This window comes from Streptomyces kanamyceticus (assembly GCF_008704495.1).
In the GTDB taxonomy this organism is placed as follows: Bacteria; Actinomycetota; Actinomycetes; order Streptomycetales; family Streptomycetaceae; genus Streptomyces; species Streptomyces kanamyceticus.
In genome coordinates this window covers 5,705,948-5,763,618 of the sequence record NZ_CP023699.1, presented here as the reverse complement: position 1 = coordinate 5,763,618, position 57,671 = coordinate 5,705,948, and the positions used below count along the sequence as shown (strand labels likewise).

General features: G+C 70.4%; 46 protein-coding genes (2 of these 46 running past the window's edge). 20 read left to right on the top strand and 26 right to left on the bottom strand.

Features of this window, described 5'->3' with window-relative positions:
* The 3 genes from CP970_RS24820 to CP970_RS24810 form a co-directional block, all read left to right on the top strand.
* A protein-coding gene (locus CP970_RS24820; protein ID WP_055543730.1) for a VWA domain-containing protein crosses the window boundary here: on the top strand, positions 1 to 472 show its final stretch. 1,010 nt of this gene lie to the left of the window's left edge; the window shows 472 of its 1,482 coding nt (coding positions 1,011–1,482); its start codon lies beyond the left edge, outside the window; its stop codon occupies positions 470 to 472.
* Between the two features lie 539 nt (positions 473 to 1,011).
* Positions 1,012 to 2,076, top strand: coding sequence for a hypothetical protein (locus CP970_RS24815; RefSeq protein WP_224058671.1), 1,065 nt, complete (start codon positions 1,012 to 1,014; stop codon positions 2,074 to 2,076).
* Positions 2,073 to 3,365 carry an extracellular solute-binding protein gene (locus CP970_RS24810; protein ID WP_055543731.1) on the top strand — a complete coding sequence of 431 codons (1,293 nt, stop codon included), beginning with the start codon at positions 2,073 to 2,075 and terminating at the stop codon, positions 3,363 to 3,365. The genes CP970_RS24815 and CP970_RS24810 overlap by 4 nt, the downstream gene beginning before the upstream one ends.
* 27 nt (positions 3,366 to 3,392) lie before the next feature.
* Here CP970_RS24810 and CP970_RS24805 read toward each other — a convergent pair whose 3' ends face one another.
* Entirely contained in the window at positions 3,393 to 5,258 is a 1,866-nt protein-coding gene (locus CP970_RS24805) for an MFS transporter (protein ID WP_055543732.1), read from the bottom strand.
* A gap of 217 nt (positions 5,259 to 5,475) precedes the next feature.
* Positions 5,476 to 8,526, bottom strand: a complete 3,051-nt coding sequence (locus CP970_RS24800; protein ID WP_224058669.1) for a D-alanyl-D-alanine carboxypeptidase — start codon at positions 8,524 to 8,526, stop codon at positions 5,476 to 5,478.
* A 209-nt stretch (positions 8,527 to 8,735) separates the two neighbouring features.
* Between CP970_RS24800 and CP970_RS24795 the strand changes: the two genes are divergently transcribed.
* The 3 genes from CP970_RS24795 (at position 8,736) to CP970_RS24785 (ending at position 11,290) form a co-directional block, all read left to right on the top strand.
* Positions 8,736 to 9,497, top strand: coding sequence for a GOLPH3/VPS74 family protein (locus CP970_RS24795; RefSeq protein WP_055543734.1), 762 nt, complete (start codon positions 8,736 to 8,738; stop codon positions 9,495 to 9,497).
* Between the two features lie 423 nt (positions 9,498 to 9,920).
* Positions 9,921 to 10,778: a helix-turn-helix domain-containing protein gene (locus tag CP970_RS24790; RefSeq protein WP_055543735.1), complete on the top strand. Its 858-nt coding sequence runs from the start codon at positions 9,921 to 9,923 to the stop codon at positions 10,776 to 10,778.
* Between the two features lie 302 nt (positions 10,779 to 11,080).
* Positions 11,081 to 11,290, top strand: a complete 210-nt coding sequence (locus CP970_RS24785) for a DUF397 domain-containing protein (protein WP_055543736.1) — start codon at positions 11,081 to 11,083, stop codon at positions 11,288 to 11,290.
* Between the two features lie 121 nt (positions 11,291 to 11,411).
* Here the strand turns inward: CP970_RS24785 and CP970_RS24780 are convergent, their stop codons facing one another.
* Positions 11,412 to 12,263: a hypothetical protein gene (locus tag CP970_RS24780; RefSeq protein WP_055543742.1), complete on the bottom strand. Its 852-nt coding sequence runs from the start codon at positions 12,261 to 12,263 to the stop codon at positions 11,412 to 11,414.
* A gap of 115 nt (positions 12,264 to 12,378) precedes the next feature.
* Here CP970_RS24780 and CP970_RS24775 point away from each other — a divergent pair, with 115 nt between their 5' ends.
* Together CP970_RS24775 and CP970_RS24770 are read left to right on the top strand one after the other, a co-directional pair.
* Complete coding sequence (locus tag CP970_RS24775; protein WP_055543737.1) at positions 12,379 to 13,173, top strand: SDR family oxidoreductase; 795 nt, start codon at positions 12,379 to 12,381, stop codon at positions 13,171 to 13,173.
* Between the two features lie 327 nt (positions 13,174 to 13,500).
* Positions 13,501 to 15,060, top strand: coding sequence for a sodium:solute symporter family protein (locus tag CP970_RS24770; RefSeq protein WP_055543738.1), 1,560 nt, complete (start codon positions 13,501 to 13,503; stop codon positions 15,058 to 15,060).
* Here CP970_RS24770 and CP970_RS24765 read toward each other — a convergent pair.
* From CP970_RS24765 to CP970_RS24755, 3 genes are all read right to left on the bottom strand, one after another.
* Positions 15,045 to 16,163, bottom strand: coding sequence for an ADP-ribosylglycohydrolase family protein (locus tag CP970_RS24765; RefSeq protein WP_055543739.1), 1,119 nt, complete (start codon positions 16,161 to 16,163; stop codon positions 15,045 to 15,047). The genes CP970_RS24770 and CP970_RS24765 overlap by 16 nt on opposite strands.
* Before the next feature lie 168 nt (positions 16,164 to 16,331).
* Positions 16,332 to 19,703: a tetratricopeptide repeat protein gene (locus tag CP970_RS24760; protein ID WP_079043126.1), complete on the bottom strand. Its 3,372-nt coding sequence runs from the start codon at positions 19,701 to 19,703 to the stop codon at positions 16,332 to 16,334.
* A gap of 83 nt (positions 19,704 to 19,786) precedes the next feature.
* Positions 19,787 to 22,177 (bottom strand): tetratricopeptide repeat protein, encoded by a 2,391-nt coding sequence (locus CP970_RS24755; RefSeq protein ID WP_224058667.1) that lies wholly within the window; start codon positions 22,175 to 22,177, stop codon positions 19,787 to 19,789.
* A gap of 193 nt (positions 22,178 to 22,370) precedes the next feature.
* On the opposite strand from CP970_RS24755, the gene CP970_RS24750 reads away from it, so the two are divergent.
* Entirely contained in the window at positions 22,371 to 23,783 is a 1,413-nt protein-coding gene (locus tag CP970_RS24750) for an FG-GAP and VCBS repeat-containing protein (protein ID WP_150493917.1), read from the top strand.
* 41 nt (positions 23,784 to 23,824) lie between these two features.
* On the opposite strand, the gene CP970_RS24745 is transcribed toward CP970_RS24750, so the two are convergent.
* Together CP970_RS24745 and CP970_RS24740 are read right to left on the bottom strand one after the other, a co-directional pair.
* A complete protein-coding gene (locus tag CP970_RS24745; protein WP_055547664.1) occupies positions 23,825 to 26,422 on the bottom strand; it encodes a bifunctional FO biosynthesis protein CofGH in 2,598 nt (865 codons plus the stop codon).
* 122 nt (positions 26,423 to 26,544) lie between these two features.
* On the bottom strand, positions 26,545 to 27,405 hold the full coding sequence (locus CP970_RS24740; RefSeq protein ID WP_055547646.1) for a TIGR03619 family F420-dependent LLM class oxidoreductase: 861 nt from the start codon (positions 27,403 to 27,405) through the stop codon (positions 26,545 to 26,547).
* A 145-nt stretch (positions 27,406 to 27,550) separates the two neighbouring features.
* Here CP970_RS24740 and CP970_RS24735 point away from each other — a divergent pair, with 145 nt between their 5' ends.
* Positions 27,551 to 27,976 (top strand): ankyrin repeat domain-containing protein, encoded by a 426-nt coding sequence (locus tag CP970_RS24735; RefSeq protein ID WP_107098937.1) that lies wholly within the window; start codon positions 27,551 to 27,553, stop codon positions 27,974 to 27,976.
* Here CP970_RS24735 and CP970_RS24730 read toward each other — a convergent pair.
* Positions 27,973 to 28,623, bottom strand: a complete 651-nt coding sequence (locus CP970_RS24730) for a hypothetical protein (protein WP_055547648.1) — start codon at positions 28,621 to 28,623, stop codon at positions 27,973 to 27,975. The two genes, CP970_RS24735 and CP970_RS24730, sit on opposite strands and share 4 nt — an antisense overlap.
* Positions 28,624 to 28,777: 154 nt before the next feature.
* On the opposite strand from CP970_RS24730, the gene CP970_RS24725 reads away from it, so the two are divergent.
* The 3 genes from CP970_RS24725 (at position 28,778) to CP970_RS24710 (ending at position 31,310) form a co-directional block, all read left to right on the top strand.
* A complete protein-coding gene (locus CP970_RS24725) occupies positions 28,778 to 29,134 on the top strand; it encodes an antibiotic biosynthesis monooxygenase family protein (RefSeq protein WP_055547650.1) in 357 nt (118 codons plus the stop codon).
* Between the two features lie 133 nt (positions 29,135 to 29,267).
* On the top strand, positions 29,268 to 30,824 hold the full coding sequence (locus CP970_RS24720; RefSeq protein WP_055547652.1) for a CehA/McbA family metallohydrolase: 1,557 nt from the start codon (positions 29,268 to 29,270) through the stop codon (positions 30,822 to 30,824).
* Between the two features lie 279 nt (positions 30,825 to 31,103).
* Positions 31,104 to 31,310, top strand: a complete 207-nt coding sequence (locus CP970_RS24710) for a hypothetical protein (protein WP_055547656.1) — start codon at positions 31,104 to 31,106, stop codon at positions 31,308 to 31,310.
* A 70-nt stretch (positions 31,311 to 31,380) separates the two neighbouring features.
* On the opposite strand, the gene CP970_RS24705 is transcribed toward CP970_RS24710, so the two are convergent.
* Positions 31,381 to 31,818 carry an ATP-binding protein gene (locus CP970_RS24705; RefSeq protein ID WP_079043520.1) on the bottom strand — a complete coding sequence of 146 codons (438 nt, stop codon included), beginning with the start codon at positions 31,816 to 31,818 and terminating at the stop codon, positions 31,381 to 31,383.
* 209 nt (positions 31,819 to 32,027) lie between these two features.
* Between CP970_RS24705 and CP970_RS24700 the strand changes: the two genes are divergently transcribed.
* Together CP970_RS24700 and CP970_RS24695 are read left to right on the top strand one after the other, a co-directional pair.
* The gene (locus CP970_RS24700) at positions 32,028 to 32,906 is read left to right on the top strand and encodes a helix-turn-helix domain-containing protein (RefSeq protein ID WP_055547660.1); all 879 of its coding nucleotides are present in this window, start codon (positions 32,028 to 32,030) and stop codon (positions 32,904 to 32,906) included.
* Positions 32,903 to 33,109 (top strand): DUF397 domain-containing protein, encoded by a 207-nt coding sequence (locus CP970_RS24695; RefSeq protein ID WP_055547662.1) that lies wholly within the window; start codon positions 32,903 to 32,905, stop codon positions 33,107 to 33,109. Before CP970_RS24700 ends, CP970_RS24695 begins: the two co-directional genes overlap by 4 nt.
* A gap of 417 nt (positions 33,110 to 33,526) precedes the next feature.
* Here CP970_RS24695 and CP970_RS24690 read toward each other — a convergent pair whose 3' ends face one another.
* From CP970_RS24690 to CP970_RS24665, 6 genes are all read right to left on the bottom strand, one after another.
* Positions 33,527 to 35,002: an aldehyde dehydrogenase family protein gene (locus CP970_RS24690; protein ID WP_150493915.1), complete on the bottom strand. Its 1,476-nt coding sequence runs from the start codon at positions 35,000 to 35,002 to the stop codon at positions 33,527 to 33,529.
* On the bottom strand, positions 34,999 to 36,738 hold the full coding sequence (locus CP970_RS24685; RefSeq protein ID WP_055555593.1) for an N-acyl-D-amino-acid deacylase family protein: 1,740 nt from the start codon (positions 36,736 to 36,738) through the stop codon (positions 34,999 to 35,001). The genes CP970_RS24690 and CP970_RS24685 overlap by 4 nt, the downstream gene beginning before the upstream one ends.
* A 223-nt stretch (positions 36,739 to 36,961) precedes the next feature.
* Positions 36,962 to 38,089 (bottom strand): LLM class flavin-dependent oxidoreductase, encoded by a 1,128-nt coding sequence (locus CP970_RS24680; RefSeq protein ID WP_055555591.1) that lies wholly within the window; start codon positions 38,087 to 38,089, stop codon positions 36,962 to 36,964.
* A 113-nt stretch (positions 38,090 to 38,202) separates the two neighbouring features.
* A complete protein-coding gene (locus CP970_RS24675) occupies positions 38,203 to 39,012 on the bottom strand; it encodes an SDR family NAD(P)-dependent oxidoreductase (protein ID WP_055555588.1) in 810 nt (269 codons plus the stop codon).
* Positions 39,013 to 39,022: 10 nt separating this feature from the next.
* Complete coding sequence (locus CP970_RS24670) at positions 39,023 to 39,976, bottom strand: TIGR03619 family F420-dependent LLM class oxidoreductase (protein WP_055555586.1); 954 nt, start codon at positions 39,974 to 39,976, stop codon at positions 39,023 to 39,025.
* A gap of 663 nt (positions 39,977 to 40,639) precedes the next feature.
* Complete coding sequence (locus CP970_RS24665) at positions 40,640 to 41,863, bottom strand: amidohydrolase family protein (RefSeq protein WP_055555639.1); 1,224 nt, start codon at positions 41,861 to 41,863, stop codon at positions 40,640 to 40,642.
* 278 nt (positions 41,864 to 42,141) lie between these two features.
* On the opposite strand from CP970_RS24665, the gene CP970_RS24660 reads away from it, so the two are divergent.
* From CP970_RS24660 to CP970_RS24650, 3 genes are all read left to right on the top strand, one after another.
* On the top strand, positions 42,142 to 45,120 hold the full coding sequence (locus CP970_RS24660; RefSeq protein ID WP_055555637.1) for an AfsR/SARP family transcriptional regulator: 2,979 nt from the start codon (positions 42,142 to 42,144) through the stop codon (positions 45,118 to 45,120).
* Positions 45,121 to 45,336: 216 nt separating this feature from the next.
* Complete coding sequence (locus CP970_RS24655; RefSeq protein WP_107099120.1) at positions 45,337 to 45,510, top strand: sigma-like protein; 174 nt, start codon at positions 45,337 to 45,339, stop codon at positions 45,508 to 45,510.
* Positions 45,511 to 45,699: 189 nt separating this feature from the next.
* Complete coding sequence (locus CP970_RS24650) at positions 45,700 to 45,894, top strand: hypothetical protein (RefSeq protein ID WP_150493913.1); 195 nt, start codon at positions 45,700 to 45,702, stop codon at positions 45,892 to 45,894.
* Between the two features lie 135 nt (positions 45,895 to 46,029).
* Here the strand turns inward: CP970_RS24650 and CP970_RS24645 are convergent, their stop codons facing one another.
* Both CP970_RS24645 and CP970_RS24640 read right to left on the bottom strand, forming a co-directional pair.
* Entirely contained in the window at positions 46,030 to 47,070 is a 1,041-nt protein-coding gene (locus CP970_RS24645; RefSeq protein WP_191094947.1) for a hypothetical protein, read from the bottom strand.
* Positions 47,071 to 47,211: 141 nt separating this feature from the next.
* A complete protein-coding gene (locus CP970_RS24640) occupies positions 47,212 to 48,054 on the bottom strand; it encodes an ATP-grasp domain-containing protein (RefSeq protein WP_055544308.1) in 843 nt (280 codons plus the stop codon).
* 147 nt (positions 48,055 to 48,201) lie between these two features.
* Here CP970_RS24640 and CP970_RS24635 point away from each other — a divergent pair, with 147 nt between their 5' ends.
* Positions 48,202 to 48,549: a VOC family protein gene (locus CP970_RS24635; protein WP_055544309.1), complete on the top strand. Its 348-nt coding sequence runs from the start codon at positions 48,202 to 48,204 to the stop codon at positions 48,547 to 48,549.
* A gap of 141 nt (positions 48,550 to 48,690) precedes the next feature.
* Here the strand turns inward: CP970_RS24635 and CP970_RS24630 are convergent, their stop codons facing one another.
* The 5 genes from CP970_RS24630 to CP970_RS24605 all read right to left on the bottom strand — a co-directional run bounded on the left by CP970_RS24630 (position 48,691) and on the right by CP970_RS24605 (position 53,136).
* Complete coding sequence (locus tag CP970_RS24630) at positions 48,691 to 49,038, bottom strand: hypothetical protein (RefSeq protein WP_055544310.1); 348 nt, start codon at positions 49,036 to 49,038, stop codon at positions 48,691 to 48,693.
* 28 nt (positions 49,039 to 49,066) lie between these two features.
* On the bottom strand, positions 49,067 to 49,975 hold the full coding sequence (locus tag CP970_RS24625) for a radical SAM protein (protein WP_079043204.1): 909 nt from the start codon (positions 49,973 to 49,975) through the stop codon (positions 49,067 to 49,069).
* A gap of 151 nt (positions 49,976 to 50,126) precedes the next feature.
* Positions 50,127 to 50,414, bottom strand: a complete 288-nt coding sequence (locus tag CP970_RS46225) for a DUF7848 domain-containing protein (RefSeq protein WP_450262727.1) — start codon at positions 50,412 to 50,414, stop codon at positions 50,127 to 50,129.
* A gap of 418 nt (positions 50,415 to 50,832) precedes the next feature.
* Complete coding sequence (locus CP970_RS24610) at positions 50,833 to 52,068, bottom strand: helix-turn-helix domain-containing protein (protein WP_055544314.1); 1,236 nt, start codon at positions 52,066 to 52,068, stop codon at positions 50,833 to 50,835.
* Positions 52,069 to 52,200: 132 nt separating this feature from the next.
* Positions 52,201 to 53,136 (bottom strand): major capsid protein, encoded by a 936-nt coding sequence (locus CP970_RS24605; RefSeq protein ID WP_055544315.1) that lies wholly within the window; start codon positions 53,134 to 53,136, stop codon positions 52,201 to 52,203.
* A 712-nt stretch (positions 53,137 to 53,848) separates the two neighbouring features.
* Between CP970_RS24605 and CP970_RS24595 the strand changes: the two genes are divergently transcribed.
* Complete coding sequence (locus tag CP970_RS24595; protein ID WP_150493911.1) at positions 53,849 to 54,445, top strand: hypothetical protein; 597 nt, start codon at positions 53,849 to 53,851, stop codon at positions 54,443 to 54,445.
* Positions 54,446 to 54,513: 68 nt separating this feature from the next.
* Here the strand turns inward: CP970_RS24595 and CP970_RS24590 are convergent, their stop codons facing one another.
* The 3 genes from CP970_RS24590 to CP970_RS24580 form a co-directional block, all read right to left on the bottom strand.
* The gene (locus CP970_RS24590) at positions 54,514 to 54,927 is read right to left on the bottom strand and encodes a hypothetical protein (RefSeq protein ID WP_150493909.1); all 414 of its coding nucleotides are present in this window, start codon (positions 54,925 to 54,927) and stop codon (positions 54,514 to 54,516) included.
* A 135-nt stretch (positions 54,928 to 55,062) separates the two neighbouring features.
* Positions 55,063 to 55,422, bottom strand: coding sequence for an HNH endonuclease (locus CP970_RS24585; protein ID WP_079043205.1), 360 nt, complete (start codon positions 55,420 to 55,422; stop codon positions 55,063 to 55,065).
* A gap of 1,005 nt (positions 55,423 to 56,427) precedes the next feature.
* Positions 56,428 to 57,671: the 3' portion of a recombinase family protein gene (locus CP970_RS24580; RefSeq protein ID WP_055544324.1), read on the bottom strand. It continues 496 nt past the right edge of the window; the window shows 1,244 of its 1,740 coding nt (coding positions 497–1,740); its start codon lies beyond the right edge, outside the window — the gene reads right to left on this strand; its stop codon occupies positions 56,428 to 56,430.

Here is a 57,671-nt window from a genome sequence, read left to right as displayed (position 1 = left end):
CGCGCCCTACGACCCGGCGCAGCTCGGCAAGGAACTGCTGCTCACCGAGGTGGAGGTCACCGCGGACCGGCCGGAGAACCTCGAACTCCCGCCTCCCGTTCAGGTGTTGACGCGCTGGACGGACGACGCCGACCTGTACAGCCGCCTGGACCCGCAGGTCTCCCACTACCAGCACATGGAGGAGCTGCACGGCACGTTCGAGGAGGCGTGCAGAGCGCTCAAGCGCGACGACAGAGCGGCCGCGGAGGAGCTGCTCGGAACTGCCTGGCGGCTCGCCGACGCGGTCGGCGACGCGGCGATGCGCGACCATCTGCGCCGCCTCGTCCGGGTCCGCGACGCCTCGCGCGGCGAGGTCGAACTCCTCGACCACATAGCGAAGTTCGACGTGGAGGCCGCCCGCATCCAGTCGAGCACCACGGTCCTGCCGGACGCCCGTATCGCCCACACCCGGCGGCCGGGCGGCACGCGGTGACGGGCAGCGCGGGAGCGGACCGCGCGGGAGCGGACCGCGCAGGGACAGACCGCGCGGGAGCGGACCCCGCAGGAGCAGACCGCGCGGGAGCGGACCCCGCAGGAGCAGACCGCGCGGGAGCGGACCCCGCAGAAGCGGACCCCGCAGGAGCAGACCCCGCAGGAGCAGACCCCGCAGGAGCAGACCCCGCAGGAGCAGACCCCGCAGGGACAGACCCCGCAGGAGCAGACCCCGCAGGGACAGACCCCGCAGGAGCAGACCCCGCAGGGACAGACCCCGCAGGAGCAGACCCCGCAGGAGCAGACCCCGCAGGGACAGACCCCGCAGGAGCAGACCCCACAGGGACAGACCCGCCGCACACCGACCCGCCGCGCACTACCCCGCCACACACCGACCCGCCACACACCGGCCCCCCGCACACCGGCCCCCTGCACACCACCCGCCTGATCGCCACCGACCTGCTGCGCAGGCTGCACCGCTACGTCTGGCCCCCGCCCCTCACCCAACAGCCCCGCAACCGCGCCTACCTGCGCGACCGGATGATCGCTCTGCCGCTGCTCACCGTCGTCGCGGCCGCCTCCTTCGGCTGGGCCTACGCCGAGGTCCGCGCGGACTCCGCGGCCCTGCGCGACCGCCTCACGCCCGCCCTCGTCTCCCTCGCCGACGCCGAGATGTCCCTGCGCATCGCCGACCGCGAGGCCGGGCAGAGCCTGGCGGCCGGGGACGCGGTGCGGCTCGGCGGACTCAGCAACCGGTACCGGACCCGCACCGCCCGCGCCGCCCAGAGCCTCAACCAGGTGGCCCGCGGCGGCGCCCTGACCACCCCGGAACGCCAGGACCTCGACGTCATCTCCGGGCTCGTCGTCGACTACGGCAACTGGATCGCGTTCGCGCAGAGCAACGTCGGGGACCCGGCGCTGCGGGACGCCGGACTCTCGTACGCCCGCAGCATGCTCTGCTCCCCGCCCGCGACCACGTCGCCGAAGGACCGGGGCAAGGACTCCGGCGGCTATCCGCCGTGCCCGCACACCAGGGGATCCGACGCGACCGCCGTGGTGGACCGCATCTCGACGCTGGAGCGGAGCCTGCGCGGCAGGCTCGCGGACCGTGCGGCACCCGGCGCCGGGGTGCTCGTGTCCTGCTCCGTCGCCGTGCTCGCCATCGGGCTGCTCTGCCGCGGCCTGTGGCGCACCCAGCTCTTCCTCCACCACCGCTTCCGGCTGCGCTTCGGCAGCGTCCCGCTCCTCCTCGCGGCGGCGCCGCTGCTGCTCGCCGTGCCGTTCCTGACGGCCGACGCGGTGCTCGCCCAGCGCGCGCAGCAGCGCGTCACCGAGGTGGCGGGCGAGCTGTCGGAGCGGACCTCGCCACGCATCGAGAGCACCCGCGACGAACGCCCCTTCGGCCGCCCGCACCGCCTGCTCATCGACTCCCTGGCGGGCCGCGCCCAGGACGAACTGGCCGCCGGACGACTGTCCGCCCTGGACGGCGCCGCACCCTGGGTACTGCCCACGGGCCTGCTCGCCGCGGCCCTGATGGGCGCCGCACTGCACACCTACCGCCGCGAGTACGTCCTCATCGCCCGCCGCTCGGGGGCCGCCGCGTGAGCCGGACCCGCGCGGGGCTCCGCGCCCTCCTCGCGGCCTGCCTCCTCGTCGTCACCGCGTTCGGCGCCGGTGCCTGTGGTGGTGAGCGGCCGACGACGCTCGTCGTCCTCGGACCGTGGACGGGTGCCGAGGGCGAGGCCTTCGAGGCGATGCTGCACCGGCTCGACGACGGCACCGGGCAGCGGTACGCCTACCAGGGGACCCGCTCCCTGCGCGAGACGCTCGTCGCCCAGCTGGAGGCCGACGCGCCGCCGGACGTGGCGATCCTCAACAGCATCGGCGAGCTCACCGAGTACGCCCGCGCCAACCGCCTCAAGGCCCTCGACGACGTCGCCGCCGCGGCCGCCGCCCGCGCCTATCCGCCCTGGGCGCCCGCCCACGACCTCGACGGCGCCCGCCACACCTACTGGGTGCCCCTGAAGGTCGACCTCAAGAGCCTGGTGTGGAGCGACGAGGGCCGCTCCGCCGCGTCCCCCGACTGGTGCGTGGGCCTGGCCTCGCAGGCCACGTCGGGCTGGCCGGGCACCGATTGGATCGAGGACATCCTGCTGCACCGCTCGGGCCCCGGCGTCTACGCCCGGTGGGCCACCGGACGGCTCAGCTGGCGCGACCCGCGGGTCCGCGCGGCCTGGACGACCTGGGCCGCACTGCTCGGCAAGCGCTCCCCCGCATCCATCGACCAGTCCCTGACCACCTCGTACGAGGGGAAAACCGGCCCGGGCGGAACGGCGCGCGGCCTGCTCGGCTCCCTCTCACCGCGCTGCACCCACGAACACCAGAGCGCCTTCATCCGGTACGTCTACGCGGACCGCGAGGTCCGCGTGGACCCGTCGGCGGGCTTCCTGCCCGGGCCCGCCGCCAACGACGGCGCCTACGAGGTGGCGGGCGACATGGCAGCCGTGTTCAGCGACGACCGGCGGGCCCGCGAGCTCGTCGAGCGCCTGTCGGGAAGCACCGCGCGCTCCCTCTGGCGGGCCGAGGCCGCGCCGGAACTGCGGCCGCTGTTCCCCGCCGCCACCGACCCGCAGCCCACCGACCCGACCGGCGGACGCATCGCGAAGATCCTCACAGAGCAGGCCCGCACCCTCTGCTTCGACGCCTCGGACGTCATGCCGCCCGGGCTGCGCGACGCGTTCCACCGCGCCGTCCTGCAGTACTTCAAGGACCCGGCGGGCGCCCGCCTCGACACGCTCCTGGAAGAGCTCGACACCGTACGCGAGCAGGCCGCGCCGGATGCCGGACGGGCCGGGCCGCCCGAGTCGGGCGTCTGCGCGCCCCCGGGCGGCTGACCCCGCCGGGGCGCCCCGGCGCAACCCTCAGCGCAGTCCCTCGGGGCAGGCCGTGCCGCGCGGCAGTTGGTAGGGCGCGCCGAGCCGGTAGGTGCCCGCCTTCGGAGCGATCAGCTCCGTCCACTTGTCGCCCTCGCCGTCCTCCGCGGCCTCCATCAGACAGCCGTTGACGTTCTCGTACTCCTTGGGGCGCGAGTCGTCGTCCGCCCTGCGGCTCTTGGACGCCTCGGTCTCCTTGGGACGCTCGACGCCCTTGCCGCGGGAGTCGACGATGCTCAGCCACGGCGAGTACGGGATGCGGATCGTGATCCGCCCCGGCTTGGTCACCCGGAGCGTCATCTCGCCCTGCTCGGCGCGCTGGACGACGGCGTTCGGCTCGGCGAGCGGCGCCGGGTCGGTGACCTCGTACAGCTGCCAGTTCTCGTCGACCCACACCTGCTTGAGGTACGGCAGGCCCTTCTCGACGAGCGCCGCCTCGCGCTTGCCGCCGTCGCCGTCGGGCTCGCCCTTGGGCACCACGACGTAGTGGATGGCCCAGCGCTGCAGCCACTCGTGGTAGTTCGCCGAGTTCAGGGTGTCGTCGTAGAAGAGCGGGTTGCGCTCCATGTCCGCCTGGCGGTTCCAGCCGCGGGCGAGGTTCACGTACGGGGCGAGCGCGGACGCCTCGCGGTGGCTGCGCGCCGGCACGACCTCGACGCGGCCCTTCACGGCGTCGACCTCCTGCAACTCGTTGACCAGCGGCGCCAGCTCACGCGTCCAGGAAGCGGTGGGCGAGGTGTGCACGATGTCGTCGACGGTCTTGTACCCGAGCCAGCCGGTGAAACTGGCGAGTGCCAGGACGAGCACGTACCACTTGCGGGACTTCGGCACGACGTAGGGCAGCGCGGCCAGCAGCGCGACGCCCGCGAAGGACATCGCGAGGCGGGTGATGTTGGAGCCGATCTGCGAGCTGATCACCCAGACGCCGAGCACGAACGCCGCGTACACGAGCGCGACGATCCGCGCCGTCTTCCACTGCTTGGGCGAGACGTAGTAGACGGCCCCCGCGAGGACCAGCGGCAGCGACGCCGAGCCGAACGACATCGGCTGCGTGCCGGAGAAGGGGAAGAGCCACGCGGAGACACCGACGACCACGGTGGGCGCGAGCCCCAGCGCGAACGCGCCGAAGTAGCGCTTGCTGAGGAACAGCGCGACGGCGACGAAGCCCACGAAGAGCCCCGCCACCGGGCTGCCCATCGTCGCGAGCGCCGCGCACGGCGCGGCGACCAGGGCCTTCGCCCACCGCTTGTAGCGCCAGCGGTGCGGCCAGCAGAACACGGCCGCGACCGCGGCCAGCGCGAACATCTGCCCGAGGCCGTAGGTCACACGGCCCGATATGGCGTTGCACACCAACGCGAAGACGCCCACGGCGACGGGCCAGAACAGCCCCTTCACCGCACGGCTGCGCATCAGGATCAGCGTGAGCAGCGCGGCGGACACGGTCCCGGCGACCATCATCGTCGAGCGCACGCCGAGCACCGACATCAGATACGGCGAGACGACGCTGTACGAGACCGGGTGCATGCCGCCGTACCAGGCGAGGTTGTACGCCGAGTCGGGATGCCGTCCGACGAACTCCGCCCAGGCGTCCTGCGCGGCGAGGTCACCGCCGCTGTTGGCGAAGACGAAGAACCAGGCGACGTGCAGCACTCCGGCCACGATCGTCGTGATGGTCACCGGATGGCGCAGGAACCGCTTCGGCCACGCTTCGGCCTGCGGAGGGGAGGCGGGGATGCGGCGCTGCGCGGGTAGCTTCGTCCGCGTAGCGACGTCGTGTGTCCCACTGCCGCCGCTGTCGCTGCCGCTGTCCGGCCCGGCGTCGTCGTCGGCGCGCGTCGGCTCCGCTGTTGCCACTGGAGGCTCTCCCCGTGTCGTTCCCGTCCATGGGGTCGAGCCGACGAGGGGTCCGTCCCGGAACACCCCGTCCTCAGCCCCGGCGTACTACTCCCCGAACTTCTGACGCTAGCACGCACCGGCGGGGGCGGACCCAGTCGCTGGGCCCGCCCCCGCCGGTGTGCGGCCCGCTCCGGCCGCTCGTTCGCTCGCGTCGTCCTCGCGTCGTCCCTGGTCGTCAGCCGACGCGCGTCAGCTTGGACCCGAAGGACGGCTCGCTCAGATCCTTCTGCAGGGCGACGGGCACCTCGACGGCGCCGCCCTTGCCGTCGCCGACGCTCAGCACGCCGACCTTGGTCCCGGCCTTCGCCGAGTTCGGCAGCGTCTTGCCCTTCTCCGCGTCGAGCTCCAGCTTCACCGTCAGACCCGACCAGCCCACCGCGGCGACGTCCTTGGTGGCGACCACCGGGGTCGTACCGCCGAGCCCGTCGTCGACCCGGCCGACCACGTCGCCCTTCTTCACTATGGTCTTGGCCTTGAGCGCGCCCTGACCGGCCTCGATGAGCTCCTTGGTGACCCGGGTGACCTCGTCGATGTTGGCCACGCCGTTGTCGCCGTACTGGCCGAGGGTGGCGCCGATGATCGTCTGGCGCTTGCCGTCGATCACCTTCTCCGCGGCGAAGAGGATGTTGCCGCCCGCCGCGGTGGTGGTGCCGGTCTTGATGCCGATGGCGACCGTCGGGATGAGGCCGAAGAAGTTCTTCTGCTTGTCTCCGTTGAGGTCCGTGTAGCTGGGCTGGCGGGAGATCTCGTTGAAGACCGGGTTCTCCATCGCGGCGCGGCCCAGCTTCACCAGGTCCTCGGCGGTCGACACGGTCGTCTTGTCCAGGCCGCTGGGGTCCGTGTAGTGGGTGTTCTTCATGCCCAGCTCCTTGGCGGTCTTGTTCATCTTCGCGACGAACTCGTCCTCGGAGCTGCTCTTGGTGTCCCAGCGGGCAAGGAGCTTGGCCACGTTGTTGGCCGACGGCAGCATGACCGCCTGCAAGGCCTCGTACTCGGGGAGCTTCTGCCCCTCGGTGACCTTGACGACCGACTCGTTGGCGGGCTTGCCCGTCTCGTAGTGCTTCTGCGCGGCCGCGTCGACCGGGATCTTCGGGCCTTCCTCGCCCTTCTTCAGCGGGTGGTCGCGCAGGATCAGATAGACGGTCATGACCTTCGCGATGCTCGCGATCGGCACGGGCTTCTGCTCGCCCGACGTGCCGAAGGTCCCGATGCCGTTCACGTCCATCGCCGCCTGGCCCTCGCCCGGCCACGGCACGGACGGCTTGCCTCCCTCGAAGGAGACGGTCTCCCGCGCGGTCAGCTCCAGGGTCGGCGTCGGCAGCGGACGCACGGCCTGTACGACCGCAAACACGACGACCAAGAGCAGCACCAGCGGCGTCCAGATCTTCACCCTGCGCACGGCGGTGCGGGTCGGGGTCTCCGGCGGCGGCGGGGTGTTGGTCAGCTCGGCGAGCAGGTCGATGGGCGGCTTGGGCGGCAGGGGTTGTTGCGTCGTCCGCTCTATCGGCGGGGGCGCCACGGGGCCGGTGGGAGCGGCCACGGCGGCGCCTGCGCCTGCCGCGTCGCCCTTCTGCTCACTCTTCGACTCGGGCTTCGGCGCGGGCTTGGCCGCGGGCGCGTCGAGCGGCTTGAGCGCGACGAACTTACTGGTCCGCTCGGCCTCCCGCTCAACCTTTGCAGAGCCCTTTGCAGTCTCCTTGCCACCATCGCCCTTGGCGGCGCCGGCCCCCTTCTCGGAGCCCTTCTCCGAGCCCTTCTCAGAGCTCGTCTCCGGGCTCTTGAGATCGCTCAGCTTGAGCATGGTGGTGGCCTGGTCGACACCCTGCCCCGCGGCCTTGTCACCGGACTTCGGCGAGAGCGCCTTGAAGACGGCGGTGGCTTGGTCGACGCCGGGGGCGGTGCTCTTGGCGGGGGCGTCGGTGGGGGCGGGGTCGGTGCGGTTGGCGGGGGCGTCGGTGCGGGCGGGGTCGGTGCGGTCGGCGGGCACGTCGGCCTTGGCAGGTGCCTCGCCCTTGACGGACGCACCGGCCTTCCCAGGCGCGCCGCCCTTGGCGGGCGCATCGGCCTTAGCCGAGGCATCGCCGCTGGCAGACGCATCAGCCCTGCCAGACGCATCGCCCTTGGCCGGGACAGCACCCTTGGCAGGCACATCGGCCTTGGCTGCCGCGTCAGCCACGGCGGACGCATCGGCCTTAGCCGAGGCATCGCCGCTGGCAGACGCATCAGCCCTGCCAGACGCATCGCCCTTGGCCGGGACAGCACCCTTGGCAGGCACATCGGCCTTGGCTGCCGCGTCAGCCACGGCGGGCGCATCGGCCTTAGCCGAGGCATCGCCGCTGGCAGACGCATCAGCCTTGCCGAACGCGTTGCCCTTGGCAGGCGCGTCTGCCGCGGCGGACGCGGCGGTCTTAGCCGGGGCATCGCCCTTGCCAGACGCGCCGCCCTCGGCGGGCGCATCGGACTTGGCGGACGCGTCGACCTTGGCCGAGGCATCGCCCTTGGCGGGCACATCGGCCCTGCCAGACGCGTTGCCCCCGGCAGGCGCGTCGGCCTTGGCGGGCGCGTCGCCCTTGGCCGAGGCATCGCCCTTGGCGGGCGCGTCGCCCTTGGCGGGCGCATCCGCCCTGCCAGACGCGTCGCCCCCGGCAGGCACGTCGCCCCTGCCAGGCTCATCGGCCTCAGCCGGGACGCCCCCGCCCTCAGCGGCGACACCGTCGCTCGCGCCCGACGTCACGTCGTCGCTCTTCGCAGCGGCAGCGTCACCCCCGGCCGGGACGGCGTCCTCCGCGTCGGCCTTGGCCGAAGCGTCGGCGCCGCCCGCCGACGCCGCGTCCTCATCGACCGCCGAAACCCCCGCGTCAGCGGAATCGTTGCTGCCCTTCGCGGAATCCGCGTCGGGCTCATCGCTCGCGACCCACGCCGCGACCGCCGCGCGCAGCCGCGCGTCGCCGTTCGCCGAGCCCTCCGCCGAGCCCTTCGGCGTCTCGTCGGACGAGGAGTCACCGGACGGCGACGACGCCTCCGCCCCGTCGGCAACCGCCTTCGTGGAGAAGACCGCCGTCGCCCGGTCCTCCCGCGCCGCCGACGCCTCGCGCGCCACCGCGAGGCGCGGGTCGCGTTCCTCGGGACCCGGCGCCGAGGACTCCGCAGTCGGGTTCCCCGACGACTTCCGCTGCTCCGACCTGTCGGGGGTCTCGCCCGCCACCGATGCCTCCTCGTACGCCATGCCGTATGCCGTTGGTGAATGCTTGCCGTGCGCCAAAACCGGCCGGACGCCACTGTCCGAACCGTGTACCAGTGTCCTGTGTGAGGGCTTAACCCCCGTGGTAGACGAGAACGACATACCTACTGGTTCCCGTACTTAGCGGTCAGGCACTCTCGACAGATGAATGTGAGAGGGGTCACCCTGTCATTCATCCACGCGGGGAGGCATGGATGGGCAGGAGCCGCAGAACAATTCCGGAGGAGCTTCTGCTGCTCGCTTTGGACCCGGCCACGGGTACCACAGCGCAGCCGCAGTCGCTCGACCTCGGTCTGGCCGGAGCACAGCTAGTGGAGCTGGCGCTGGCCGGACGGATAGCCCCTGACGGGGATCGTATCGCCGTGGTGATGCCACGGCCGACCGGAGATCCGACTTTGGACTCCGCACTGGAACTGCTGCGCAGGCGCGGCAGCCCGGTTCGGGCGGTCCACTGGATCGGCGGGCCCCGACTGGGGCTGCGCCAGACGTACCTCTCGCACCTGGAGCGATGCGGCATGGTCCATGCCGTGGCGGGCCAGATGTGCGGGGTGCTGCCGACGACTCGCTACCAAGCGACGGACACGGCAATCAGCCGGGAAATCAGGTCCCGGCTCGACTCGGCGATCCGCACCGGTGTACCGCCGGACCCGCGGACCGCGGCGCTCGCCGCCCTGGCCCACGCGGTCGGTCTCGGCAAGCATCTGTACCCGGGGAACGAAGGGCGTTCATCGCGCTCACGCCTCCGGGACCTCATCAGGCACGACCCCATGGGCGGCCTCGTGGCACACGCCGTGATGGACGTTCAGAACGGCGTGGCCGCTCAGCCGCGCCGCAGCGCCGCACCGGCAGGTCCCGCGGGACCCAGCGGTCGGCAGCCGGCCAGGTCGGCACCGGACCCCGCGGGGGTTCCGATGCAGCCGCGGCGTGGATCCATGGCACGCGCCGTGGCCCACTGAGCACCACCCGGCACATACCGCTCGGCACCGCACCGTCAGGTCACGCCGAGCACCGCTCAGCACCAGCACGCACCATCAGCATCACTTCGTACCGCTCAGCACCATCACGCACCACGCACCACGCACCACGCACCACCAGCGCCGCACCGCAGTCCCCCAGACCCGGTTCGGGAGCCGCTGGGCCGCGCGGGGCAGTGGCACCGGACGTCCGGACGACGCCCGGTATCACCACCCCGCGCGGCCACACACCCTTTGGCGCCACAGGGACGGCACGCAGCCCAGCAAGGGCGGCACGCATTCCGTTTACGGCCGCCCTCTCGTCCGCACATCCGCTGTTTCCCAGCGGTGCCACACCCGTTGGTGGCACTCTGCTGAGCAGCAGATACGCAAAGTAGAGGCATGTAAGCCGGAGGTGCACGTCCCGTGGCGTCCAATGTCAATCCCACTGTCAGGCGACGCCGGTTGGGCCAAGAGCTCCGTCGGCTCCGCGAGCTCAAGGGCATGACGGCCGAGGAGGTCGCCGAGCGCCTGCTCGTCTCGCAGTCGAAGATCAGCCGCCTGGAGAACGGCCGCCGGTCGATCAGCCAGCGCGACGTCCGCGATCTCTGCGGCGTCTACGAGGTCGAGGACGTCCGCATCGTCGACTCCCTGATGCAAATGGCCAAGGACTCCCGCCAGCAGGGCTGGTGGCACTCCTTCGGCGACATCCCGTACAGCGTGTACATCGGCCTGGAGACCGACGCCGCCTCGCTGCGCGTGTACGACCCGCAGGTCGTCCCCGGCCTCCTGCAGACCCGTGCGTACGCCGAGGCGCTGGTCACCGGCGCGCTCCCGGAGACCACGCCCACCGACATCGAGAAGCGCGTCCAGGTGCGCATGCGCCGACAGGACCGCATCGCGGCGCCCGACAATCCGCTGCGCCTGTGGACCGTTCTCGACGAGTCCGCGCTGCGCCGCGTCGTGGGTTCCCGGCATCTGATGCGCGACCAACTTGAGCATCTCGTGGAGCAGTCCCAACTGCCGCACGTGACGGTCCAGGTGATCCCCTTCGACATGGGTGCGCATCCCGGGCTCAATGGGCAGTACGCGATTCTCGAGTTCCCCGACGCGGCCGATTCCAGCGTGGTCTACATCGAGGGCGTCACGAGCGATCTGTACTTGGAGAAGGCGAACGACGTCCAGCAATACAGCGTCATGTACGAGCATTTGCGCGCACAGGCCCTGAATGTGGAGCAATCACGTCAGCTCATCGCGGACATCGCCAAGGAGTACGCCCGCTGATCTCCGCGACCTCCGATGAGGTCTCGGACGCGCGCCTGACGTGCGGAATCATTTATTCCAGCTATCGGTATCCGGTGCACACAGTGCCGTATCAGCCACCCCTGCGCGGAAAGTGCCGCACGGTACACCCTTGCCGCGCCGGGGCGGAAGACCCCCCTGGAATATGCCATCCGGTTGAGTGAACGGTCCCTTCACGCACCGATGTTGGCGAGTAGCGTCATTCACGCCACCGAGAACCAGCGTTGGCGCACACCGCGCCCTGCGGTGACAGCAACTCGACAACTGGACAGACCGGAGCAGACATGGCAATTCAGCAAGGCGCGTCGAATTCGTGGGTCAAGTCTTCCTATTCCACCGGAAACGGCGCATGCGTCGAGGTGAAATCCCCGCTGCGGCAGGGAATTTCGGTCCGTGACTCCAAGGTCGTCGAGGGCCCGGTCCTCGCCTTCCCCACCGCCTCGTGGAACGCGTTCGTCACCGAGGTGAGCCGGGGAGCAGCCGACCTCGGTTGATAGACCTGGACTCCGCCCGCGACAACCACACAGAGCAGCACCGATCCGAACCGAACAGAGCAGCACCGAATGAGCCCTCTCGACTGGCCCGCCGTCCCGGCCGAGGGGGCTCGGCCTTGCCTCAGCGCAGTTCGTCCACGTACCGATCGGTTCCCGGCACCGTCGGGATGAACGGAGCCACCAACTCCACCCGGCCAAGACCCGATTCGGCGACCGCGGCGTCCCGCGCGGCGAAGTGTGCCTCCCAGCACTCCCGCGGATCCTCCTGGAGGAACCACAGCAGCGTCAGCCTGGTGTCCACGCCCTCGACCTGCTTCACGTACGTCATCCGGTCCCCCGGCAGCGGCGTCGGCCGGAAGAGCGTCACCATCGCGGCGGGCGAACCGGCGAGCGCGCGCGGCAGGTGGCGCGAGCGCAGCCACTCCAGCAACTCGGCCCGCTCCGCCGGGCCTTCGGCGTCGACGACTTCGAGGACGAGCCCCTTGTACGGGTGGTCCATCGCGTGGAAGTCGCGCGGGCCCGCGGCGCCGTCCCGGTAGACGGTCGCCTCGTGGTCCTGGAAGGAGGTGAAGACATGGGTGCGGTCCTGGTAGACACGGCCGTCGCGGTTGAGCCGCTTGTTGATCCCCACGGTCCACTTCATGTGGTCGTCGTAGCGCCCTTCCGTCACCCAGTACGTGGAGAGGTAGCACCCCGCGGTGACCGGCTCCGCGATCGCGGACTTGTCGGGGTAGCGCAGCCGCTGGAGCGCGCGCGTGGCCACCCAGCGGCGGCCGGCGTACATCCAGGGCATGGCCATCGCGCCCGCGTAGTAGTGGTCGTCCTCGTACCAGCGGTTGTACGCGAACTCGTGGCCCGGGTGCGGCTCGACCATGGTGATCAGGGCGTGCCCCGGATGGACGCCGTAGGGCCCGACGGCGGCCAGTTCGGCGTAGGTGTCGCTGTGGGTGTCCTCGCGGGCGGCCGCGCGGATGTCCTCGCGGGCGCCCGCGCTGGGGTCATCACTCACGTCTCTCCCCTTCCTTCCTCCGGTGGACGCCCATACTCTGACGCCCCGTCAGCAAAACTGCCAGAGCCGGGAGGCGCCCATGCCGTCGTCGCTCCTCGAAGGAAAAACCGTCGTCGTCTCGGGCGTCGGCGCCGGGCTCGGCCACCAGGTCGCGGCCGCCGTCGTGCGCGACGGGGGCAACGCCGTGCTCGGGGCGCGCACGGAGGCGAACCTCGCGAAGTCCGCCGCCGAGATCGACCCGGAGGGCACCCGCACCGCCTACCGCGCCACCGACATCACCGACGAGTCCCAGTGCCGGGCCCTCGCCGCGCTGGCGGCCGAGCGCTTCGGCGGAATTGACGCCGTGGTCCACGTCGCCGCCTGGGACAGTTACTTCGGCGGGATCGAGGACGCCGACTTCGACACCTGGCGGCAGGTCATCGACGTCAATCTCCTCGGCACCCTGCGGATGACGCGCGCGTGCCTGCCCGCGCTCAGGGAGCGGCGGGGCGGTTCGGTGGTCTTCATCGGCACGCAGTCGGCGATCGCCGCGCCCTCGCAGGTGCGGCAGGCCGCGTACGCGGCGTCCAAGGGTGCGCTGACCTCGGCGATGTACTCGCTCGCGCACGAGGTGGGTCCTGACCGGATCCGGGTCAACACGGTGCTGCCCGGATGGATGTGGGGGCCGCCCGTCGAGGCGTACGTCCAGTTCACCGCGCATGCGGAGGGCGTGCCGGAGGCGGAGGTTCGTGGGCGCCTCGCCTCCCGTATGGCGCTGCCCGATCTTGCCACGGACGGGGACGTGGCTGATGCGGTCGCCTTTTTGGCGTCCGAGCGGGCTCGGGCCATCACCGGGCAGTCGCTGTTGGTCAACGCCGGGGAACTGATGCGCTGACATCTCGTTTCACGCTGCGGGCCGGCGGGGGCTGGTCGCGCAGTTCCCCGCGCCCCTTACGGGGCGCCCCCCCAAAGCCGTACGGGAATCAACTCCCGTGCGGCTTTTGTGTGTTCGGGGCATGCCACTCGCTGGTCACATCCATGAACATAGATCAGCTAACCGAACGATTTTACTTGCTCTTGACCTCGCGGACGGTTGTCGGCGATGTCCGCCCGAACCCACGATGAGCGGGCACTTGCGGGCCGTTTCCGGGCTCGTCGGCCGGTACTGGCGAAGTGCGAGCCAGTTATGCGCAGTTCACCAGGCGGACCCCTGGAGGGCCATATGAACAGTCTCGACTGGGCCGTGCTCATCGGCTACTTCGGCGTGATGGTCGCGATCGGCGTGTGGTCCCACAAGCGGGTCGACAACGTCAGTGACTTCTTCACCGCCGGCGGCAAGATGCCCTGGTGGCTCTCGGGCATCTCCCACCACATGTCCGGCTACAGCGCGGTGATGTTCACCGGGTACGCGGGCATCGCGTACACGTACGGCGTGACGTCCTTCGTCACCTGGTCCTTCCCCATCGCGCTCGGCATCGCCATCGGCGCCAGGCTCTTCGCCCCCCGCATCAACCGGCTGCGCTCGCGGCTGCACGTGGCCTCCCCCCTGGAGTACCTGAAGAACCGCTACAACCTCGGCACCCAGCAGGCGCTCGCCTGGTCCGGCATGCTGCTCAAGATCGTGGACGTGGGCGCCAAGTGGGCAGCGATATCGACCCTGTTGTCCGTCTTCACCGGGGTCTCGCTCAACCAGGGCATCCTCATCACCGGCGTGATCACGGCGATCTACTGCACCATCGGCGGCCTGTGGGCCGACGCGCTGACCGAGCTCGGCCAGTTCATCATCCAACTCCTCGCGGGCATCGCCATGTTCGTCGCCGTCGTCGGCAAACTCGGCCCGCACGGCGGCTTCTTCGGCGTGTGGGACGAGCCCGAACTCGCCGGTCACGGCAAGCCGCTGGTCGGCCCGTACGGCACGGTGTTCCTGCTCGCGTTCCTCTTCATCAAGCTCTTCGAGTACAACGGCGGCATGCTCAACCAGGCGCAGCGCTACATGGCGACCGCCAACGCCAAGGAGGCCGCGCGCTCCGCGAAGCTCTCCGCGGCCCTGTGGCTGGTCTGGCCCGTCGTGCTCTTCTTCCCGATGTGGATGTCGCCGCTGCTCGTCGACGCGAAGAAGCCCGACGGCTCGGACGCGTACGCCCTGATGACCGAACAGCTGCTCCCCCACGGCCTGTTGGGCCTGGTCATCGTCGGCTTCTTCTCGCACACCATGGCCATGTGCTCCTCCGACGCCAACGCGATCGCCGCGGTCTTCACCCGGGACGTGGCGCCCGCGTTCTCCGCGAAGGCCAGGGCCTGGAGCGAACGCAAGGGACTGATCGCCGCCCGCCTGACCACGGTGGTCTTCCTCGGTCTGTCCATGGCGGTCGCCACGCAGGTGAACTCGCCGACGTTCAAGGACATCATCACGGTCGTCATCAAGTGGGTCGCCGGTCTGATGGGCCCGATCGCGATCCCGATGATGCTGGGTCTGCTGCGGACGTTCCGCAAGTCAGGACCGACGGCGGCGCTGACCAGCTGGGCGGCCGGGCTCTTCGCCTTCTACCTGGTCAACTACCCGATCGACGACGCGGTCGAGGGCGGCGTCGCCCTGCAGTACCAGGTGTCGATCCCGCTGGCCGTCTCGCTCGTCCTCTACATCGTCATCGGCTTCGTGAAGCCGGAGGACACCCCGGAACGTGACGCGCTCATCGAGAAGCTCAACACGGACGACGACGACGGCTCGGCGGGAGCGGCCGCCGTGCCCTCCCCCGCCGCGGAGCCTCAGGCGCGCGGATAGCGGGCCAGCCACCCCGGTGAGGAGAGAGCGGGCCCGTGCAGCGCGGGGCCCTGGGTCATCTCCATCGCGAAGTCGTCCGCGAGTTCCAGGATGGTGGCGCGGCCCTCCAGCTCGGTGAGCCAGCCGGGCGGCAGGGCCGTCTCGCCGTGCAGCGCGCCGAGCAGCGCCCCGCAGAGCGCGCCCGCCGCGGCCGACGCGCCGCCGTGGTTGACGGCGAGCCGCAGCCCGTGCCGGATGTCCTCGCCGACCAGGGCGCAGTACACGGCGGCGGCGAGCGCGCCCTCCGCCGTGCCGTCCGCGACGAGCTCCTCCACGCGCGCCGGCGTCGGCATGCCCTGGCGTACGGCGCCGAGCGCGTGCCGGAGCGCGTCCGAGACGGGCTGCTGGCCAGGGCGGGCGGCGAGCAGGGCGAGGGTCCGCTGGATCGCGCCGTCGAGGGATTCGCCGCGGGCCAGGCCGTGCACGATGACGGTGTGCGCGCCCGCCGCGAGATAGGCGGTGGGGTGGCCGTGGGTCTGGACGGCGCACTCGACGGCGAGCTGCAGGACGAGCCCCGGCTCCCAGCCGACGAGCAGGCCGAAGGGCGCGGACCTGGTGGCGGCCCCCGCGCCGGGGTCGTCGGGGTTCTTGGGTGCTTCGAGGGTGCCCATCACCTCGTCGGCGAGGCCGAGCAGACAGGCCCGCGCGGGGTCGCGCCGTGCGTACAGCCACTCCTCGCGGGCCAGCCAGCCGTCCTCCTCGCGCCGCTCGTCGGGGCCCCAGTCGCTCTGGGTGGCGGCCCAGCGGCGGTAGGCGCGGTGCAGGTCGGTCGGCGGGTGCCAGGCCCCGGTGTCGCGGCGCACCTGGGCGCGTATGAGTCCGTCGACGGTGAACAGGGTCAGCTGGGTGGCGGCGGTGACGGCGCCGCGTCTGCCGTGCGCGAGGGCGGGCTCGGTGAGCCCCTCGGCGCCGTGCGCCTCGCGTATCGCGTCGAGGGAGAGGCCGTCCACGGGCGCCCCGAAGGCGTCCCCCACGGCGGACCCGAGCAGGGTGCCGCGCACCCGGCTGCGGAAGTCCTGCTGCTCGGCGCGGCCCCAGACACCGGTGGCTGCTGCAGTGCCCACCTGGCCCCCTTCCGTGGCTCGACCGGTTGCGACTGCGCAGCACTGTAATCGACCGGGAACGATCGGTTCAGGTGCCAAGTGGTATGCGCGGAGTCGCCCCTGAGGTCGCTTTTGAACGACGTTCACGGAGTCCCCGAACCACGTCCACCAGACGTCCAACTCCGCTCGTCAGACGTCCGGTGAACCGGGCGCCCCCGGCGCCGCGACGGCGCCTTCCGCGTACCGCGCGCCGAAGGCGTCCCTGGCCGCGGCGACGCGGGCGAGCCGCGGGCCGAGACGGGCGCGGTCCATCCCCGGGGCCTTCAGGAGGTCGGCGAGGAACCCGGCCATCTCCGCCAGGTCGTCCCATTCGAGAGCGGCGAGGCCCGGGCCGAGAACACCGGCGAGGCGGGCGTCGAGCGCGGCCCAGTCGCCCCGCCCCACGGCGATCACGGCGTACAGGAAGTCCAGCCAGACCGAGTCGGTGCCCGTCTCCGCCGCGAGCCGTTCGACCCCGCGCCAGAGCGGGGCCGCGGCGGCCGCGCCCTCGGCGCAGGTCACCACGATGGCGACCATGATGGCGGTGGTCTCCGCGTCCTGTTCGCCGAGCCGCTCCGCCGCCGCGCGGGCCCGCGCCCACTCCCCCCTCCTGAGGTACGTCTTGGCCAGCTCCTCCGCGCCGTCGGCGCCCCCGGCCTCCGCGTCGGGCCGCAGGTCGTCCAGTGCCAGGTCGGGACGGCCCAGCCAGAGGTGGACGTCGGCCCGCGCGCGGCGTGCCCAGTCCGGCTCCGCGCCGCACTCGGCGTAGGCGGCGAGGTCGGCGAGGGCCCGCTCGGTCCTTCCGGTGGCCGAGGCGAGCCCGGCCCGCAGCCGCAGGGCCCAGCCCGACCGGGGTTCGAGCCCGATGACCCGGTCCAGGTCGGCGAACGCCTCGTGGTACAGGTCGAGTTGACGCAGCAGGAGGCTCCTGCGGCAGAGCGCCGCGTGGTACTCGGGGTCCAGTTCGATGGCCCGGTCCAGATCGGCGCGGGCCTCCTCGTACCGGTCCAGGAAGTAGAGCGCGGTCGCCCGGTAGTAGAGGATCCAGTCGGTGTCGGGCGAGAGCTCCTTGGCCCGGTCCGCGTCCGCCAGCGCCTTCTCGTACTCGCCCATCTCCTGGAGCACCTTGGCCCGGTGGGCCCGCGCCCACGCGTAGTCCGGGGCGAGTTCGAGGGCCCGGTCCAGATCGGCTATCGCCTCCTCGCGCCGCCCCAGGTTGCCCCGTGACACACCGCGGCCCGCGTACGCCGTCCAGTTGTCGGCGCCGAGTTCGATCGCCTTGTCGTAGTCGGCGAGGGCCTCCTCGTCGCGGTCTGCGGTGCGCAGGGCGTTGCCCCGGTCGCAGACCACCCAGCCCAGCGAGGGCGCCAGCTCCACCGCGCGGTTCAGGTCCACAAGAGCCCGGTCGTACTGGTCGAGGTCGACCCGCGTCATGCCCCTGCGGACCAGCGCCCACACGTAGTCGGGGGCGAGCGCGATGGCGCGGTCCAGGTCGGCGAGGGCCGCGTCGTGCCGCCCCTGCGTGTGGTGGAGGCAGCCCCGGCTAGCCAGCGCCTCCTCGTCCGTCGCGTCGAGCTCGACGGCCCGGTCCAGGTCCCGCAGCGCCTCCTCCAGGCGCCCGCTGTTGCGGTAGACCTCGCCCCGCATCGAGTACGTCCTCGCCAGGTCGGGGCTCAGCTCCACGGCGCGGTCCAGGCTGGCGAGGGAGGCGGCCTCGTCGTCCATGTACCAGTAGGTGACGCCCCTGCCGTAGTGGGTGCGCTCCAGCTCGGGGTCGAGCGCGAAGGCCCGGTCGTACTCGGCGAGGGCCTCCGCGTGCAGGCCGCTCTCCCGCAGGTCGCGCGCCCGCACCTGACGCGCCACCGCCTGGACCGCCGTGTCCAGGCCCGCCCGGTCGAGCAGCAGCTGCAGCGCCGCGGGTCCCGCGCCCTGCCCGAGGGCCGCAAGCAGATCGCGGCCCCACGCGCCGACCGCCTCGGCCTCCGCGTCCTCCCCGGCGTCCACCAGGAGCCTCGCCCACCGCTGGGCCACGCCCCTGCCCACGTCGCAGGCCTCGACGAAGTCCCCGAGGACGGCGGGCAGCGCGGTCCTCGGCGACCCGCACAGCAGGTGGTAGGACTCGGCGATGCGCAGCTCGCGCCACGCCTCGTCCATCCACAGCTCCTTGTCCTCGCGGCCCGCGGCGGCGCCCGACCGCCACTGCCCGAACGTCCGGGCGAGCAGCCCGTGCAGCTCCGCCCAGCCGCGCGGCGAGCGGTGCCGCTGCAGGCGCAGCATCGGCGCGCGCACCACGTCGTGGTACTGCAGCCGGTCGCCCCGGTCGCTGACGAACGGCAGGCTCCGCAGCCAGGCGAAGACGCCGGGCACCTCGGCCTCCTGGCACACCCCCGCCACCGCGGCCCCGACCACGTCCGCGTCGAGCCGCCTGGGCAGCGCGCACGCCAGCGCGGACGCCCGGCGCACCGGGTCCTGCTCCCACTTCAGGAACCGCTCCACCGCCGTGACGCTCGGGTCGCCCACGTCGTCCGGCTCGGTGGGCCGGTTCTCCGCGAGGGTCGACACGAGGACGGGCAGCCCGCCGGAGAGGCGGAGCACCTCCTCGATCACCGGCTCGGCGACCACGCCCTTGCCCGCGAGGAGGCCGCGCGACTCCTCCTCGGTGAAGGGGCCCAGCGGCACGTCCGTGACGTAGTCCGCGTAGCCGCCCCAGCGGGTGGTGTCGAAGGGCTGCTGGCCCGCCGTGACCACGACGACCTTGGCGGGAAGGGCGCCGTGCCGCTCGGTCGTCATCACCTCGTGCAGCCAGCCGTCGAGGAACAGCGACGTCCGTTCGTACGTGTCGAAGAGCAGCACGACCCACGGCACCGCCTTCGCGGCCTGCGCCAGCTCCCTCAGGAGCACCGGGGTGAGGACGCGCTCGGGGGACAGGACCAGCTGGACGTCCTCCTGATTGCGGAAGCGGGCACTGAGACTCGCCCTCAACCTGTCGGCGCCCTGGGCCAGTTGGGCCGGGTCGACGGCGCCCGCGAACGCGCCGACGCCCGGCACCAGGCCGAGCCCCACCAGGCTCGCGCGGGCCACCGTCATGCTGCCCCCGGACGGGGCGGGCTCGGCGCCCTGCGCCCCCGCGGGCGGCCCCGCCGGGGCCGACTCCGCCTCGTGGCGGCGCTCGCGGTGTGTGGTGAGGATCTGGTCGAGCTCCTTCAACCGCCGCCCCTGGCGGGCGAATTCGGCACTGATGGCGGCCATCGCCTCGGGGACGCTGCCCACCGACTCGTCGACGTACGCGGTCAGGGCGCCGCGCTCGCGGGCGAGCTGCTCCATCTCGTGCACGAGAGACGTCTTGCCGACGCCCGCGTTGCCGTGGACGTGGAAGAGGAAGCGGTGGCGCAGGTCGGCGGGCGGTACGTCGAAGTTCTCGCGGAACGCGGCCAGTTCGCCGCGGCGGCCGATGAAACCGGCCCTGCCCCTACGGCGGATCAGCTCCTGCATGGACGGCTCCGCCGCATCGGCCTGCGCCATCGACTCTCCCCCGTTTCCCGCTGACCAGCTCTGCCCAGCACTGCCGCCAGTCTCCCCCTGGACGGCCGAACTCTCCACCGGAGCTAGCCGGTTGGTCCCGTGATCCGCTCCCGCTGCTCGCGCGCCCACCCGTACTCCGGGTCGATGCGCAGCGCCTCGTCCAGTGACGCCACCGCCTCCCGCGTACGCCCGAGGGCTTCGAGGGACAGGGCCCTGCTGCCCCACGCCCACGCGTAGCCGGGGTCTATCGCGAGCGCCGTGTCGTAGGCGGCGACGGCTTCTTCGTGGCGGTCCGAGAAGCGCAGCACGTCGCCGCGTTCGCCATGGATGCGCGCGCCGTCCGGGTCCAGTTCCGCGGCGCGGTCCAGGTCGGCGAAGGCCCCCGCGACATCGCCGACGGCATGCCTGATGTGGGCCCTGCGGGCCAGCGCCCAGGGGTAGTCGGGCCACAGGGCGAGCGCGCGGTCCAGGTCGGCCAGGGCCTCGTGGGGGCGGCCGAGGACGAACTTGACCTGCCCGCGGCTGCCCAGCGTCAGCGGTTCGCTCGGGTCGATGGCGTGCGCGCGGTCCAGCCAGGGCAGGGCGTCGGCCGGGCGGCCCATGCGGCGGTAGGTCTCGCCCCTGTCGCGGGCCACCCACTCCGCGCCGGGCACCACCGCGTCGGCGGCGTCCAGGTGGTGGAGCGCCGTCTCGTACTCGCCGAGGGCCCGGTAGGTGATGGCGAGGCCGTGGTGGCCCCACGGGTCGGCGGGGTCGAGCGCGATGGCCCGCTCGTGGTCGCCGAGCGCCTCGCGCAGCCGTCCCAGGTGGAAGAGCCGCAGTCCGTGCACGTTGTAGGCGGCCACCCGGCCCGCGTCGTCGAGGCCGGGACGGGCCAGGAAGAGCTCCAGGACGTCGAGGGCGCCGGTGCGTTCGTCGGCGAGCGCGGCGCGGCAGTCGTCGGCCCAGGCCCGCAGGTGCTCCGCGTCCGTGTCGTCGGCGGCGTCCGCGACCGCCCGCGCCCATTCGCGGGCGGTCGCGGTGCCCGCGCGGCAGGCCTCGATCCCCTCGCGCAGTACGCCGGGGAGCGCGGCCCTCGGTCCCGCGCACAGCTGGTGGTACAGCTCCTCGACGCGCAGCGCACGCCACCCCGGGTGCATCCAGGGGCGGCCCGCCGCACTCCGCAGCTCCTCCTCGACGGCGGCGCGGCGCCGCGCGTACAGCCCGGCGACCCGGGTGTGGCCCGAACTCCACAGCGCGGGCGCGGTGGTGCGGCGCAGGCGGAGCATCGGGGCGCGTACGACGTCGTGGTAGCGGGCGGCGCCGGTGCGGTCGGCGCGCACGAACGGCAGGGCGCGCAGCCATCCGAACAGCTCGGCGGGGACCTCGCCGCCCCCGTCCGCGGCGGCCCGCACGATCTCCTCGTCGAGCCGCCGGGGCAGCGCGCAGTCCAACGCGGCGGCCCTGCGCACCGGGTCCTGCTCCCACTTCAGGAAGCGCTCCACGGCCGTGGCGCTCGGGTCGCCGACGTCGTCGGGGGCCGCGGGCCCGGTCTCGGCGAGCGTGGAGACGAGCACGGGCAGCCGCCCCGAGAGGCGCAGCACCTCGGTGACCACCGGTTCCTCGGTGACCCCCTTGGCGGTGAGCAGGTCGCGCGCCTCGGTCTCGGTGAAGGGCCGCAGCGGCAGCTCGACGGCGAAGTCCGCCGCGCCGTCCCAGCGGGCCGGGTCCAGGGGGCGCTGCCCTGCGGTCACCACCACGACGTTGGCGGGCAGTTCACCGTGCCGGTCGGTCGTCATCACCTCGTGCAGCCAGCGGTCCAGGAACGGCGCGGTGCGTTCGTACGTGTCGAAGAACAGCACGAGCCACGGCGCCGCGTCGGCGGCCTCCGTCAGTTCGGCCAGGAGCACGGGCGTCAGGACGCGCTCGGGCTCCAGGACCAGACGGGCGTCCTCCTGACTGCGGAAGCGGGCCCGCAGCCGGTCGGCGCCGTGCGCGACCCGGTCCGCGTCGACGACCCCGGCGAAGGCTCCCACCACCGGGACCATGCCGAGTCCGACGACCCCGGCGCGGGCCATCGCGGCGCTGCCCGCCGACGGCACGTCGGGCCCCGGCTCGCGGGCCGCCGCCGCGACGGCCTCGTGGGCGCGCTGCCGGTAGGCGGCGAGTGAGCGCTCCAACGCCTTCACCGTCCGCCCCTGCTGGGCGAATTGAGCGGCGGTCTCGGCCAGCACGGAAGGAACGTCGACCGTCGCCTCGTCGACGTACACGACGAAAGCACCACGCCCGGTGGCGAGTTGGGACATCTCCCGCACGAGCGAGGTCTTGCCGACGCCCGCCGGGCCGTGCACATGGAAGAGGAAGCGGTGCCGGTCGTCCTCGGGTGGAAACTCGAAGTTCTCGCCGAACGCGCGCAGTTCGTCGCGCCGCCCCACGAAACCCGCCCGCCGCCGCTGCCGGATGAGCCCCTGCATCGACACTCTCGCCCGCGCCATCGCCCTCTCCCCCGCCGCCCGCCTGGGCCCAGTCTCGCGCATGCGGGCCGCCGCGCGCGGCCGTCGGCCAGGTGAACGGTGACGGAAAGGCACGGAACACCCACCCCACGCACAAGAGGCTGCCCGGTGTACAACCATCCTCGCGGACCGCCTGTCTCCCCCTACGCCACAGACGCTCCCCACAGGAGGACCAGTGCGTCGCTCTCTCATCGCCGCCGTCGCGGCCGCCGCGCTCGCCACGCCGCTCGCGCTCGTCGCCACCGCGGGCTCCGCGTCGGCCGCGCCCGTACCGCCGCGCGCCCCGGTCACCGACTTCAACCACGACGGGTACGCCGACCTCGTGATCTCCGCGATCGGCGACCCGGAAAGCACTACCCCCGGCCACGTCTCGATCGTGTACGGCTCGGTCAAGGGTCCCGACGTCGCGCACGCCAAGACCATCAGCCGCGCCACCCCCGGCGTGCCGGGGGAGCCCAAGGAGTGGGGCCGGTTCGGCATGGGGACGGCCGGCGCCGACCTCGACGGCGACGGCTACACCGACCTCGTCGTCAACGGCAACGACGGCAAGGCCGTCGTCCTGTGGGGCTCCGCGGCGGGCCTGACCGGCGAGGGCAGCGCCGAACTGCCCTGGGTCGGCGCGCGCGTCACAGCAGGTGACTTCAACGGCGACGGCAAGCGCGACCTGGTCACGGCCGACTACCCGCGCAGCGACGACCCCGACAACGACGACCAGGGCATGACCATCTCGTACGGCCCGTTCACGCGCGACGGCAAGCCCGCGAGCACCCAGGCCGTCGTCACCAGCCAGACCTTCGGCCCCGGCGGCTTCGTCACCGGCGACCTCACCGGCGACGGCGCGGACGACATCGTCAGCAACCACGGCTTCGAGGAGATGGCGAACGCCAGCCAGTTCTGGAAGGGCGGCAAGAACGGCGTCAGCACCACCTCGCAGCGGCTCGCGCCCTCCATGGGCGGGGCGATCGCGGACGTCGACAAGGACGGCTACGGCGACCTGATCGTCCGCGACATCGGCGGCAACTTCGAGGACATGCCCTACCAGAAGGGCACGATCCTCATCAAGTACGGCACCGCGGCCGGGCCTTCGACGACCCGCACCGCGAAGATCACCCAGGACACGGCGGGCGTGCCCGGCGTCGGTGAGAAGGGCGACGAGTTCGGCGCCGCGATCAGCGCGGGCGACGTGAACGGCGACGGCTACGCGGACGTCGCCGTCGGCGTCCCCGGCGAGGACATCGAGTCGGTCGTCAACGCGGGCAGCACCGTCCTGCTCAAGGGTTCGCGCGCGGGCCTCACCGGCACGGGCTCGCAGGCCTTCCACCAGTCCACGGCGGGCGTGCCCGGCGCCTCCGAGGAGTCCGACAACTTCGGCACCGAGGTCCTGCTCTCCGACACGAACAAGGACGACAAGGCCGACCTGACGGCGACGGCTCCCTACGAGGACGGGGCGTACGTGGATTCCGGCGCCGCCTGGCACCTGCGGGGCTCAGCGGGCGGTCTGACCGTCACGGGCATCACGTCGTTCGGACCCGCCGCGGTCGGCGTCCCGGAGAAGCAGGCCCTGTTCGGTGAGCCGCTGGGCCACTGAACCCCCTGACGGGGCGCCCCCACTGATGAGGGCGCCCCCGCTCAGCTGTCCAGTACCGGCAGCAGGTCCGGCAGATGCCCGTCCGATGCCAGCGCCGCCCGCTGCCGCTCCTCGGGCACCTCCCCGTACAGCGTCGTACGCGGCTTCGCGGGCCTGCCCGCCGCGTCCGCGATGGCGATCAGGTCCTCGATGGAGCGGTACGAGCCGTAACTGGAGCCCGCCATGCGGGAGATGGTCTCCTCCATCAGCGTGCCGCCCAGGTCGTTCGCGCCCGACCTGAGCATCTCGGCGGCGCCCTCCTGGCCGAGCTTGACCCAACTGGTCTGGATGTTGGGGATGTGCGGGTGAAGGAGCACGCGCGCCATGGCGGTCACCGCGCGGTTGTCGCGGGTGGTCGGACCTGGCCGGGCGATCCCGGCCAGATAGACCGGCGCGTTGGTGTGGATGAAGGGCAGCGTCACGAACTCCGTGAAGCCGCCGGTCTCCTGCTGGATGGCGGCGAGCGTACGGAAGTGGCCGAGCCAGTGTCGCGGCTGGTCCACGTGCCCGTACATCATCGTCGAGCTCGACCGGATGCCGAGCTCGTGCGCGGTCTTGACCACCTCGATCCAGGTGGCGGTCGGCAGCTTGCCCTTGGTGAGGACCCAGCGCACCTCGTCGTCGAGGATCTCGGCGGCCGTGCCGGGGATGGAGCCGAGCCCCGCCTCCTTGGCGGCGCTGAGCCACTCGCGGATGGAGAGTCCGGTCCTGGTCGCGCCGTTGACGACCTCCATCGGCGAGAAGGCGTGCACGTGCATGCCCGGCACGCGCTCCTTCACCGCCCGGGCGATGTCGAAGTAGGCGGTGCCCGGCAGGTCGGGGTGGATGCCGCCCTGCATGCAGACCTCGACCGCGCCGACGTCCCACGCCTGCGCCGCCCGGTCGGCGACCTGGTCCAGGGAGAGGGTGTAGGCGTCGGCGTCGGTCCTGCGCTGGGCGAAGGCGCAGAAGCGGCAGCCGGTGTAACAGACGTTGGTGAAGTTGATGTTGCGCGTGACGATGTACGTGACGTCGTCGCCGTTGACCGTCTTGCGGATGTCGTCCGCGACGGAGCACAGCGCGTCGAGCGCGGGCCCGTCGGCGTGCAGCAGCGCGAGCGCCTCGTCGTCGGTGAGCTTCGTCGGGTCGTCGGCTGCCTGCTTCAGCGCGGTGCGCACGTCGCCGTCGATGCGGGAAGGCACCATGCCGGGCGCCGCCTGCTCGCGCAGCGCGTCCCAGTCGCCGTACACCTCGTCGAAGTCGTCGCGCCGGTCGCCGGTGCGCCCGGTGGTGTCGATGGTGCGGTGCAGGTCGGTGCGGCCCCCTGCCGCGACATAGCCCTCGTCGGGCTCCTGCCACGGGTGGCCCTCGACCACGGCGTCGGGCCTGGCGAGGCCGGTCTCCGGGTCGGCGAGGGCGCGCACGTGCGGCAGCAGACGCGGGTCGAGCCAGGGCTCACCGCGGCGTACGAACTCCGGGTAGACGCAGAGGCGTTCTCGGAGCGTGAAGCCCTCCGCCGCCGACCGCTCGGCGAGTTCGTCGATGCCCGGCCAGGGCTTCTCGGGGTTGACGTGGTCGATGGTGACGGGCGAGACGCCGCCCCAGTCGTCGATGCCCGCGCCGATGAGCCGCTTGTACTCGCCGTCGACGAGGTTGGGCGGCGCCTGGATGTTGCCCGATGGGCCCATGATGTGCCGGGCCACGGCGACCGTCGCGACCAGGTCGTCGAGCTCGGCGTCGGGCATGCCGCGCATCGCCGTGTCCGGCTTGGCGCGGAAGTTCTGGATGATCAGCTCCTGGACGCCGTGGTACGACCGCGCGACGCGGCGCAGCGCGAACAGCGAGTCGGCGCGCTCCTCGTACGTCTCGCCGATCCCGATGAGCAGCCCGCTGGTGAACGGCACGGAGGAGCGGCCCGCGTCCTCCAGGACCCGCAGGCGCACGGCGGGCTCCTTGTCGGGCGAGCCGTAGTGGGGCTGGCCGGGCTCGGACCACAGCCGCTCGGACGTGGTCTCCAGCATCATGCCCATGCTGGGCGCGACCGGCTTGAGCCGCTGGAAGTCCGTCCAGGTGAGCACGCCGGGGTTGAGGTGCGGGAGCAGGCCCGTCTCCTCCAGGATGCGGATCGAGATGGCCCTGACGTACGCGATGGTGTCGTCGTACCCCTCGGCCTCCAGCCACTCGCGCGCCTCGGGCCAGCGGTCCTCCGGCTTGTCGCCGAGGGTGATCAGCGCTTCCTTGCAGCCCAGTTCGGCGCCCTTGCGGGCGATGTCCAGGACCTCGTCCGGGGACATGAACATCCCGTGGCCCTCGCGGCGCAGCTTGCCGGGGACGGTCACGAAGGTGCAGTAGTGGCACTTGTCACGGCAGAGCCTGGTGAGCGGGATGAACACGCTCTTCGAGTACGTGATGACGCCCGGGCGGCCCGCGGCCTCAAGACCCGCGTCGCGCACCCGCGCGGCCGACGCCGTGAGGTCGTCGAGGTCCTCGCCGCGCGCCTGGAGCAGCACGGCGGCCTCCGTGACGTCGAGCGCGACGCCGTCCCTGGCCCGCCTGAGCGCGCGCCGCATGGCGTTGGCGGTGGGTCGTCCGGCCTCGGGGGGCTGCGCGCTGTTGGTCATGTCTCCGAGCATACGAGCGACAACACGTGACTCCTACAGATACTTCCGCTCACTGATCTCCGCCCTTTCCGCTGCCCGATCTCGGGTCACGCTCCGTCCTGACATCGGCGCGGCACCGCAGGTCACCGAAGGTGGCGCTGGTGGGCGTCGAGGGCGGCGCACACCTCGGCCGCGCCCGCCGGGGGCAGCTGCACGACCGCCTCGTCGATGCCGAGTTCCGCGTAGTGCGCGAGCTTGCCCGCCTCCGGCTGCACGGCCGTCACCGCCACGTACAGATCGTCCGGTTCCCGCCCGGCGTCCGCCCACACCTGCCGCAGCACGGGCAGTGCCTCGCGCAGGCCGCTGCCGCCGATCGGCATCCAGCCGTCGGCGTACTCCGCGATGTGCGCGAAGAGCCCGGGCCCGGCCGCGCCCCCGATGAGCGTGCGCGGCCCGAACAGCGGGCCCTTGCCGAGCCGCTTGCGGGGCGCGAGCAGCGGCTTGGGGTGCACCTCACTGGCCCGTACGGACGCGAACTCCCCTTCGTACGCCGTTGGTTGATCGGACCACAGCGCTCGCATGACCGCCATCCCGTCCCGTACGACGGCCCGTCTGCGCGTCCACTCCACGCCGTGGTCGGCGGCCTCCTCGCGGTTCCAGCCGTAGCCGACGCCGAGGGTGACGCGGCCGCCCGAGAGGTGGTCGAGCGTCGCGATCTGCTTGGCGAGGTCGATCGGGTCGTGCTGGGCGACCAGGGCGATGTTGGTGCCGAGCGTGATCCGCTGGGTGACGGCGGCGGCCTGCGCGAGGGCGACGAAGGGGCTGAGCATCCGGGCACACTCGGGCGGGAGTTCACCGCCCGGGTAGGGGGTCTCGCGGGACAGGGGGATGTGGGTGTGCTCGGGGAGGTAGAGCCCGCCGAAGCCCCGCCCCTCCAACTCACCGGCCAGGCGTACCGGACTGATCGTCCCGTCGGTCATGTAGAGCGTCGCGGAGATGCGCACGGGTTCCCTCCGGGGAGGCGTGGGCGAGACTTGCGGCGGCAGCGCCGTGGAGCCGACGTAGTGCCGACGTGGAGCCGCCGTGGAGCACTTCCTATCCCCAGAAACCCGGTTGGTCCATGGCCAGGGGCTGACTACCCTGACACACGTGACCCGACGTAAGCGGAAAAAACTGACCAATCGACTGGTGTTCGCCGCGATGCTCGGCGAGACGGCCGCGGTCAGGGAGCTGCTGCGCTCCGGGCGACTCGACCCCGAACTGCCCGACGCCGACGGCACGACCGCGCTCTACGTCGCCTCGGTGCACGGCGCCACCGACACGGTGCGGGTCCTGCTGCGGGCGGGCGCGCGGCCCGACACCGAGAGCACGGGCCTGACCGACGGCACACCCCTGTGCGGGGCCGCCGCGTGGGGCCACACCGACACGGTCCGCGAACTCCTCGCCCACGGCGCCGACCCCAACCTCCGGGAGGATCACGGCACGGGGAGCACGCCGCTGCGCTGGGCGCGGCAGGGGGCTTCCGGGCCGCATCCGGAGACCGAGGCGGTGTTGGTGGCGGCGGGGGCGCTCTAGCGCGCGGGGAACTTGTCCTTGAGCGTGTACCCGCCCTCGATCACCGGGGAATCGGCGGCCGAGGCCATGCACTTGGTCAGCATCGGCTCGCCCTCCTTGTTGCCCGCGGTGATCCCGACGCGACTGGGGGCACCGCCCTTCTTGTCGCCGGACTTGTCGCCGACGTAGAAACTGACCCCCATCCGGACGCCCCGCTTCACGTAGTCGTCCCAGGCGCCGGTATCGCCGCCCGCGCGCACGATGCGTCCGGTCACGGTCGCGGTGGGCCCTCCGGTGCTCAAGCAGTCGACCTTGAACTCACCCCAGTTGACCCAGCCCGGCTTGCCGTCGACGGGGTCGCCCCGGTGGACGATGCGGAAGGTGCCCGACGACTTGCCGGGCTCGGGCAGGGACCAGTCCGCGCTCTTGTAGTCGGAGCGGGCGTCGACGCTGACCCGGATGTCCTCGGTGGGCACGGGATAGGCCAACCGGGCCGAGCCCTTGAGGGTGGAGGTGACGGGGCCTGAGCCGGTCGCGGGCGCGTCCTGCGAGCTGGACGCGGAGGCGGCTCCGACGGTGGACGCGGAGGCGGCTCCGACGGTGGCCGCGAGGACGGCGAAGGCGGCGAACAGGGTGGCGGCGCGGGCGGACTTCGTACAAGTGGACACGGGGTAACTCCCTTACTGGAACGTCTCGTTGAGACCACGGCGAGATGCTCTCGCCGCGCACCACCGATCCTGATCGGCTCCCTCGCCCCGCACGTCCGCCGTCGGGCCACACCGCCTCCGCCGGGCGGCGGAGGCCCCGATTAGGCTGCGTGGCATGACGACAGACAGCCAGCACAACGACACGTCGGGCGGCTCGCCCGTCACCTTCATCAATGTCTTCGAGATCGACGGCGTCGACCTAGACGAGTTCATCTCCGGCTGGGAGAAGCGGGTCGACCTCATGCGGGGCAAGCCGGGGTTCGTCGACTCCCGTCTGCACAGGGCCCGTTCCACGGACACCCGCTTCCAGCTCGTCAACATCTCGCACTGGACGAGCGAGGAGCTGTACGAGGCGGCCATCGCCGACATCCAGTTCTCGGCACGCACCCGGGCGGCACTCGACGAGGCCGGGCAATCGGTGACGCCCAACCCCGGCCTGTACGACGTCGTCGCCGAGGTCACCTCCGCCTAGGGCCTGTCCGGGGCCACGCCCCGGACACCGGGCGTAAGTCCGTCAATCTCCTTCCCTTGCGGCACAGTTCACGGCTCAATACCAGGGTTGCACGCACCACCCACGTCACCACCGACACCCTGGGAGCCGCAGCATGTGCGAGGACCACCCGCAGCACGGGGGAATGAACAGGCGCGGACTGTTCGTGACGGGAGCCGCCGCCGCGCTTACGTTGAACGGCGTGAGCTTCGCCAGTGGCGCCGAGCGGCGCGCCCCGCAGCCGGGGCAGGACAGCGGCAAGGAGGCGGGCACCCGCGAGACGAGAACCGTCCGCGGGACCCTCCCCCCTGGCGCGCCCGACTTCGTCTATCTGCCCGTGGAGATCCCCGAGGGTGTCAGCGAACTCCGGGTCGCGTACACCTACCAGAAGCCGACGGTCCCGGCGGGCACGCAGGGCAACGCGCTCGACATCGGCGTCTTCGACGAACAGGGCACCGAGCTCGGCGGCAAGGGCTTCCGGGGCTGGTCGGGCGGCGCCCGCACCGAGTTCTTCATCCGCGCCGACGACGCGACGCCGGGCTACGTCGCGGGCCGGGTCCGCGCGGGCACGTGGAACATCGCGCTCGGCCCGTACACGGTCGCTCCCGAAGGGCTGCCGTACGAGGTGACGATCACCCTCACGTACGGCGCGCCAGGACGGACCCCGAAGCCCGTCTACCCGCCCGATCGCGCCAAGGGCCGGGGCCGCGCCTGGTACCGCGGCGACTGCCATCTGCACTCCTGGTACTCGGACGGGAAGCGCACCCTCGCCGAGATCGCGGCGCTCGCCCGCGCCGCGGGGCTCGACTTCATCAACTCCTCCGAGCACAACACGCACTCCGCACACCCGCACTGGGCCGATCTCGCGGGCGACGACCTGCTGATCATGCTGGGCGAGGAGGTCACCACCCGCAACGGCCACGTGGTCGCGCTCGGCACGGACCCCGGCACGTTCATCGACTGGCGCTACCGGGCCCGCGACAACCGCTTCGGCAGGTACGCGCGCAAGATCCGCGACTCGGGCGGCCTCGTCGTGCCCGCCCATCCGCACGCCACCTGCGTCGGCTGCAACTGGAAGTTCGGCTTCGGCGAGGCCGACGCGGTCGAGGTGTGGAACGGCGCGTACACGCCGGACGACGAGATCTCCCTCGCCGACTGGGACAGCATGCTCGTCGCCTCCGTACGCGGCGGAAAGCCGTGGATTCCGGCCATGGGCAACAGCGACGCGCACCGCGACCCCGACCCCGTCGGGAGCCCCCAGACCGTCGTCCTCGCCGACGACCTGACCCGCGACGCCATCCAGGACGGCATCCGCAAGGGCCGCTCCTACGTCGCCGAGTCGAAGTCCGTCGTCCTCTCCTTCTCCGCGGCGGGCGGCCGGGGCAAGCACGCGGGCATCGGCGAGCGCCTCTCCGTCGACCGCGACGCCCCGGTCACCGTCCGCCTGGACGTGAAGGGCGCCCCCGGCTGCACGCCCCGCTTCGTCACGGACCAGGGCGTCCTGCACACGGGCCCGGTGCTCCCCGCGTCCGGCGCGGGCACGCTGGAGTGGCGCACCACCGCGTCGTACGCGGCATACGTACGCGCGGAGGTCCGCCACGACCCCGTGGTGCCGGGCCTGCCCGGCCCCCTGTCGGCCTTCACGAACCCGATCTTCCTGGGCCGCGCCTGAGTCGGGGAGCCGCTCAGCGGATGTCGACGACGTCGATGACGGCCTTGCCCGGCACGCGGCGGCCCGCCAGTTCGGCGGCCGCGTGCGCCACCCGCGTCGAGTCGGTGCGCAGGGCGACTTGCGGGTCCAGCTCGCCCCTGGCGGTGAGCGCGGCGAGCCAGGTGAGGTCGGCGCCGAGGCCCGCGGCGTCGTCCAGCAGGTAGTAGGCGACGATCTGGCGGTTGTGGCGGCGGTCGTTTCCGAAGAGGGCTCCGAACGGGAACCGCTCGCCCCCGGATCATGGCGGACCGCCTCGCCGGACAGTCCCCGGGCCGCACCGAGTTCCGCCTGCTGCTCGACCTCATGCTCGCCGCGTGGCACTGCGCCCTGGAGGCGTGGACCTCACCGGAGACCGCGCGGCAGGACCGCGCGGCGCTCCTGCGACACATGCGCGAGGCATTCGCGGCGATTCCAGCGGTCGCGGCGCTGGCGGCGCGGGACGCCTGAACGTCAGCCGCCGCCACCTCGCAGACCGGCCCCGCCAGCTTCCTGCCTCACCCCACCCACCCGCCCCCTCCTAGCGCGATCCACCGCCACCGGCCGGGAGCTGCCGATCGGGGCCCTGAAGATCCAGGCGCACCCAGACCGTCTTGCCCTCGTCACGGGGCCGCACACCCCACGCCTGGGCGATCGCGTCGACGATGAGCAGGCCGCGTCCGGTGATGTCGTTCGGCCCCGGTTCCGGTTTCGAGATTTCAGGCATCCGCCACCGGCAGGAATCCGAGACTTCGACGACGAGGACACCATCCCTGCGGCGGAGGGCCAGTTCGAAGAACTCTCCGATGCCCTTGGCATGGACGACGGCGTTGGTGGCCAGCTCGCTGACGACGAGGGCGGCGACCTCCGCGACCTCACCTAACTTCCAGTCACGAAGCGTCACTTCGACGTGGCGTCGAGCAGCGGGGACGGAGTCCTTGCGGAGGCGGAATCTCTGGGTGTGCGTACGTCCGGACATGCGTCCTCCAGGGGACGGGCAGACGGAGCCGTGATCACCGAGCGCCAAGCCAGCGATACGCCTAGTGACGCAACTCACGGTAGAGGGCAACTCCACGCACTCGCAATCGAACTTAAAACGCAAAGTTGCGAGTAGCGCTGCGTCGCAACTGGCTAGCGACTAGCTTCAATTGACAGGCAGACTGGTACACGGAGCAGAGGAGGCGGCACATGCCCGCAGGTGGACGGCCGACGGTCCGCAGTCGGCGTCTCGGCGCCGCCCTCAGGAAGTATCGAGAGGCCGCGAAACTCGACCAACAGCACGCGGCGGATCACATCGTGGGGTCCAAGACCAAGGTCAGCAGGATCGAAGCCGGTCAGGTCTCTGCGCGTCCCGGAGACGTGCGGCTCATGCTGGAGCTGTACGGGGTCAAGGACCGCATGGTCCAGGAGCAGTTGGAGCAATTGGCTCGCGACTCCAACAAACGCGGCTGGTGGATGGACTACCCCTGGGCCGCGAAGCCTGAGTACGCGGACATCATCACCCTCGAAGCGGACGCCACGTACATTCGCACATGGCAACCGCTCTTCATCCCCGGCCTGCTGCAGACCGACGACTACGTGCGCACGCTGATGGGCGCCAGCCTGACTGTCTACTCAGCCGACGCAATGGACGAGATGACCACCATCCGGCAGCAACGCAGGCGTGTCATCGAGGAGAACGGCGCCCGATTCGCAGCCGTGATCTGGGAGCCCGCACTCACCTCGCCGATGCCTTCCCACAAAGTGCACCGCGAGCAGTTACTCCACCTCCTGAATGTCGCTCAGCGCCAGAACGTCAGCATCCAGGTGCTCCCGGCGGCCGAATGGCAGGCGGCCCACATGACGTCGCACTTCGTCCAGTTCACCTTCGGCCCGGAGCCCGCGCCGGAAGCAGTCGCCTTCGACACCACGACGAGCACGGTGTTCCTCGAAGAGCCGGAGGACATGGCGAAGCACGCCCAGATCTTCGAAGCTCTCAGATCTGCCGCGCTCACCCCGGACCAGACTCTGACCTTCCTGCGCAGAGCACTGCGGGATATCCCGGATACGGAGAGAGAAGAGGAATGAAGGACCAGGAAATCGTCACCGCGTTCAGGAAGTCCAGCTACTCCCAGGGCGGCCAGCAGGAATGCGTCGAGGTCGCCCACACCGCGACCGGCGGCCGCGCCGTCCGCGACAGCAAGGACCCCGGCTGCGACACCCAGCACTACTCGTCCGCCGGTTGGTCCGCCTTCATCGCGGGTGTGAAGTCCGGGGACTTCGAGAACTGACGCGGACCGGCCTGTCCCGCCCACTGGGGTCCCAACCGGTCGACCTAGCGCAGCCGGGGGCAGCGAGGCCTGCTGGGTGGGGGCGGGTGGGTGGGAGACGGCAGCTGCGGATCGGTGCCGGGAGTCAGGCCCGCCGGCCGGGGCATCCGCGCCCCGGGAGGACCTCGCCCGGTGGGCACCAACGGCCTCGGGATACGTCATTCCCGACGCGGGCCGGGCAGCACCCGTCGGCGCTCAGCAGCCGGTGACGACAGGACCCGCTGGGTGGGGGCGGGCGGGTGGGAGAGGGCAGCACCTGGACGGGTACCAGCGGCCCGGGTAGACGGCGCCAGCCCCGGTGGACAGCGCCGGTCCAGGCGTACAGCGCCGATCCAGGCGTACCGCGCCAGTCCAGGCGTACCGCGCCAGCCGACCCCTTCAGCCCGGCCACACCACCGACTGCAGCTCGCTGTACGCATGCAGCGCGTACGACCCGACGTCGCGCCCCACCCCGCTCTTCTTGAAGCCGCCGAACGGGGCCTCCATGTTCCTGCCGATCGTGTTGATGCCGACCCCGCCCGCCCGCAGGCGCCGGGCCACCCGGAACGCGCGGGCGACATCGCCCGAGAAGACGTAGTCGATGAGGCCGTAGTCGCTGTCGTTGGCGAGGGCGATCGCCGCCTCCTCGGCGGCCTCGGGGCCGTCGGCGTCGAAGGGGACCACGGCCACCACCGGGCCGAAGATCTCCTCCCTGACCACCCGCATGTCGTTGGTGCAGTCGGCCAGGAGGGTCGGTGCGACGTAGAAACCCTTGTCGTACGCGGGGCGTTCGCCGCCCGCGACGACGCGCGCGCCCTCCTTGCGGCCTAGCTCGACGTAGGACTCGACGCGGTCGCGGTGCGCCGCCGAGATCACCGGGCCGACGATGGTCCCCTTCTCCCTCGGGTCACCGACCTTCAGGTACCCGATGTAGGCCGCCAGCTTCTCCAACAAGGCGTCGTACACGCCCCGTTGGACGATGACGCGCGTCGGCGCCGTACAGATCTGGCCGCTGTAGAAGGAGAACGTCGTGCCGATGCCCGCCGCGGCCGCGTCCAGGTCGGCGTCGTCGAGGACGATCGCCGCTCCCTTGCCGCCCAGCTCCATCAACTGCCGCTTCAGGTCCCGACCGCACACCTCGCCGATGCGCTGCCCGACGGCCGTCGACCCGGTGAAGCTCACCATGTCGACGTCCGGGGAGTCCACGGCCGCCTCGCCGACGCCCACGCCCGTGCCGGAGACGACGTTCACCACGCCGGGCGGCGCCCCCGCCTCCTCCAGCGCGGCCGCCATCCGGTACACGGAGAGCGGGTCCTGCGGCGCCGGTTTCACCACCACCGTGTTGCCCATGGCGAGCGCGGGCGCCACCTTGCCCGCCGGGTTCGCCCAAGGGTTGTTGTACGAGGTGATGCAGGTGACGACGCCGACGGGCTGCCGCACGGCGACCGCGCCCATGACGCCCGCCTTACCCATCGGCCCCGCCTCGTTGATCTGCGGCGGCAGCGCTTCCTCGACCGGTTCCAGGGCCCCCTTCGCGTACCGCTGGAAGCGCGCCACCGCGACCGCGACCTGCATCCCGTGTGCCGTACCGGTCGTCGCGCCCGTCTCGGCCTGCGCCAGTCCGGCGAGCTCGGCGGCGTCCCGGCGCAGCACGGAGGCCGCGCGGGACAGCACGCCCGCCCGCTCCTCGGGGCTCGTACGGGACCAGGACGCGAAGGCCGCACGGGCCGCCGACGCCGCCGCGTGCACCTGCGCGCGGCTCGCCTCGGGCGCGAGCCCCACGACGTCCTCGGTCGCCGGGTCGATCACCTCGTAGTGCCCGCCGTCGGGCTCGGTCCACTCGCCGCCGATGAACAGCCGTTCCGTACGCGTCATGTGGTGCTCACCGTCTTCGTGTCGCGGCCCGAGCGCAGGATCTTCCCCGGTACGGCACCGGTCACCACGTCCTCGCGGATCGCCTCGACGCCGTTGACCCAGACCGCGTCGACGCCGATCGCCTTGGAGTCCAGGCGCGGGCTGTCGCCCGGCAGGTCGTGGACGAGCGTCGCCTTGCCCGCGTCGATCCGCTCCGGATCGAAGAGGACCAGGTCCGCGTGGTACCCCTCGGCGATCCGGCCGCGCTCGCGCAGCCCGAACAGCTGGGCCGGGTCGTCCGTCAGCATCTTCACGGCCTGTTCGAGACCGACCAGCTTGCGGCCGCGCAGACAGTCGCCGATGAAGCGCGTCGTGTACGGGGCGCCGCACATGCGGTCCAGGTGCGCGCCCGCGTCCGAGCCGCCCAGCATGACGTCCTCGTGCTGCCAGGTCTCGGCGCGCAGCGTCCACGAGTCGGGGTCGTTGTCTGTGGGCATCGGCCACAGGACCGTGCGCAGTTCGTCGGCCGCGCAGATCTCCACCAGGCACTCGAAGGGCTCCAGGCCACGCTCGGCCGCGATGTCGGCCACCACGCGCCCGGTGAGACCCTCGTTCGCCTCGGAGTACGTGTCCCCGATGACGTACCGCGCGAAGTCGGTGAGCCGCCGGAAGACGCCCGCCTCCTTGCTGCCCGCGCGCCGCAGCATCTCCGCGCGTACGTCGGGTTCGCGCAGCTTCGCGATGCGCTCGGGCACCGGCAGGCCCAGGATCTCGCCCCAGCCGGGGATGAGGTTCAGGGCGCAGAACGTGCCGAGCGACATGTTCATCGGCGTGAGGATCGGCATGGTCAGCGCGACGATGCGGCCGCCCGCCTCGCGGGCCCGCTCGCTCGCCACGAGCTGGCGCGGCACGCGCTCGGGCACGGCCGAGTCGATGGTGAGCACGTTCCAGTTCAGCGGCCGCCCGGCCGCCGCGCTCATCTCCACGAACAGATCGATCTCGTCGTCGCTGAACTGGTCGAGACAGCCCGCCACGATCGCTTCGAGCTGCGTCCCCTCGTGCTCGGCGACGGCCCTGCTGAGCGCGAGCAGTTCGGCGGGCTTCGCGTGCCGGGACGCCACGGGCTGCCCGTCACCGTCCGAGTGCGTGGAGGACTGCGTGGTGGAGAGCCCCCAGGCCCCCGCGTCCATCGCCTCGTGGAAGAGGTTCAGCATCTCCGCCAGCTGCCCGGGGGTGGGCTGCCCGCCGACCGCGTCCGCGCCCATGACGTACCTGCGCAGCGCGCAATGCCCCACCATGAAACCGGCGTTGACGGCGACCCGCCCCTCCAACGCGTCCAGATACTCCCCGAACGAACTCCACGACCACGGCGCGCCCTCCTCAAGCGCCACCAGCGACATGCCCTCGACCTTGGACATCATCCGCCGCGTGTAGTCGGCGTCGCCGGGACGGGCCGGATTGAGCGGCGCGAGCGTGAAGCCACAGTTGCCGCCCGCCACGGTGGTCACACCGTGGTTCAGGGACGGCGTCGCGTACGGATCCCAGAACAGCTGCGCGTCGTAGTGCGTATGCGGATCGACGAACCCGGGCGCGAGAACTCGCCCCTGGGCGTCTTCGCTGGTCCGGGCCTCCTCCGCGACGGTCCCTGGCTCCGCGACAACAGCGATCCGCCCGTCCCGCATGCCGACGTCGGCAACACGAGCGGGGCCACCGGTCCCGTCGACGACGGTCGCGCCCTTGATGAGGTGGTCGAGCATGACGGGGGGTTCCCCTTTCATTTTCAGCCCGTCCGGCGTTTGAGGACACCTGACGGACGGAGCGCGGAAGGCCGTTTCAGCCCGTCCGGCGTTTGAGGACGAGCCCGAAGGGCGATGGACGGGGGCCCGGGGGCGAGCCCCCGCGACACCAGCCACGTGGGACCCGCCCCCGTCCACCCGGACCCCGGCCTCCGTCCGGGAGGGGAAGCCGGGGCGGCTCGGACTACGCCCCGGCACCCTGCCGGAACCGCGAGGTGCGATGCACCGGATCCGTGTCGATCTTCGGGATCACGTGCTCACCGATCAGCTTGACCGTGTTCTTCGTGTCCTCGGGCGAGATCCCGATCGGAAGACCGAAGCTCAGCTGGTCCGCCCCGGCCTGCTCCCACCGCTTGCACTGCGTGAGCACCTCGTCCGGGTCGCCGCAGATCATCAGCTCCTCTGCGATGAGCAGCTCGATGATCTCCTCGCTGTACTCGGGGAGCAGCTCGGGCCACTCGGGGATGCCCTCGGGCCGCGGGAAGGTGTCGTGGTAGCGGAAGAGCAACGACTGCAGGTAATTCAGTCCGCCACTGACGGCGATCTCCACAGCCTTCTTGTGCGTCTCCGCGCAGATCGCCGTGGACGTCACCATGACGTTGTCGTTGACGAAGTCACCGATCGGCTCGGCATCCTTGACCGCCGACTTGTAGGACTCGACCACCCACTCCATGTCGGAGACCTTCTGCACGCTGAACCCGAGGACACCGAGCCCCTTCTTGCCCGCCATGGCGTACGACGACGGCGACCCCGCCGCATACCACATCGCCGGGTGCGACTTCCCGTACGGCTTGGGCAGGATCTTGCGCGGCGGCAGGGACCAGTGCTTGCCCTGGAACCCGACGTACTCGTCCTGGAGCCACATCTTGGGGAACTCGGAGATCGTCTCTTCCCATATCTCCTTGGTGTGGTTCATGTCCGTGATGCCCGGCATGAAGCCGAGGATCTCGTGCGAACCCGCGCCGCGTCCCGAGCCGAACTCGAAGCGCCCCTCGGAGAGGTGGTCGAGCATGGCGACCTTCTCGGCGACCTTCACCGGGTGGTTGACGGGCGCGAGCGGGTTGAAGATGCCCGATCCCAGGTGGATGCGGTCGGTCGCGTGCGCGAGGTAGCCGAGGAAGACGTCATTGGCCGAGAGGTGCGAGTACTCCTCCAGGAAGTGGTGCTCGGACGCCCAGGCGTACTTGAAGCCGGACTTGTCCGCCTGGATGACGTACTCGGTCTCCTCTATCAGCGCCTTGTGCTCCGCTTCGGGGTCGACCTGGGCCCGCTTGGCGGGCACGTATCCCTGTACAAAGAGACCGAATTCCAAGGAGGTTCACCGTCCTCGTGAGTTTCTGACGCATCGTCAGATCTTGATGGGGTCGACTGTTCCACCGGCCGCGGGGACCGTCAATACCCGCGGACCCTGATCCTGACGTCCCGTCAGATAATGCTGACCCCCGCCAGCCAGCCACCATCGATCACGAACGGCTGGCCCGTGATGTACGCCGAGTCGTCGCCGGTCAGGAAGAGCGCGAGCGCGGCCACCTCCGTCGGCTTCCCGATCCGCCCCAGCGGCACGAGCTTCTTGTAGAGCTCGGCGACGGCCGCGCCCGCCTCCTCGGGGTCGGCGGCCGGGTCCAGCTGCGCCGGGTTCGTCATCGGGGTGTCGACCGCGCCCGGGCAGACGGCGTTGACGCGGATGTTCCTGGCCGCCAGTTCCATCGCCGCGACCCGGGTGAGACCGAGGATCGCGTGCTTGGTCGCGGCGTAAGCGCCGACGTACGCCATGCCCGTCAGCGCCGTGTACGACGCGGTGTTCACGATCGTGCCGCCACCGGCCGCGCCGATCTCGGGCGCCACGGTGCGGATCCCCAGGAAGCAGCCGACCTGATTGACCTGGATGACCTGCTGAAACTCTTCCAGCGGAGTGTTGACCAACTCGTTGAAGCGCAGGATCCCGGCGTTGTTCACCAGGCCGTCGACCTTCCCGAAGGCATCCTTGGTGGTCGCCACCGCCGCCTGCCAGTCCGCCTCGCTGCTCACGTCCAGGTGGACGAACCTCGCGGTGTCCTCCCCCAACTCCTTGGCCAGCGCCTCGCCCTGGTCGTCGAGCACGTCGGCGACGACGACACGCGCCCCCTCGGCGGCGAAGAGGCGCGCCTCCTGCTCGCCCTGTCCGCGCGCCGCGCCGGTCACGATGACGACGCGGCCGTCCAGCTTGCCCGTGCCGTTGTCCGTGCCGTTGCCCATGGGTCACTCCCTAGTCGTTGAGGTGCGGAGCCACGTCTGCGGCGAACGCCGCCATCTGGTCGGTCAGTTCGGTACGGCTCCGGCTGCGGAAGCGCACCTGGATCTGGTCCACGCCCATCTCGCCGTACTCGCGGAGCGACTCCGCGAGCGCCTCCGGCTTCCCGGTGAGCGCCCGGCGCCCCACGGACCAGGAGGGCTCGCCGACGTACAGCGCCTCCGTGATCGCGCCGACCGTGATCGGCTCCTCGACGCCCGCCTCCTGCCGCAGCCGCTTGAGCTTCGCGATCTGCGCGGGCAGCTTGCCGCGCGGGTCGCCCTGCGGGAGCCAGCCGTCGGCCCGGGTGGCCGCGCGGCGCACGGCGGCGGGCGAGGAGCCGCCGACCCAGATGGGGACGTGGGGCTGGGCCGGGCGAGGGCGCTGCCCGAGCCCCTCGAACTCGAAGCGTTCGCCGTGGTGTTCGGGGTACTCCTCCGGTCCGAGCGCCGCCTTCAGCGCGTCGACCGTCTCGTCGAGGATCGGCCCGCGCCGCTCGAAGTCGACGCCGAGCGCCTCGAATTCCTCGCGTACGTGCCCCGCGCCCACGCCGAGGATCAGGCGCCCGCCACTGAGGTGGTCGAGGGTCGCGTACTGCTTCGCGGAGAGGAGGGGGTGACGCAGCCCCACGATGGCCACGTGGCTCATGAGGCGGACGTTCTCGGTGATGGCGGCGAGGAAGGAGAGGGTGGAGACGGGGTCGTACCAGATGGTGCTCATGGCTTCGGCGAGGTGGCGGGGTATGCCGACGTGATCGCAACTGGCGAGGTAGTCGAAGCCGGTGCGGTCGGCGGTGCGGGCGATCTCGGCCAGGTCGTCGGGGGTGGCGGTGGCCTCCCAGGACTCGGCGTAGAGCGAACTCTGCGACTGAACGGGAAGCTGCATCCCGTAGACCAGCCGCCCCTGCGGATCCTGCGCCGCGTCACTCATGGGAACCCCACTCCTCACCGCGATCTGACGGAACGTCACATCTGCCTATGCGGGCCATCGTGGTAGCTGACGGGATGTCAGGCAAGGGGGGTGCGGGTTCCTTTGGGCTGGTGTCGCCTTGGGTTCGTCTTGGGGGCGGGGCCGCGGGGGTATGTGCGTACTCGCCATCCCGGGGCGGGGGCTACTGGGCTTGCTTCCTTGCCCCGGTCTCCACTGTGCTCCGTTCGCACATACCCCCACGTCCCCTCAGGAGCGCGGGCGGCTGCGGGCCGGTGGGGGTTCCGTCCCCCCGCCCGCACCGTGGCTTGCGCTCCCGTCCTCGCTCCTCGGCGCCGGGGGCTGTGCCCACCCGTGCCGCCCAGCGGCACGATTGCCCACAGCTGAGCGCGCCCGCAGTCGCCGTCCGGTCTGAGGGGACGTGGCGGTATGTTCGCCCGGAGCACTGGGGGCCTCGTTCCGAGGTGCCCGTGGTGTGGCAATGCTCTGGGACGGCGAGGACGGACATACCGGCGCGGCCCCGCCCCACAGCCGAAGCCGAGGCGGCTCCTACAGGAAGGGCCCGGTGCGGAGATACGGGTGGGCGGGTGGGGAAGCATCCGCCGCGAAGCGGCGGGGTAGTCGGCCCTACAGGGACAGCCCGGTGCAGACCGACCTACGAGGGACCTACGCCGGCCCCCGCCAAAGCCCCTCCCCCGTAAGACCGAGAAGGTCAATCGCGTTGCGGCGGACTATGCGATCCACCACATCCGGCGCCAGATGCCCCATCTGAGACTCCCCAACCTCCCGCGACTTGGGCCACGTCGAGTCGGAGTGCGGATAGTCCGTTTCGTACAGGACGTTACCGACCCCGATGGAGTCGAGGTTCTTCAACCCGAACGCGTCATCGAAGAAACACCCGTACACATGCGAAGCAAAAAGCTCCGACGGAGGCCGGAGAACCTTGTCCGCCACCCCGCCCCAGCCCCGGTTCTCCTCCCAGACCACGTCCGCCCGCTCCAGGATGTACGGGATCCAGCCGATCTGCCCCTCGGCGTACATGATCTTCAGATTCGGGAAGCGCTCGAACTTCCCGCTCATCAGCCAGTCCACCATCGAGAAGCAGCAGTTGGCGAAGGTGATGGTGGAGCCGACCGCGGGCGGCGCGTCCGGGGACGTCGACGGCATCTTGCTGGAGGAGCCGATGTGCATGGCGATGACGGTGCCGGTCTCGTCGCAGGCCCGCAGGAAGGGGTCCCATTCGTCCGTGTGGATGGAGGGGAGTCCGAGGTGCGGCGGGATTTCGGAGAAGGCGACCGCCCGTACGCCGCGCGCGGCGTTGCGCCGCACCTCCGCCGCGGCCAGTTCCGCGTCCCAGAGGGGAATGAGCGTGAGCGGTATGAGGCGGCCCGCCGCCTCGGGACCGCACCACTCCTCCACCATCCAGTCGTTGTACGCCCGCACGCCGAGCAGCCCGAGTTCGCGGTCCTTGGCCTCGGTGAAGGTCTGTCCGCAAAAGCGCGGAAAAGTGGGGAAACAGAGGGCGGACTGGACGTGGTTGACGTCCATGTCGGCGAGGCGGTCGGGGACGCTGAACGATCCCGGCCGCATCTGTTCGTACGTGATGACCTCCAGCTTGATCTCGTCCCTGTCGTACCCGACGGCCGTGTCGAGGCGGGTGAGCGGACGGTGCAGGTCCTCGTACACCCACCAGTCCCCGATGGGCCCTTCGTCCCCTTTCGCCCCCATCACGGGAGCGAACTTGCCGCCGAGGAAAGTCATTTCCTTCAGGGGTGCGCGGACGATCCGAGGGCCGCTGTCCTGGTACTTCGACGGGAGCCGGTCCCGCCAGACGTGTGGGGGTTCGACCGTGTGGTCGTCCACCGAGATGATCTTCGGGAAGGTCTCCATGGTCTCCATGCCGTCCACGGTAGCGCCGATCTGACGGTCCGTCAGTAAGTAGTACGACGGTGGATCGCCCGCCCCCGGGGTGAGGCACGATGCGGAACCTGGTGCGAGGACCCTGTGAGAGCCGTCTCCCACGGCTGACGCATCCGCCATGAACAAGGCAAACTGGCGGGGAGCAGGAACCGATGTCACAACCGAGGCACGACCGACCGCGGCTTCAGGGTGGTCGGGGCAGCACCGCAACCGGCAGGATTGGGAACCGCAGGGCGGCAGGGGGAGCGATGGTCGATGTACCGCGAGTACCGGAGCAGTGGCGTCCGGCCTCGGGGAACACCCCCGAGGAGCGGACCGAGGGGGAGTTTCCCGAGGTCCAGGCGTCGCGCTTCAGCGTGCTCGGACCGGTGCGCGCGTGGCACGGCACGGAACAGCTCAACACGGGATCGCCGATGCAGCGGGCCCTTCTCGCCGCGCTCCTGCTACGGGACGGCCGCACGGCGACGGCCTCCGAGCTGATCGACGCCCTCTGGGGCGACGAGCCGCCTTCGCAGGCACTGGCGGCGGTACGGACGTACGCGTCCCGGCTGCGCAAGGTGCTGCCCGCGGGCGTGCTGCTCAGCGAGTCCGGAGGCTATGCGGTCCGAGTAACGGACGGCTCCCTGGACCTGACCGCGGCGGAGGACCTGTGGGCCGCGGCAGAGAAGGCGCGCGGGGTCGGGGACCTGTGCCAGGCGCGTTCGCTGGTGAAGAAGGCGCTCGGCCTGTGGGACGGCGAGCCGCTGGCCAACGTCCCCGGTCCGTACGCGGAGACGCAGCGCACCCGCCTGGAGGAGTGGCGCCTCCAGCTCGTCGAGTCCCGCCTCGACATGGATCTGGAACAGGGCTGCCACGCGGAGGCCGTCTCGGAGCTGACCGCCCTGACGGCCGCGCACCCGCTGCGCGAACGCCTGCGGGAGCTCCTCATGCTCGCGCTCTACCGCAGCGGACGGCAGGCGGAGGCCCTCGCGGTCTACGCCGACACGCGCCGCCTCCTGGCCGACGAGCTCGGCGTGGACCCGCGCCCCGGCCTCAAGGAACTCCAGCAGCGCATCCTCCAGGCCGACCCGGCCCTGGCGGAACCCTCCGCGGCCGCCCCTGAACCGGCGACGACGGTGGTGCGCCCCGCGCAACTCCCCGCCACGGTGCCGGACTTCACGGGCCGCAAGTCCTTCGTGGACGAACTCAGCGACATCCTCTCCACGGCGGAGGGCCGCGTCATGGCGGTCTCGGCCCTGGCGGGCATCGGCGGCGTGGGCAAGACGACGCTGGCCGTGCACGTGGCGCACGCGGCCCGCACCCACTTCCCGGACGGCCAGCTCTACGTCGACCTCCAGGGCGCGGGAGCGAGGGCGGCGGAGCCGGAGACGGTCCTGGGCGCCTTCCTCCGGGCACTCGGCACCGCCGACTCCGCGATCCCGGACTCGCTGGAGGAGCGAGCGGCGCTGTACCGGTCGGCCCTGGACGGCCGACGGGTCCTGGTCCTCCTGGACAACGCGCGCGACGCGGCCCAGGTACGCCCCCTGCTCCCCGGCATGGAGGGCTGCGCGGCCCTGGTGACCAGCCGGGTCCGCATGGTGGACCTGGCAGGCGCGCACCTGATCGACCTGGACGTGATGTCACCGGAGGAGGCACTGCTCCTCTTCACCCGCATCGTCGGCGAGGAGCGGGTCACCTCGGAGCGGAAGGCGGCCCTGGACGTGGTCGCGGCCTGCGGCTTCCTGCCGCTGGCCATCCGCATCGCGGCATCCCGCCTCGCGGCCCGCCGCACCTGGACGGTCTCCACCCTCGCGGCGAAGCTCGCGGACGAGCGCCGCCGCCTGGACGAACTCCAGGCGGGCGACCTGGCGGTCAAGGCGACGTTCGAACTGGGCTACGGCCAACTGGAGCCCGCACAGGCGCGCGCCTTCCGCCTCCTCGGCCTGGCGGACGGCCCGGACCTGTCCCTCGCGGCGGCCGCCGCGGTCCTCGACCTGCCCCTGGAGGACGCGGAGGACCTCCTGGAGGCCCTCGTGGACACCTCCCTGATCGAGTCCGCGGCACCGGGCCGCTACCGCTATCACGACCTCGTACGCCTCTACGCGCGTGCATGCGCGGAACGCGACGAGCAGCCACCGAGCGAGCGGGACGCGGCGATGTCGCGCCTCCTTGACTTCTACCTCGCCTCCGCGGCACGGGTCTACGCGATCGAGCGGCCCGGGGACCGGACGGTGGACCACTTGGAGGTGACCAGGCACGCCGGCCTGGAGTTCGACGACGCCACCACGGCCTTCGACTGGCTGCACGCGGAGGCGGCCTGCATCCTGGCGTGCGTCCAGCAGTCCCTCGCGCCCGACAGTCTGCGCCGCGCGGTGGACCTGCTCCTCGCCGCGAAGGACCTGGCCGAGTCGGGAGCGAGTTCGTATCGGTACGAGGTGGCGACGCGTGCGGTACGTGACGCCGCAGCCACTGTGGGCGACGCGCGCGTCGAAGGGCGAGCGCGCGTCAGCCTTGCCCAAGTCCTGCACAAGCTGGGCCACTTCGAGAAGGCCTCCGTCGAGCTGAAGCGTGCGGAGGAGCTCACCCTCGTGGTCGAAGACCCCTGGATGCAGGGGAACGTCTCGAACGAACTGGGCATCAACGCGTACTGCACGAACCGGCACACCGCCTGCGAGGCCCACTTGCTCAAGGCCATCGAGGTGTTCCGTCTGGACGGAAACCGTCACAGCGAGGCGAGCGCACTCTGCAACTGGTCCCGGGTCCTCGTCATGTTGGGCCGAACCACGCAGGCGATCGATCTCGCCCGCCAGGGAATGGCCATCTACGACGACCTGGGCCTCACCTTCCGCCTGGCCAATGCGAAGTACGCCCTGGGCATCAGCCTCAGCCATGCGGGCCGCCACCGGGAAGGTCTCGAACACCTCACCGACGCGTTGCAGGTCTTCGCGGAGAACCGACAGCGCCTGTGGGAGGGCACGGCCCACTACCGCATCGCCCAAGTCCACCTCTCGGCGCGCCAGCCCGCACAGGCAGCGAAGCACGCGGAGCAGGCACTCGCCACCGGCTGCGTCGGTGGCGACTGGATGCGCGCCAACGTCCTCACCCTGCTGGGAAAGTCACTCGACGCCCTCGGGCAGCTCGACCGCGCCCGCGCCTGCTGGAACGAAGCCCTGGGCATTCACGAGGAGGCCAAGGCTCCCGAGGTCGAGGAAGTCCGGGCCCTTCTCCACCCTGTGGCAGCCGCGTGACACAAGCCTGACACAGCTGTCGAGGACGTTCATCGAACGTTTATGGGTGGCTGCCATTCTCTAGTTATCGATCCGTCGCGTCGGGGGGCAGACGGGTCGCTTGGGCCCCACAGATATGGTGAGCGGCCCCGGACCGCCCGTTCAGCGACCCTCGGGGGAGTTGCTGAGCGGGCGGTCGGCCTGAAAAGCCCCGTCAATTCCTTAGGAGTTGTCAGCATGAGCGAAGCAAAGAAGAAGCAGAAGATAACGACCATGGGCGAGGGCCACATCCCCGCCCCGCCGAAGGACGGTGCCACCACGCAGGGCGAGGGTCACATCCCCGCCCCGCCGAAGGATGGCGCCACCACGCAGGGCGAGGGTCACATCCCCTCCCCGCCGAAGGACGCCTGAGTCTTCATTCCCGACGGGGGACCGATCGGCCGCGGCGGCGCGGAGGGGGAGCCGTCGCGGCCGACGTATGCCTGGGACCCGGTCGTGAATGGCCGTGCCACGCCCAACAGATCAACGGAATCGAACATTCAGTCTCCCCGCGATTAGGGTCACTTGATGTTCGATGTCCCCCTCTCCAAAGGAGCTGGTATGACACGCACCAAGAGAATCCTCACCACCTTGGCCATCGCGGCGGCCGCCGCGGGCACCGCAGCGTCTCCGGCACTCGCCGACGGCCACGTGCCGGGCCCCCCGAAGGGCGGCCCGGCCATCAGCGCGCAGGACGGCCATACGCCCACCACACCGATGGGTGACGGTCACATACCCGCTCCCCCGCAGGGCTGACGCCCGCGCCAAGCACCACCGCACCACACGGGGCCGAGCCCACAGCTCGGCCCCGTTCGGCTGTCCAGCCCCCTCAGCCGCACCCACAACCGCAGCTACAGCCGCAGCCACAACCACAACCACAGCGCAGAAGTCTCACCCCCCAACCACATCACCCAGGCCAGAGCCCCGCCCCAAGAGACTTTCCCGCAACGCGCCCCCTGCCCACCCACCGGGCCCGGCCGCCGCCCGTGATGTCGCGGTCGCCAGTGCCGCCCTGACGCGGGTCACGAATCTCTCGGCGTGGTGGAAGACCTCCTCCGCCGCGAAGCGCAGCACCAGGCTGATCTCGGGGCACGTCGCCAGGTCGTTGAAGCGGGTCACGTCGCGGCGGTGTGCCTCGCGCGTGCCGTGGTAGGCGTGGCCCTCGATCTCGACGGCCACGCCCTCGGCGCGGAAGAAGAAGTCGGGGCGCAGGTAGCGGTCGGCCGGAGTGCGCAGTTCCGCCTGGGATTCCGGGTGCAGGTCCGCGTCGTGCATCCGGAGCCGGGCGACCGTCTCCGCCGGTGAGCCGGACGCCGGGTCGGCCAGGGCCAGCCAGCGGCGCGCCCGAGCCGCTCCGGGCAGCGGGGTGGTGGCCAGGGCCGCCGCGACGACGCCAGTGCCGTCGATCAGCGGCCCCCGCCGGGTGCCACCGAGCGTGCGGCGGCCGAGCGCCGAGTCGACGGCCACCAGCGCCTCCTCCCGGGGGCCGCGGCGCAGCAGGTCAGCGAGCGTACGAGCGACCGTCGTCGCCCTCAGGTCGCACACCACGGCCGTCTCTTCGGGCGGCAGCGCGAGCCAGTGCACGCGCGCGCCCGCCTTGCGGCGGGACCTCTGCGGGTCGGTGAACTCCACCTCTTCCCGCAACACCTCGATGCGCCACAACACCGCGGCCGAACGGTGGCTCGCCACCAGGCCCGGCGTGGTCAGCTGCCCGGCCCACTGGCGCAGCGGCAGGTCGGCCGCGCGGCCGGGCTCCGCCCAGCCACCGCCCGGGATCCGCGTCCACTCCTCTGCGGCCAGCCTCCGGAACAGCGAATTCCGCGACCAGCCCGCCTCCAGCGCCCAGCGAGTGAGCAGCACACCCTCGACGGCCAGCTCCCGCAGAGCGATCCGCTCCCCCGAAACGGAACCGGAAACCTGCCGCTCCCCCATGCCCCACCGCCCCCCCGGCCTCACGTGATCCCCGCGTCCCGTCCCTAAGACTCCCGCACATCGGCCCCGCGCGGTTCACCCTGTGGATAACTCCGGTAACCCCGCTACCCCCGCTGTCTGCTCAGATCTACTCAGATCTGCTCAGCCCGCCAGTTGGGCCAGCAATGATCCCTTCAGCGCCGCCACGAACCCGTCCCGCGCCCCGTCGTCCAAAAGCTCCAGCGACAAATACGGGTTCAGATCCTCCAGCTCCACCAGCAGTAGCCCGCCGCCAGGCGCCCGGCACGCGTCCACCCGCTGGATGCCGTGGTCGATGGTGTTCCAGTCCACGAAGCGCTGGGCGAAGGCCAGGTCATCGGGTGTCGCGGCGTAGCGCTCCAGGTGCCAGCGGCGAGCGGGGTCCGGGGCGTACAGCGCGTACTGGAAAGCGCGGTCGACGAAGTAGAACGACACCTCGTACGCGAAGTCGACGCGCGGCTGGATCAGGATTTCCGAGGGGCCGGGGGTGAGTCCGGCGAGGTCCTGCCTCGACATGAACTCCAGGCCTATCGAGTCCGCGCCCAGCTTCGGCTTGACCGCGTACGCCTCCGCCGCCGGGAGCCTGTCGACGTCGCCGGGGTCGTCGACCGTCGGGATGACCGGGTATCCGGCGGCCGTCAGGTCCAGCAGATACTGCTTGCCGACCATGTCCGCACGGCCCGTGAGCTGGTTGCACACCCGCGCGCCGCACTTCGCCGCGCGCTCCCTGAAGTCGTCCCACTGCGACTGGTAGTTGATGACGGGGCCGCTGTTGCGGACGAGCACCACGTCGAAGGCGCCCGTCTCCATCAGGGCCGCCGCGTCCAGCGGGTGGCACAGGGCCACGTCGAAGTCCTCGCGCAGGCGGGTGGAGAGATAGATGTCCTCGTCGCAGTAGCGGCGGCCCTTGGCCTGGTAGGAGAGGTCCGTGACGAAGAGGACGCGGGGCTTTCGAACAGTGTGCATCGAACAATCCTGGCAGGCGCCCGCGCACTCGTCGTCCGTCACCCCGTCCCGTAGGCCCGGCCCGTAGGCCCGGCCCGTCGGCCCGGCCCGGCAGCCCCCGACGAAATCCCGTCGACAGCCCCCACCCGAACGCCCATAGTGCCCTGCATGGCATCTCTCGTGAACCACCTCACATTCGACTCCCACGACGCCTACCGCCAGGGCACCTTCTGGGCCGCGGTCCTCGATGGCAAGCTCTCCGACGACGACTCCCCCGGTGACCCGGAGGCCCTGGTCGAGGCGGCGGGCATCACGCTGCTCTTCGTCACCGTGCCGGACGGCAAGACCATCAAGAACCGCGTGCACGTGGATCTCCAGCCGCAGGACCGCACCCGCGACGAGGAGGTGGAGCGGATCGTCGCGCTCGGCGCGACCCCGTACGAGGACCACCGCAGGCCCAACGGTCGCGGCTGGGTGACCCTCACCGACCCCAACACTCCTGACTACCGGTTCTGAGGATACGCACACGTCAGAGAACACAGGAGCCCTGCGCGGCACTTGGGCCGCACGAGGCGCGTTGGCGCCTGAGGCTAGGTCAGGCAGCGAAAGGGCCCCGGCCAGCACTCGGGGGAATGCTGGCCGGGGCCAGTGCGAAAGTCATTGGTCGGCGTGGGCGCGGGCGCTCTGGTCTCGCAGTTCGGCTAGTCGCCGCTGGTACAGGGTTCCGGCAGCGTGAGCGCCCCTCTCCCTGCTGGGGGTGGCCTGCTCGATCAGGTGATGGGCCGCCGCTTTCAAATGGGCCGACCACACCAAGACGTGCTGTTGAGCTGTCCGCCCGCACGCCTGGGGCTCGTCAGGGAGACACAGGGGAAGAGCGGGGCCGATCTTGTTCGCGGCGTGCCTGATGTACCGGGCGATCGCAGCCCACTCTTCTTCGGTTCGCTGTGCGGCGCTGGCGTTGCCGTCCACGCCCCACGGGCCGAAGTCGTCGCCGTGATCGTGCATGTGCGCGCTCCCTGGTGGTCTCAGCGGGTCAAGCGGGTGCGCCGATCGTAGCCACCTCCGTCACGGCGTCCGCCGCCCTCGGGTCGCAGTGCCCCACAGAGGGGACACACGGCCCGCACGGCCCGCACATCGGAAGGAACTGCGGAGGCGTGCATGACTGCGCTCCGTCCCCGTGAACGGCTGCGATGTCGGCCGCCACCTTGGTCATCTGAGCTCCACCCCAGATGTCAGCGAGCGGCGTTTGCAGCACGTTCCCGAGAGTCAGAAAGCGCCCCAGCACACACGGCCACACGTCGCCGGTCGGGCCGATGGCGCACTTCTCATGGGCGCAGTGCCCGCACAGGTCAGCGATCGTCGGGGCGACTCCCTTGCTGGCCCGTCCGAACGCTCGTGTCCGGTCTCCTCCGACCGTTTCCACCCCGAGGGCCAAGAGGTCCCGCACGGCCTCATCGACACGCTGTCCCTGGTTCACGGCGACGACTCCGCCCCGCAGCGGGATGCCCAACTCAAGCGCCTTCTCGACGTTCGCACGTGTCCGCATGTGGGAGCCCCGGAGCCGGGTCACCTTGTCGTGGTCGGCGGCGCTGTCCGAGTAGTACGACGTTGCGAGCTTGACCCCACACGCCTTGAACGTCTCCCAGAGGGGTTCCCGGATGTGGGTCAGGTTCGAAAACACCTCGATTCCGAGCCCTGTCCCGTGGGCGTGCTGGATCAGCTGCGCCAGGTGCGGGTACAACGTGGGCTCCCCGCCGATGAACTGGACGTCATCAGCACCCATGGTCGCCAACTGGTCAATAACGCTTATCCAGTTGTGCGCGCTCATCGTTCCGTGCGTTCCCTTGGGCGACGAGTCGGCATAGCAGTGATCGCAGGACTCGTTACAGAGCCCCGTGACCTCTAACCATGCGAATTCCAGAGGGTTTTGGGAAGCGCTCATCGTCTGACTCCTTCAGACTGGGTCTGTGTGAGTTGCCCGCCCCCGGTAGCTCGACCTGTCCAGGGTGTTCACCAATCGGAGGCGGGCACTTGCGCCTCACCCGGCCGTCACGTCTCACGGGAATGAGGGGGCGTCACAGCCGGGCGAGGGATCAATGAGCCGCGCGCTCGTGCTGTGGCTCCCCAGCGGACGGAAGAGGCGGGATCTCCCGCTTCCCCTCGTTCAGGTCCAAGCGGCGCACCAGGGCCACGTCCACGAAGTGCCGGGCGAACGTAGGGTGACCCGTCCGGCCCGTGTGGCTCATCATCGCCACATCAGCGGCCTTGAGGTCCGCCGTCGCTGTGAGCGTCCACCCACATCCGCCGTCCAGGCAGCGGGCCGACACGGTGACCTCTCCACGCGGGTGCGTGCCGATCGCGTGCTGAACATGCCGGAGCACAGCGCGGGCCGTCACCGCTTGCCAGCCTTGGCCTTGATCATGCGGGCCCAAAGCCGGTCAACCTCGCTCGGGGGTTTGTACTCGGTTGTTTCCCACTGCTCCCCGTCGCCGTCCAACGGAGAGAGGGTCACCGTGCCCGTGGGGCCGTCCCAGCCGACAGCCGTACCGACCTTGCCCCGGCTCGTATCCCTGACCAGCACACCCGGATTGGGAACCCATGGGGGTGCTATCCCCGTTGCTGCGTCGGCAAGGTTCTGCCTGCGCTGTCGGTCTGCCTCGGTTCTGTGCACCATCACTCGGCCCCTGGTCCGCTCGACGCTGGGATACCGAGAAGCTATGGCCGTGCAACCGGCCAATCCACGTACGTAGCGGGACAGTTCACGGAGATCGGCGGCATAACTGCCATGCTCCGTAGTGGTCAGCCGGTAACGCCCAGGTGGGCGGCCATGTCGCGCATGTCCTGGGTCAGGGTGCGCTTACGGGTCTTGAGTAGGTCCGTCATCACGTACCGAGCCATCGGCTGGTGCTTGATCCACTCTCCCGAAGAGTGCCGTACGGACATGAGCACGTCCATGGCGTCCTGGTGCTGCTTGAGCGTCGCGTGCGCTTTGGCCACGTCCAACCGGTGACGGTCCCAGCTGGGCGCGGTCGGCTTACCGAAGTTGCGGATTGCCTTGCTGCTCAACAGGCCCTCATCCGAGCGCCGCAGAACACCCCGCGCATTTCCCAAGAGCGCGAGGTCTTCAACGGCCTTCAGTTCCGCCGTGACGGGCCCGAAACCGCCCCAATGGTCGGGGAACTTCGCGTGCTCGCCATTCAGGGCGCTGGCGGCCGTCCCTGCCATCCGGCGGGCCTCCTGTGCCACATCGGGGCGATTGTTCCGGGCCGTGGCGGACGCGACCCTGAGCCACAGTTCACCCCACACAGCCAGGCGCGCCGGGGTTGCCTCCGACATACGTGGTTCGATCTCCGCTGCCGTCTGCGCCGCAAGCTGCTCCGACTCGTCGAACCGATCCTGCCTCAGCAGCAGCCAGCACAGGCCCACGACGCCGGTAGCCGCCGTGAGCGTCTGGCCAGTCTCCCGCGAAAGCCGAATTGCCTCCGCGAGCGCGAAGTACGCCATGTCGTACTGCCGAACCTGCGTGAGGTACTTGCCTGTCAGCAGCAGCGCATGACAGCGAGCGATCACCGCGTGCTGCTGCTCCTCGCCCTCTAATGTCTCCACGGCTGCCTCAGCGGATCGCAGCAGCCCTGGAAGACGCTTGGCCACGGAGTCATAGCGATCGGCCCAGTAGAGGGCATGAGCGTCCGCTGTAGCCCTGCGGAGCGCCGAAAGCTCCTCAGCCTGACCCAAGACCGTCATGGGTGCAGCGAGCCCTACAGGGGGCATCAGTGCCTTTCGCAGCTCCACCAGGTACCGGCGGTTGGCCTCATCCCCGACAACCGGCGTTGTGGTCTCCGTAGCGAACAGCGCCGAAGTAGGGACGTCCAATGCGCGGGCCAGCGCATGCAACGTCTCCATACGTACGTCACCGCCCTGCTCCACCTTGCGGACGGTACCAACGGAAAGATCGGTCGCTTCGGCTAGCTGCTCCTGACTCCAACCGGCCGTGCGCCGAAGGTTCCTGACGTTCTCGGCAAGCCCTGTAGTCATTGGTGCGCGCTCCCTTGACAGCAACGACGTTCCTACTCGCAGCGTACGCCCGGCCATGGTCCCCGGACATGGCAAAAGCCCCCGCACCCGCCGCCCCGAAGGGTGACGAGCACGGGGGCTCCGCGGTGCGGGTCAGCCGACCAGGATGTTGGTCAGCCGTGCGGCGGCCTTGCCACCAAACAGGGCGAGGCCGCAATAGAAGTCGATGCGGGTGCGGTAGACGGGCTTGTCGTGGGACTCGCCCAGGTCGGTGGCCTGTACGCCGCCGTTGGTCAGGCCGGTCACTCCGGCGTCAGCCTCGGTGGACCCGAACCGCACGGCGTAGATGTCTCCGGTCTGCTTGCCACCGGTCCCGGCAGTCAGCGGAAGCACGTCGGTGCCGTCCAGCTTCTGCCCGGCATCCAGGAGCGGGATGCCTTTCCAGGTGGTGGTGCGCTTCCCGGCGATCTCGGCCGAGAGGAGTTCGGCACCGCCGAGCCGCCGGAACCCGGACTCGATCTTCGCCCGGAGTGCGGCGTTCATGTAGAGCGCTCCGTTCGTGCCGTTGAGGCCACGCACCTGAGCAGCGAGCGTGTCCAACGCGTCAAAGAAGTCATGGCCATTGGCGACCGGGCCGACGCCCTTCGCGTCCAGGACCTGACCGCCGAGCAACCGCTTGCGCAGCCCGTCAAAGCCCTTCGGGTTCACCTCCACGTCACCGTTGAAGAACTGGTCGGCGAAGTGAATGGAAGCGGCCTTGACCTTCATGACGGTCTGGACGGCCCGCTGATCGTTGAGGTTGCCCCGGGTCTGAACGATGAACTTGTCCACGTCGGCGTCCCCACCCAGGATGGCGAGCGTCTCGATCCGCTGGTTCAGCGTGCCCGTGCTCTCCGGATAGGCCTCGTTCACACTCCGGAAGGAGACTCCGGGAAGGGTGGACTCCTCGTTGTACCGGTAGGCGTTGCCCGCCACGGGTATCAGCGGGAGCCGGTCCAGGATCGGCGATTCCTGAACGAACGTTTCGATCACGCCGCGCTGAAGATGGTCGAGGGAGAGCTTTGCCGATTCGGCGAGAGTCAAAGACATGAGTAATTCCTTAAATCGGTTCAGGATAAACGAAAGGGCGCCGTCGCTATTCGCTGACGGCGCCCACGGAAATGACCTAATGATCCACGCGAGTTTTTTGCCTCCCTGCCGCGCCGGAACGGCGGAGGAGGGGAGTACCCGCCTGGTCGGCGAGTCAGAACGGCGGTGCCTTCGGCGCCTTCTCGGCTGCCCAACCGCCCGGTTGATGCTTCGCGGTCTCCCGGTTGTGGCACGTCGTGCACAACGGACGCAGACACTCGAACGCATCCGGATTCACCACGCCCCGAGCCGCCAACTCGCGTCGACTCACAGGGAAATGGTCCGCCACGTTGGCCGTGCGACCACACAACACACACCACGGATGGGCGTACAGGTAGGCAGCCCGGACACGTGGCCATCGGCGCCCGTACGAACTACCACCAGGCGTGACCCTCGTACGGTTCGCCTCCCGCTCGTGTGTCGGGCAGCGTCCCCCGCTCGTCAGCTCGGGGCACCCGGGGATCGTGCAGGGGGTACGGGGCTTACGGGGCAGGGGGCACCTCCAAACCGAGAACGCGAATCGTTTCTCCCCTTGTGGATTGGGCACGTCATGTGAATCCACCCCTCCAAGCTGGGTGCAACTCCACTCAGTGAATAGGGCGATCGCGAAGCGCGAAACTCGCCCCGCGCGCTAGGGTGCGGCACTAAGGGGAATGCGACTCCAAGTTGGAGAGTGGGGGACATTGTGCCGACAAGCGAACTGATTTTCGGCCTGGCTGGAGCGTGTATCGGGACGATGGGAACTTTGCTCGCTCCGCTGGTGCAAGAGTTTCTAACTTCAAATAGGCGGAAGTCCGAGGAGCTCGAAGCCCGCGCCCGGGAAACTCGACAACACATGTTCTATCGACTTCACGTCTTGCGCGACTGCACCCGCATGGCGCTTTTCGCGGCCTTCCAATCTGTGGATCCCGACGCTGTGTCAATGCGTGCCAATCTATCAACGTTGCGTCGAATTGATTCTTCACATGCGGACGTCGCTCGCAGCCTCTCCAGGCGGTATCCCAAAGTGGCTGATAACTACTTCGCCTTTAATCGACGGCTGGAGGATTTTTGGCACGAGGGATTTCGAACGTATGATCGAGTCAAGATGCGACCCAATGAAACGGCGACACGTGATGATCTGGAGCAACTTGGGGCCGCTTTTAATGAGCTCGCTGAAAAGCGGGACGCGCTGGTAGCAGAATTGAGGGCCGCTTCCGATGACCTAGGGTTCCCTAATTTCATTGGTCCGGGCGTGCCAGACGAAGATTACAATCCTACGCGGTTTTAACTGGACTTCGAGTGTGCATTCCTAGACTGCGCTACCGGGAGTCCCGGAACCCGTCACTGGCTGTTCTGCTAGGCGCCACGAGTAAGTGATTCAATACTCACCCATTTGCCACGGAAATGCTTCCCTGATCCGATGATCACCACCGGTCGCACGCGTTTCATTCCGGCTCGTTGCACAGCTTCTTTGAAGGAATCTTGCGGAATGTACCAAGTCAGCGAGTGAAGTCCTTCAAGTTTTGTGGGCTTCGGCGCTGATCCTGGCAAACATTGCGGCACCACGATTTTCTTGTCGGTTCCGTCGTCAAAGTACCATTGAGTTACTTCGCAGGCGCCACGCCCCTTGTTCGTGGCTTGCACTCCAATCACCGCTATGGGGTCTGTCGCCCCTCCGATGAATGAACCCGAATACGCCGTGGGTTTGATTCTGACACCAGACCACTTCCAGATCGCGAACTGCCAAGCCAGGCTAACCAGCGTGGCCATCAGGCTGGACACCCCAACTGTGGCTAGTACGACTGCTGTCCATGGGATTTCTTGTGTCGCCGCGCTCATCAGGTAGCCCCCGCATGTCCGTATTTGACGGCTACTCGCTGTGATACCACGCCGTACCTGGCAAGGCTAGGATGACCCGGGGCGTCGGTTGTTCGTGCCGAACTCCGTGCTCGTCTTGAGCTGGTGGCAGCCACGGCACAACACTTGCACATTGCCGCTCGTGTCCGTCCCACCCATCGCAAGGGGGCGCACATGGTCCACGTCCACTACGTCCGCGGGGAAGTCGCCCAAGCACCAGTCACACCACGCGTGACCGCGTTCCTGTATCCGTCTGCGGAGCCGCGCGGCCGCATCATGCCGCTTCGCTCGGCGCCGACTGCGCGAACGACGAGAACGAAGCGACGGGCGCGCTTCGTACTGTGCGTCGTGAACTTCGCAGCGTCCGCGGCGAGTTGCCGTGTCGGCGCACTCGATACATGGGGTCATCGGTCACCGCCTGGTGCTCGTTGTTGTGGAGTGCCCGCCCCCGGACTTGAACCGGGGAACTCTGCGGATTGCGTACGGATCGCCCCGAGGGGGCCGGTACCGCGCACCTCTAGCCGTTGGGTCAGCGGGCATGGTCGCCCTCGCCGACTCGTGCCGGTCCGGACGTTGTGGGGGCCGTACGGGCTGCCAACCACGCCCGAGTTGGGGCGGGTTACTGCTGGCCGGTACAACCCCCGCACGCTGCCCTATGACCCCCGCGGCCACCCCCAGTAACGCGGGATGCGTGGTGCATGAACAGCGCTTGTCGCCGAGAGCGGACACTCAGTCCGCCGATGTCCCCCTGTAGGGCGGGTGCGCGGTAATTCCGCTCTCGGCAAGTGGTGGAGAGCAAGGGTTGCCGGGGCTCGCAGCGAGGCGAGTCCGGCGGGTTGCTCTCCTGGTCCTATGTGGAGAGCAAGGGTTGCCCGCGCCGTAGGCGTACGCACCGCTTTCCCTCCTGGTCCTATGTGGAGAGCAAGGGTTGCCTGCGCCCTAGGCGTACGCACCGCTTTCCCTCCTGGTCCTATGTGGAGAGCAGGGGTTGCCCAAGGGGCACGACCGGTGGCGGTGTGGCGTCTGAGGTGCCGATCTCTCTTTCTTTGGATTTTTTCTATGCGTTCCAAAAAAGTGGTGTTAACCGTCACTCACCACCATCCCCGCCCCGCTGTAGCGCTGCCCCCGGGCCAAGGGACGAGCCGACACGGCACCGAGGAACGCCCTGTACGCGCGCGTGCGGGCATGAAAGAGCCCCGGTGGCCCGAGGGGGCGACCGGGGCGAGACAGGGCGGGTGTACTGCAAATCCGTACTGCACGGAATGGCTCCGCCCCTACCCTGCACACTCCATTCTGGTGCGGGGTGCAGCGAGACTAACGAGCCCGCAGAGCTGTGCGGGGCGGTTTCAGCCGCTCGGCGAAGCCCCGGCGGTCACGGTGACCGACCGGAGCACGCTCGCGCCGTACGTGGTGCTACGCGGCCACCAGTTCGCGGACCGGCTCGGCGACCGTGGCGGACTCGACCAGGCACACACTCGCCCCCTTGGTCGGGGAGTCTCCGCGTGCTTCTGACTCCAGCGCCGACGCCTCTCCTGCGAGCGCTTCTGCGGCGGGGTCCAGTTCACCGGACATGGTGAACGTGACACGGCGCGTGTCGAGCTTCCGCCATCCGCCGGGGGTGCCTCGCCGCACGTCGAGGCGAACACCCGCTTCGACGAGCATCGTGCGTCGTCCCGCCGTGTCCTTCTCCGCCCACTCGTCCGCGAACGTGCGGCCGGTTGGGGTGACGATGCGTTGCGGCTCGGTCTTCTCTCGGGACTCCAGGTCGGCTATGCGGGTGTCGAGCGCGTCCGCCCGTTCCTGCCATGCCCGCGCGGCGTGCTTGGACTTCTGGCGCCCCCTTTGCTCCTGGTGCTCCTCGAACTCGGCGAGGGTGGCGCGCAACTCGGGCTCGGGGTCGTACCCGGGGATCGTCACGACGTGCGTTGTCTGCACGGACCCGATCAGCCGCAGGAACTCCGCGGTCACGAACTTGTCCGCCCAATCGCCCCTGATGTTCGCTGACTTCTGGCACCGGAACCCGCGCGAGTACGGGTTGCATTTGTACGTGGGTTGCTGCTTGCTCTCTTGCTTGTTCAGGTACATACGACCGCCGCACGCGTCACAGTGGATGACTCGCAGTAGAAGAGCCTCGGTGTCCTTCCGGTCTCCGTTTTCTATGCTCCGCTCGTCCAGTACCGCGCCGATGCGGTCGAACTCCTCGCGGGTCATGATCGGCTGTGAGGTAGCCATGATCGGGTTGCCCTCGCTGTCGCGCACCGGGTTGCCCTTGTGCATCTTCCAGCCGAGCAGCGTTGCGTTACGCAGCATCCGCGTAATGACCGCGGGGGTCCACAGGAACGCGTCCTTAACGAGCCCCTTGACTCCGCCTGTCTTCCCGCCTGTCTTCCGGCCCTTCTTCGCGGCCCAGTGGTCGCGCGGGCTTGGGATGCCGTCCGCGTTGAGTCCCACGGCGATAGCCGAAACGGTCTTACCTTCCAACAGCTCACGAACGATGCGTTCGATGACCTTGACGGCATCCGGGTCCGGTACGAGCGTCCAGCCAACCCCACCGTGCTCCGCGGGCATGAGGGCGGGCATGTAGCCGTACGGGGGGCGCGAGCCACGCCACCGAAGGGGCATCTTCCGGATGGCGGCCATGGCGCCCAACACGCGGT

Bases quoted from the DNA above. Each gene is read 5' to 3' on its own strand.
- CP970_RS24815 (WP_224058671.1), top strand. From the start codon at position 1,012: ATGATCGCTCTGCCGCTGCTCACCGTCGTCGCGGCCGCCTCCTTCGGC.
- CP970_RS24800 (WP_224058669.1), bottom strand. From the start codon at position 8,526: ATGGCGTACGAGGAGGCATCGGTGGCGGGCGAGACCCCCGACAGGTCG.
- CP970_RS24795 (WP_055543734.1), top strand. From the start codon at position 8,736: ATGGGCAGGAGCCGCAGAACAATTCCGGAGGAGCTTCTGCTGCTCGCT.
- CP970_RS24785 (WP_055543736.1), top strand. From the start codon at position 11,081: ATGGCAATTCAGCAAGGCGCGTCGAATTCGTGGGTCAAGTCTTCCTAT.
- CP970_RS24775 (WP_055543737.1), top strand. From the start codon at position 12,379: ATGCCGTCGTCGCTCCTCGAAGGAAAAACCGTCGTCGTCTCGGGCGTC.
- CP970_RS24770 (WP_055543738.1), top strand. From the start codon at position 13,501: ATGAACAGTCTCGACTGGGCCGTGCTCATCGGCTACTTCGGCGTGATG.
- CP970_RS24760 (WP_079043126.1), bottom strand. From the start codon at position 19,703: ATGGCGCAGGCCGATGCGGCGGAGCCGTCCATGCAGGAGCTGATCCGC.
- CP970_RS24755 (WP_224058667.1), bottom strand. From the start codon at position 22,177: ATGGCGCGGGCGAGAGTGTCGATGCAGGGGCTCATCCGGCAGCGGCGG.
- CP970_RS24745 (WP_055547664.1), bottom strand. From the start codon at position 26,422: ATGACCAACAGCGCGCAGCCCCCCGAGGCCGGACGACCCACCGCCAAC.
- CP970_RS24725 (WP_055547650.1), top strand. From the start codon at position 28,778: ATGACGACAGACAGCCAGCACAACGACACGTCGGGCGGCTCGCCCGTC.
- CP970_RS24720 (WP_055547652.1), top strand. From the start codon at position 29,268: ATGTGCGAGGACCACCCGCAGCACGGGGGAATGAACAGGCGCGGACTG.
- CP970_RS24710 (WP_055547656.1), top strand. From the start codon at position 31,104: ATGGCGGACCGCCTCGCCGGACAGTCCCCGGGCCGCACCGAGTTCCGC.
- CP970_RS24705 (WP_079043520.1), bottom strand. From the start codon at position 31,818: ATGTCCGGACGTACGCACACCCAGAGATTCCGCCTCCGCAAGGACTCC.
- CP970_RS24700 (WP_055547660.1), top strand. From the start codon at position 32,028: ATGCCCGCAGGTGGACGGCCGACGGTCCGCAGTCGGCGTCTCGGCGCC.
- CP970_RS24695 (WP_055547662.1), top strand. From the start codon at position 32,903: ATGAAGGACCAGGAAATCGTCACCGCGTTCAGGAAGTCCAGCTACTCC.
- CP970_RS24690 (WP_150493915.1), bottom strand. From the start codon at position 35,002: ATGACGCGTACGGAACGGCTGTTCATCGGCGGCGAGTGGACCGAGCCC.
- CP970_RS24685 (WP_055555593.1), bottom strand. From the start codon at position 36,738: ATGCTCGACCACCTCATCAAGGGCGCGACCGTCGTCGACGGGACCGGT.
- CP970_RS24675 (WP_055555588.1), bottom strand. From the start codon at position 39,012: ATGGGCAACGGCACGGACAACGGCACGGGCAAGCTGGACGGCCGCGTC.
- CP970_RS24670 (WP_055555586.1), bottom strand. From the start codon at position 39,976: ATGAGTGACGCGGCGCAGGATCCGCAGGGGCGGCTGGTCTACGGGATG.
- CP970_RS24665 (WP_055555639.1), bottom strand. From the start codon at position 41,863: ATGGAGACCTTCCCGAAGATCATCTCGGTGGACGACCACACGGTCGAA.
- CP970_RS24660 (WP_055555637.1), top strand. From the start codon at position 42,142: ATGGTCGATGTACCGCGAGTACCGGAGCAGTGGCGTCCGGCCTCGGGG.
- CP970_RS24655 (WP_107099120.1), top strand. From the start codon at position 45,337: ATGAGCGAAGCAAAGAAGAAGCAGAAGATAACGACCATGGGCGAGGGC.
- CP970_RS24650 (WP_150493913.1), top strand. From the start codon at position 45,700: ATGACACGCACCAAGAGAATCCTCACCACCTTGGCCATCGCGGCGGCC.
- CP970_RS24645 (WP_191094947.1), bottom strand. From the start codon at position 47,070: ATGGGGGAGCGGCAGGTTTCCGGTTCCGTTTCGGGGGAGCGGATCGCT.
- CP970_RS24640 (WP_055544308.1), bottom strand. From the start codon at position 48,054: ATGCACACTGTTCGAAAGCCCCGCGTCCTCTTCGTCACGGACCTCTCC.
- CP970_RS24635 (WP_055544309.1), top strand. From the start codon at position 48,202: ATGGCATCTCTCGTGAACCACCTCACATTCGACTCCCACGACGCCTAC.
- CP970_RS24630 (WP_055544310.1), bottom strand. From the start codon at position 49,038: ATGCACGATCACGGCGACGACTTCGGCCCGTGGGGCGTGGACGGCAAC.
- CP970_RS24625 (WP_079043204.1), bottom strand. From the start codon at position 49,975: ATGAGCGCTTCCCAAAACCCTCTGGAATTCGCATGGTTAGAGGTCACG.
- CP970_RS24610 (WP_055544314.1), bottom strand. From the start codon at position 52,068: ATGACTACAGGGCTTGCCGAGAACGTCAGGAACCTTCGGCGCACGGCC.
- CP970_RS24605 (WP_055544315.1), bottom strand. From the start codon at position 53,136: ATGTCTTTGACTCTCGCCGAATCGGCAAAGCTCTCCCTCGACCATCTT.
- CP970_RS24590 (WP_150493909.1), bottom strand. From the start codon at position 54,927: ATGGCCACGCTGGTTAGCCTGGCTTGGCAGTTCGCGATCTGGAAGTGG.
- CP970_RS24585 (WP_079043205.1), bottom strand. From the start codon at position 55,422: ATGACCCCATGTATCGAGTGCGCCGACACGGCAACTCGCCGCGGACGC.